General features: G+C 43.2%; 36 protein-coding genes. 10 read left to right on the forward strand and 26 right to left on the reverse strand.

What is annotated here, in order from left to right; all coding sequences use genetic code 11:
* Positions 1–92 precede the first annotated feature (92 nt).
* Complete coding sequence (locus ACESMA_RS04520) at positions 93–1,088, forward strand: alpha/beta fold hydrolase (RefSeq protein ID WP_372947582.1); 996 nt, start codon at positions 93–95, stop codon at positions 1,086–1,088.
* A 216-nt stretch (positions 1,089–1,304) separates the two neighbouring features.
* Here the strand turns inward: ACESMA_RS04520 and cysK are convergent, their stop codons facing one another.
* The 3 genes from cysK to ACESMA_RS04535 form a co-directional block, all read right to left on the reverse strand.
* On the reverse strand, positions 1,305–2,216 hold the full coding sequence (gene cysK, locus ACESMA_RS04525; protein ID WP_372947583.1) for a cysteine synthase A: 912 nt from the start codon (positions 2,214–2,216) through the stop codon (positions 1,305–1,307).
* A gap of 226 nt (positions 2,217–2,442) precedes the next feature.
* On the reverse strand, positions 2,443–3,783 hold the full coding sequence (locus tag ACESMA_RS04530) for an ABC transporter permease (RefSeq protein ID WP_372947584.1): 1,341 nt from the start codon (positions 3,781–3,783) through the stop codon (positions 2,443–2,445).
* A 3-nt stretch (positions 3,784–3,786) separates the two neighbouring features.
* Positions 3,787–4,719, reverse strand: coding sequence for an ABC transporter ATP-binding protein (locus tag ACESMA_RS04535; protein ID WP_372947585.1), 933 nt, complete (start codon positions 4,717–4,719; stop codon positions 3,787–3,789).
* A 143-nt stretch (positions 4,720–4,862) separates the two neighbouring features.
* Between ACESMA_RS04535 and ACESMA_RS04540 the strand changes: the two genes are divergently transcribed.
* The gene (locus tag ACESMA_RS04540) at positions 4,863–7,250 is read left to right on the forward strand and encodes a TonB-dependent receptor (protein ID WP_372947586.1); all 2,388 of its coding nucleotides are present in this window, start codon (positions 4,863–4,865) and stop codon (positions 7,248–7,250) included.
* A 215-nt stretch (positions 7,251–7,465) separates the two neighbouring features.
* Positions 7,466–8,230, forward strand: a complete 765-nt coding sequence (locus tag ACESMA_RS04545) for a TRADD-N-associated membrane domain-containing protein (protein WP_372947587.1) — start codon at positions 7,466–7,468, stop codon at positions 8,228–8,230.
* Between the two features lie 53 nt (positions 8,231–8,283).
* Here the strand turns inward: ACESMA_RS04545 and ACESMA_RS04550 are convergent, their stop codons facing one another.
* The 7 genes from ACESMA_RS04550 to ACESMA_RS04580 form a co-directional block, all read right to left on the reverse strand.
* Entirely contained in the window at positions 8,284–8,850 is a 567-nt protein-coding gene (locus tag ACESMA_RS04550; protein WP_372947588.1) for a c-type cytochrome, read from the reverse strand.
* A complete protein-coding gene (locus tag ACESMA_RS04555) occupies positions 8,837–10,030 on the reverse strand; it encodes a hypothetical protein (protein ID WP_372947589.1) in 1,194 nt (397 codons plus the stop codon). Before ACESMA_RS04555 ends, ACESMA_RS04550 begins: the two co-directional genes overlap by 14 nt.
* On the reverse strand, positions 10,027–10,548 hold the full coding sequence (locus ACESMA_RS04560; protein ID WP_372947590.1) for a DUF3341 domain-containing protein: 522 nt from the start codon (positions 10,546–10,548) through the stop codon (positions 10,027–10,029). Before ACESMA_RS04560 ends, ACESMA_RS04555 begins: the two co-directional genes overlap by 4 nt.
* A 2-nt stretch (positions 10,549–10,550) precedes the next feature.
* Positions 10,551–11,945, reverse strand: coding sequence for an NrfD/PsrC family molybdoenzyme membrane anchor subunit (nrfD, locus tag ACESMA_RS04565; RefSeq protein ID WP_372947591.1), 1,395 nt, complete (start codon positions 11,943–11,945; stop codon positions 10,551–10,553).
* Between the two features lie 12 nt (positions 11,946–11,957).
* The gene (locus ACESMA_RS04570; RefSeq protein WP_372947592.1) at positions 11,958–14,894 is read right to left on the reverse strand and encodes a 4Fe-4S dicluster domain-containing protein; all 2,937 of its coding nucleotides are present in this window, start codon (positions 14,892–14,894) and stop codon (positions 11,958–11,960) included.
* A 42-nt stretch (positions 14,895–14,936) separates the two neighbouring features.
* Positions 14,937–16,097, reverse strand: a complete 1,161-nt coding sequence (locus ACESMA_RS04575; RefSeq protein WP_372947593.1) for a cytochrome c3 family protein — start codon at positions 16,095–16,097, stop codon at positions 14,937–14,939.
* A gap of 105 nt (positions 16,098–16,202) precedes the next feature.
* Complete coding sequence (locus ACESMA_RS04580; protein ID WP_372947594.1) at positions 16,203–17,330, reverse strand: AI-2E family transporter; 1,128 nt, start codon at positions 17,328–17,330, stop codon at positions 16,203–16,205.
* A 66-nt stretch (positions 17,331–17,396) separates the two neighbouring features.
* On the opposite strand from ACESMA_RS04580, the gene ACESMA_RS04585 reads away from it, so the two are divergent.
* Genes ACESMA_RS04585 through ACESMA_RS04600 form a run of 4 tightly spaced genes read left to right on the forward strand, consistent with a single transcriptional unit; the run spans position 17,397 to position 20,716 of the window.
* Positions 17,397–18,701: an oligosaccharide flippase family protein gene (locus tag ACESMA_RS04585; RefSeq protein WP_372947595.1), complete on the forward strand. Its 1,305-nt coding sequence runs from the start codon at positions 17,397–17,399 to the stop codon at positions 18,699–18,701.
* A gap of 42 nt (positions 18,702–18,743) precedes the next feature.
* Positions 18,744–19,442 carry a hypothetical protein gene (locus tag ACESMA_RS04590; RefSeq protein ID WP_372947596.1) on the forward strand — a complete coding sequence of 233 codons (699 nt, stop codon included), beginning with the start codon at positions 18,744–18,746 and terminating at the stop codon, positions 19,440–19,442.
* Between the two features lie 10 nt (positions 19,443–19,452).
* The gene (locus ACESMA_RS04595; RefSeq protein WP_372947597.1) at positions 19,453–20,058 is read left to right on the forward strand and encodes a DUF502 domain-containing protein; all 606 of its coding nucleotides are present in this window, start codon (positions 19,453–19,455) and stop codon (positions 20,056–20,058) included.
* 4 nt (positions 20,059–20,062) lie between these two features.
* A complete protein-coding gene (locus ACESMA_RS04600) occupies positions 20,063–20,716 on the forward strand; it encodes an HAD family hydrolase (protein ID WP_372947598.1) in 654 nt (217 codons plus the stop codon).
* Positions 20,717–21,088: 372 nt separating this feature from the next.
* Here the strand turns inward: ACESMA_RS04600 and ACESMA_RS04605 are convergent, their stop codons facing one another.
* From ACESMA_RS04605 to ACESMA_RS04660, 12 genes are all read right to left on the reverse strand, one after another.
* Complete coding sequence (locus tag ACESMA_RS04605) at positions 21,089–22,234, reverse strand: hypothetical protein (protein WP_372947599.1); 1,146 nt, start codon at positions 22,232–22,234, stop codon at positions 21,089–21,091.
* Positions 22,235–22,245: 11 nt separating this feature from the next.
* On the reverse strand, positions 22,246–23,439 hold the full coding sequence (locus ACESMA_RS04610; protein WP_372947600.1) for an acetylxylan esterase: 1,194 nt from the start codon (positions 23,437–23,439) through the stop codon (positions 22,246–22,248).
* A gap of 4 nt (positions 23,440–23,443) precedes the next feature.
* A complete protein-coding gene (locus tag ACESMA_RS04615) occupies positions 23,444–24,481 on the reverse strand; it encodes a Gfo/Idh/MocA family protein (protein ID WP_372947601.1) in 1,038 nt (345 codons plus the stop codon).
* Between the two features lie 84 nt (positions 24,482–24,565).
* The gene (locus ACESMA_RS04620) at positions 24,566–26,302 is read right to left on the reverse strand and encodes an alpha/beta fold hydrolase (protein WP_372947662.1); all 1,737 of its coding nucleotides are present in this window, start codon (positions 26,300–26,302) and stop codon (positions 24,566–24,568) included.
* Positions 26,303–26,947, reverse strand: coding sequence for a hypothetical protein (locus tag ACESMA_RS04625; RefSeq protein WP_372947602.1), 645 nt, complete (start codon positions 26,945–26,947; stop codon positions 26,303–26,305).
* 6 nt (positions 26,948–26,953) lie between these two features.
* Positions 26,954–27,712: a glucosamine-6-phosphate deaminase gene (locus ACESMA_RS04630; protein WP_372947603.1), complete on the reverse strand. Its 759-nt coding sequence runs from the start codon at positions 27,710–27,712 to the stop codon at positions 26,954–26,956.
* Positions 27,712–28,395, reverse strand: coding sequence for a hypothetical protein (locus ACESMA_RS04635; protein ID WP_372947604.1), 684 nt, complete (start codon positions 28,393–28,395; stop codon positions 27,712–27,714). The genes ACESMA_RS04630 and ACESMA_RS04635 overlap by 1 nt, the downstream gene beginning before the upstream one ends.
* A gap of 49 nt (positions 28,396–28,444) precedes the next feature.
* Entirely contained in the window at positions 28,445–29,680 is a 1,236-nt protein-coding gene (locus ACESMA_RS04640; protein WP_372947605.1) for an Nramp family divalent metal transporter, read from the reverse strand.
* A gap of 199 nt (positions 29,681–29,879) precedes the next feature.
* Positions 29,880–31,109 (reverse strand): N-acetylglucosamine-6-phosphate deacetylase, encoded by a 1,230-nt coding sequence (locus ACESMA_RS04645; protein ID WP_372947606.1) that lies wholly within the window; start codon positions 31,107–31,109, stop codon positions 29,880–29,882.
* Positions 31,110–31,177: 68 nt separating this feature from the next.
* Positions 31,178–32,155, reverse strand: coding sequence for a Gfo/Idh/MocA family protein (locus tag ACESMA_RS04650; protein ID WP_372947607.1), 978 nt, complete (start codon positions 32,153–32,155; stop codon positions 31,178–31,180).
* A gap of 10 nt (positions 32,156–32,165) precedes the next feature.
* Entirely contained in the window at positions 32,166–33,518 is a 1,353-nt protein-coding gene (locus ACESMA_RS04655; RefSeq protein WP_372947608.1) for a Gfo/Idh/MocA family protein, read from the reverse strand.
* Between the two features lie 11 nt (positions 33,519–33,529).
* Complete coding sequence (locus tag ACESMA_RS04660) at positions 33,530–34,630, reverse strand: LacI family DNA-binding transcriptional regulator (protein WP_372947609.1); 1,101 nt, start codon at positions 34,628–34,630, stop codon at positions 33,530–33,532.
* Between the two features lie 258 nt (positions 34,631–34,888).
* Here ACESMA_RS04660 and ACESMA_RS04665 point away from each other — a divergent pair, with 258 nt between their 5' ends.
* Together ACESMA_RS04665 and ACESMA_RS04670 are read left to right on the forward strand one after the other, a co-directional pair.
* Positions 34,889–35,845 carry a calcium/sodium antiporter gene (locus tag ACESMA_RS04665; protein WP_372947610.1) on the forward strand — a complete coding sequence of 319 codons (957 nt, stop codon included), beginning with the start codon at positions 34,889–34,891 and terminating at the stop codon, positions 35,843–35,845.
* Positions 35,846–35,922: 77 nt separating this feature from the next.
* Positions 35,923–36,840 carry an oxidoreductase gene (locus ACESMA_RS04670; RefSeq protein WP_372947611.1) on the forward strand — a complete coding sequence of 306 codons (918 nt, stop codon included), beginning with the start codon at positions 35,923–35,925 and terminating at the stop codon, positions 36,838–36,840.
* Here ACESMA_RS04670 and ACESMA_RS04675 read toward each other — a convergent pair.
* The 4 genes from ACESMA_RS04675 to ACESMA_RS04690 form a co-directional block, all read right to left on the reverse strand.
* The gene (locus ACESMA_RS04675; protein WP_372947612.1) at positions 36,837–38,153 is read right to left on the reverse strand and encodes a M20 family metallopeptidase; all 1,317 of its coding nucleotides are present in this window, start codon (positions 38,151–38,153) and stop codon (positions 36,837–36,839) included. The two genes, ACESMA_RS04670 and ACESMA_RS04675, sit on opposite strands and share 4 nt — an antisense overlap.
* A 7-nt stretch (positions 38,154–38,160) precedes the next feature.
* Positions 38,161–39,162, reverse strand: a complete 1,002-nt coding sequence (locus tag ACESMA_RS04680; protein ID WP_372947613.1) for a DUF1080 domain-containing protein — start codon at positions 39,160–39,162, stop codon at positions 38,161–38,163.
* Positions 39,163–39,331: 169 nt separating this feature from the next.
* The gene (locus ACESMA_RS04685; protein ID WP_372947614.1) at positions 39,332–39,916 is read right to left on the reverse strand and encodes a thioredoxin family protein; all 585 of its coding nucleotides are present in this window, start codon (positions 39,914–39,916) and stop codon (positions 39,332–39,334) included.
* Between the two features lie 57 nt (positions 39,917–39,973).
* The gene (locus ACESMA_RS04690; protein ID WP_372947615.1) at positions 39,974–41,428 is read right to left on the reverse strand and encodes a M20 family peptidase; all 1,455 of its coding nucleotides are present in this window, start codon (positions 41,426–41,428) and stop codon (positions 39,974–39,976) included.
* Between the two features lie 141 nt (positions 41,429–41,569).
* Between ACESMA_RS04690 and ligA the strand changes: the two genes are divergently transcribed.
* Positions 41,570–42,730 (forward strand): NAD-dependent DNA ligase LigA (gene ligA, locus ACESMA_RS04695; protein WP_372947616.1); only part of this gene is annotated, 1,161 nt, incomplete at its 3' end.

Here is a 42,730-nt window from a genome sequence, read left to right on the forward strand (position 1 = left end):
TGCTCTCTTTTCTTTTGTTCTTTATTTTAAAAATTGTTGATTTTAAACAAAATATGGGCTTTAAAGGCTCATTTAATAAAAATTATTTACGTATGAAATCAGTTTTTTTCTTCTTGTTCATTACACTCAGTCTTTCTCTTTCGGCACAGCAAAATAATTTAAAATGGCTGGATCTTATGCTGGCCAATTACGACTATCCGTTTCCTGCCAAACATTTGAGCCTGCATGTTCAGCAGCAGGATTTAAAAATGGCCTACATGGATGTGACGCCCCAAAATCATAACGGGAAAAACGTTTTGCTGCTGCATGGAAAGAATTTCAATGGCGCCTACTGGGAAAGCACAGCCAAAGCATTAACTGAAAGGGGTTATCGTGTTATTATGCCTGATCAGATTGGTTTTGGTAAATCGTCGAAGCCGGCCTATTTTCATTACACTTTTCAGCTACTGGCCGAAAATACCATACAGTTGCTTGATTCGCTGGGAATTTCTAAAACGGCTGTTTTAGGTCATTCTATGGGTGGAATGCTTGCCACGCGTTTTGCCCTGATGTTCCCGGAAATCACGGAGAAACTGATTCTTGTAAGTCCAATTGGTTTGGAAGACTGGAAATTAAAAGTGCCCTATAAATCCGTTGACTGGTGGTACCAGCGCGAATTATCCAAAACGTATGATGACATAAAATCCTATCAAAAATCGAGTTATTACGACGGGAAATGGAAGCCTGAATACGACCGGTGGGTCAACCTGCTGGCCGGCTGGACGCTGAACTCAGGGTATGAAAGAATTGCGTGGAATGCTGCTCTCACGTACGATATGATTTTTACCCAGCCAGTGGTTTATGAATTTCAGGATATTGAGGCTCCAACGCTGTTAATCATCGGCACTCGTGACCGTACTGCACTGGGTAAACAACTGGTCAGCGAGGAGGTTCGTTTAACGATGGGACTTTATGATGAACTGGGGAAAGCAACTCATCAGAAAATACCGGATTCAAAATTAGTTGAACTGGACGGAATCGGACACCTGCCCCACATCGAGAGTTTTGAACGGTATATTCAGCCTTTATTGAATTTTTTAGACGAATAGATTGCACATGGTTTTAGGTCCCGGCCGACGGAACCAATTCAACGTCGGGCTGTTCACCTGCTGACTTTGGGTCAGATGGTGAATAGATTTGGTAACTACTGATTAACTGAAAAGGTGACGGAGTGTCACCAGCTCAACTCCAGAGATGGAATAAGGTGAATCAAAAAAGAGGAACCAAACGCAGTCCCTCTTTTTATTTCCACAGAAGGTGCACAATTAGTACAATCCTTCCACTGAAAGGTATCTTTCCCCGTGGTCGTATGAAAATGTCAGGATGCGCGAACCGGAGGGGAGTTCCTTAATTTTTTTGGCTACCGCTGCAAACGAGGCACCTGATGAAATTCCCACAAACAAACCTTCCAGTTTGGCTGCTTTCTGGGCATATTCAAAAGCCTCTTCCTGGGTAACCGGAACCGTTCCGTCCAGAAGATTTGTTTTCAGGTTATCAGGAATAAAACCGGCGCCAATACCCTGGATTTTGTGCGGACCGGGTTGGCCCCCAGCTATAACCGGACTGTCAGCCGGTTCAACGGCAAATACCTTCAATTTGGGGAATTCTTTTTTCAAAACCTCTGCAACACCGCTAATGTGTCCGCCTGTACCCACACCAGTAATCAGGTAATCCAAACCCTGCGGAAAATCTTCAAGAATTTCCATTGCCGTTTTGTCACGGTGTACTTCGATGTTGGCCGGGTTGGAAAATTGAAAAGGAATCCATGAATTATCAATTTCAGAGGAGAGTTCTTCTGCTTTGGATATGGAGCCCTTCATTCCCTTTTCTTTTGGCGTAAGCACCAGTTCGGCTCCCAATGCAATCAATACTTTCCGTCTTTCCAGACTCATAGATTCCGGCATGGTAAGAATCAACCTGTAGCCTTTTACTGCCGCAACCAATGCCAACCCAATTCCTGTATTTCCCGAAGTTGGCTCAATGATAACTGAACCCGGCTTCAGAATTCCCCGCTTTTCCGCGTCTTCAACCATTGAGAGGGCAATCCGGTCTTTAATACTCCCGCCCGGGTTGGCTTTTTCCATTTTTACCCATACTTCGTAATCAGAAGGATAAAGCCGGTTCACCCTGATGTGAGGCGTTTTGCCAATGGTTTCCAAAATGTTTTGTACTTTCATAATCTGTTAATTTTAAAATCGGTTAAATAAAAAAGCTTTCCTGGTTACCCGGGAAAGCTTTAATTATGGTTTTACAATTCTTTTCTTTACGAATAAAACATGCCTTCTCCGGGTTGAATAACCCAACAATAAACAGTTATATGGCATGGCATGTTTTTCATTTCGGGTGCAATGTAAAGAAATTTTGTTAAAACAGACAAAAATACCCGTTTAAATTATTGTGAAATTAACTCTTGTAAGTAAGCCATTTAATCAGTTCTTTCAGGCTCACTTTTTTGCCGTACATCAAAAGTCCGGTTTTGTAAATTTTTGCCGCTGCCCAAATGGCACCTATTGTAGCCAGAATTAATAATCCCATGGAAAGAAGAAGTTCCCAGGTGGGAACACCGTAAGGTACCCGGGCCAGCATAGCAACCGGCGACGTAAACGGAATAATTGAACCCCAAAATGCAACCGGGCCTTCAGGATTCCGCGAAATGGGGAACAACAGCATAATGGAAAGAATGAGCGGGAAGGTGATGGGAAAAACCATTTGCTGGGAATCTTCGTCGTTATCAACTGCAGCACCCACCGCCCCAAGCAGCGAACTGTACATGAGGTAACCGGCCAAAAAGTAAAAAACAAAAGCAAACAGGATGAGCGGAATGTTCAGGTTCCCGATAAGTTCCAATGCTTCGGTTATCTCGTTTTGACCGGCCATTTGCTGCATATTGCTGCCCATTCCCTGACGGCTTTCCATAAGGCTTTGACCCATTTGCTGTGCCGATTCGGGCGTGAAGAAACTTTGGACAACCACTAAACCAACAAGGCCTAACAACACCCAAATGGCCACTTGTGTAAGCCCGACCAGCGCAGTGCCAATTATTTTTCCCGACATCAGTTGGAAAGGTTTTACCGATGAAATAATAACTTCAACAATCCGGTTTTTCTTTTCTTCCATAACACTGCGCATAACCATGGCCCCATACATAAAAACAAAAAAGTAGATAATGAAACCCATGGCATAACTTGCAATAAAAGCTACTCCTGAGGAACTTTTTTTAGCCTCGCCGGTCTCCGTAATTTTTAGTGTATTCAATTTAATTGAAGTACGTGTAGCTGCAAGACGCTCTTCTAAATCTTCAATACCAATATCTTCAATAACTTTTTGTCGTTTTGAATTTTCGATAAACCGACTGAGTTTTCTTGAAATCTGCTCAGACAACTCAATCGGAACCTGCTTTTCAGAGATAAGCTGAGCCGAATTATTTGAATAAATGTTTTCGGGAATATAAAGCAGTGCATAAAACTCCGAATTTTTTATGTCTGATTTCAGCCGGTCATATTCCGTTTTTGGAATAAAATGATACCTGGTGTAACCTTCCTGTTCCAGTTCTCCCAGAAACAAAGTAGATTCATCATAAACGGCAATGGTACGTTCCTGTTTGTCGTCGTGAACCGAAAGCGCAATAATCAGCGCAAACATCCCTGCAAATAATATGGGGACCAAAAGGGTCAGAATAATAAAAGATTTTTTCTTTACCCGTTTTAAATATTCCTGCTGAAGTATAAGTATTGTTTTATTCATTTTTTACTTGTTTAATTGATTGGATTCGTTCACTGCTTTTATAAACACGTCGTTCATACTCGGAATAATCTCTTCGAATGAAAGAATTTCTGCCGCCGGCATAATGGCCTGAAGCAGGTCGTTGTTTGAATCTCCGTTCAGGTATTGCACCTGCAAGTGGTTTTCTTTTTCCGATTCAGCATGTTCCAGAATTTTAAAACGCCGCCCTAATGCTTTGTCAACCTGTTCAAAATTGCCTTTATATTTTATTTCGAAAATGTTCGATTTGTATTTTTCCCGAATTTCGTTGGTTGGGCCGTCAACAATTTTAACCGATTTGTTAATGAGCGCAATATGGTCGCATAATTCTTCTACCGAACCCATGTTGTGTGTGGAGAAAATAATGGTTGCCCCATCGTTTCTAAGCTGAAGAATTTCGCGTTTAAGCAGGTTGGCATTTATGGGATCGAACCCACTGAATGGTTCATCAAAAATCAGCAGTTTCGGTTTATGCACCACAGTGGTAACAAACTGAACTTTCTGCTGCATTCCTTTCGAAAGTTCTTCCACTTTTTTATTCCACCAGTCCACCATTTCAAACCGCACGAACCAGTGCTTCAGGTTTTTTATGGCGTCTTTTTTGCTCATCCCTTTAAGTTGCGCCAGGTAAATGGCCTGTTCGCCCACTTTCATTTTTTTATACAAACCGCGTTCTTCCGGCAGATAACCAATTAATGCCACATCCGACTGCCGCATTTTTCTGCCATCCAAAAACAGTTCACCGTCATCGGGAGCTGTAATTTGATTTATTATCCGGATTAATGTGGTTTTTCCCGCACCATTGGGTCCAAGCAATCCAAATATGCTCTGCTCTTTTACAGAAATACTTACATCAGACAATGCCCGGGTGGTTGAAAAAACCTTGTTTACACGTTTTGCAGTGAAAAATTCCATCATAAAATTTTTTTCATGGGTATAAATTAGCTTGCGCAAATTACAGGTTTATTCTTTATTTTACAGTAAAAACAAGTCGGTTTATCGAAATTATTTTGACTGAACCTTCATCATTTTTAATATTGCAAACCCAAAAACCAATTGTTATGAATAGAAAATATATACAAGCGCTTCTCATTTTTGTTTTGCTTCAAACCAATTCTTTTTCACAGGAATCTGGTGCCCTGCTGCAAACAATCAGGGGTAAAGTGGTGGACCAGCAAACACAAATGCCGCTTCCCGGCGCAAATGTTATCCTGTTGAATTCTGATCCGTTGAAAGCCACAGCAACCAATGTGGATGGAGAATTCCGGTTGCAAAATGTGCCGGTGGGAAGACATGGAATAATGGTGAGTTTTATCGGATACCACAACGGGTTGGTTAACAACCTGGTGCTAAATTCAGCCCGCGAAACCGTACTTTATATTGAATTGGAAGAAAAAGTTGAAACCACAGAAGAGGTTTTAGTAGTTGGGAACTACCGAAAAGATATGGCCTTAAACCAGATGGCAAGTGTAAGTGCACGGGCGTTTACCGTAGAAGAAGCTTCGCGTTACGCCGGAACCCGTGAAGATGTGGCACGCATGGCCATGAATTTTGCAGGCGTTTCGGGCGCCAACGATTCCCGGAATGACATAATTGTGCGCGGAAATACACCCAGTGGAGTTTTGTGGCAGTTGGAGGATGTTGAAATTCCCAATCCCAATCATTTTGCCGCTTCAGGAACAACCGGTGGGCCAGTGGGGATGCTGAACAACAATACTTTGCGAAATTCCGATTTTTTTACCGGGGCATTCCCTGCCGAGTACGGCAATGTTTTTTCGGGTGTTTTCGATCTGAACATGCGCGAGGGGAATAACGAAAAATACGAATTCCTCGGTCAGGTGGGGTTTAACGGTTTTGAACTGGGTGCCGAAGGGCCTTTCAAAAAAGGAAGCAAAAGTTCGTTTCTGGCCAATTACCGCTATTCTACGCTCCAGGTATTCGATTTGCTGGGAATTAGTTTCGGAACATCCGGCATTCCGAAATACCAGGATTTGAGTTTTAAAATGAATTTTCCGTTTAAAAATGGAAAAATAAGCTGGTTTGGCCTGGCAGGCGTTAGTTCCATTTCCATGCTCGACAGCGAGGATAATACAGCCGATTTATATACCAGTGAAGGAATGGATCTGGAAAACGGATCGGAAGCTTTAGCCTCGGGGATTAATCTGGCTTTGTTTCATAATGAAAATACATACAGCAAGTTCATTCTTTCTTATGTGAACCAGAACGGATTCACAAACATGGATCAGTTTGACCCGGGTGAATCCCCTGAACCTTTTTACCGGGAAGATAATAGTGAAGAGCGTTTGACTTTTAAATATATTTTCAATACAAAATTCAACCGGAAACTTTCCAGCCGTTCAGGATTTACAGTTGACCGTTATGCCTACCAGCTTTATTCCAGAATTTGGGATGAAGATGAAACGATGTGGGAATATTTGCTCAACAATAAAAAAAGCATTGCAGAAGGTCCCAATCTTTTCCGCACATATTCCCAGTTTGTGTATAAATTTTCCGACAAGTTTGAAATAAAGCCTGGTATTCATTTTATTTACTTTGGACTGAATGAAAGATTTTCTGCCGAACCACGCTTGGGCGCAAGCTGGAAATCCGGTGCAAACACCAGCCTGAATTTTGGTTATGGAAAACATTCCAAATTACAATCCATGGCCACCTATTTTATCGAATCGGTAAATAGTTCAGGCGAAACTGAAATTACCAACAAAAACCTCGATTTTACCAAAGCGCACCATTGGGTACTTGGTTTTGATGCGCTTCTTTCTGACCACCTCAGGTTAAAAACAGAAACCTATTACCAATACCTTTATGATGTTCCGGTGGAGAAAAAATCATCCACTTTCAGTTTGGTCAATTCAGGGGCAGGGTGGGGTTTAAATACCCGGAATAACATGAAAAATGAGGGGGAAGCCTGGAATTACGGTGTTGAATTTACCCTGGAAAAATTTTACCATAAGAATTACTATTTCCTGACAACCCTTTCTTTGTTCGATTCGAAATACACCGGCAGCGACGGCATAAAACGGAATACTGCATTTAACGGGAATTTTGTTGTTAACACGTTGGCCGGCAGAGAGTTTGTGCTAAGTTCAAAATCGACCCTGGTTTTTGATGGCCGCGTTACCTGGGCAGGCGGAAACCGTTATACACCAATAGATATAGAAGCATCGCGGAATACCAGTGAAGCATTTGGCACGGAGTATTTTTATGATTTGGCTTATTCGGAACAATTTGCCAACTATTTTAAAGCCGATATTAAAATAGGTTTCCGGCTTGATGGAAAAAAGGTATCTCAGCTTTGGGAGTTTTATGTGGAAAACGTTACCAACCACAATAACCCGCTAAATCAAACCTATAGCAAAAGTAAAGATGCTATTGAAACGGTTTATCAGTTGGGCTTTTTCCCGTTGTTTAATTACCGGATTTATTTTTAGCGTTTAAAATAACCATTGATAATGCTGAATAGTTTTATTGAGCATGATGTGATGCAATTTTGAAAAATATAAGAACAAAAAGTCAAAGGAAAAAATGAACTTTTATGCCCCGAAGTGAAATGCATGTTGTTTTTAATAAAAGAATGCCATAAATTGCATAGATGATAATCTTTAGCAGTTAATTATTAAATTCCAGTTTTTGAATAATATTTTTTATGAAAGAATATTTAGGAGGACAAACAGCACTTCAGGGTTATAAAGTTCAAAGTTTAAGGAGTGAAAATGAGAGAATTGAGGCTAAGAGGGAAGATCTTAGAAACCAGGTAATTGGTTGTGTTATATTTTCAATAATTCCCCTCACATTTGTTTCACTGCACCATTTGAATGTTTTACGAATGCCTGTTTGGCTGCTTGCAATTTTATGGATTATTGTACTATTCTTAATCTTTTTTGGCTTATATGTTCATTTTGAGTCGATATCAAATAAAAAGAAAATTCAGCAAAACGATAGTAAAATTGACCTTCTGCTGGGTTTCTCCGAATCTGAAGAACCGGTTGATTACATCAACAAGTTGATTGAATTAAATGTAACACGCCTTGAGGAATATTATGACGAGGTAAAACGCCATTCATTCCTGAGTTTTAGTTTTTCATTAATTGTAGGTATTGTTGGGTTTTTATTGATATTAACAGGAATTCTGCTGGGTTATTTTGGGCACGGCGATAAAATGAATATTGCATACCTGAGCGGTATTTCAGGTATCATTACAGAATTCATATCAGGTGTGTTTTTCTATTTGTACAACCGCACTGTAAAACAATTAAAAACTTACCACAACGACCTGATTGATCTGCAAAATACACTTCTGTCATTCAAACTGGTGGAACAGGTAAAAGAAGGTCCTGAGAAAGTACAATTAATGAGCAATTTAATAGATTATCTCATTGGCAAAAAAGTACCGGAAGATAAGATTTCATAGGTTGTTGCAAAAGAGAAGCATTAATCGTTTAATTTGACCATGATCCCTAAATTCTACTCTGTATTTTGAGATTGCAGGTGACGAATGTAATTCACCAACTGCCAGGTATCGTCCACCGAAAGCTGTGGCCCGTGGGCGCCCATCACGCCAAAACCTACGCGAATGTTGTGAAAAAGTTGGCCATCGGTTTTTTGCATGGCGCGTTCGGCCGTGTAACTGGCAGGCGGGATAGGATATTTTCCGGTTGTAAAAAGATGCCCTTGTCCGTCGCCTTTTTCACCATGGCAAACAATACAGTATTGTTCGTACCTGAGTTTGGCATGATTTAAATTAAACTCGCCGGCCAGCGGGTTTTCGAGTGAAGCAGCTTTCAATTCATCTTCTGGAGTTTTTACAAAACCAAAAGCGTGTTCGTGAATGGCCACTGTTCCTTCCACCGGGCCTGTCATGGTTTTCCCTTCCGGGAGATTGGGATTTTCGCTCCAGGTTTCATAAGCTTGCGAATGTTCCATGTCGTTAAAATAACTCCAGCCGGGTTCGTTCCGGTTATGGTCGCAGGATGCAAGCAGCACAACTGCCGAAAAAAAGCCAATCCAATGTTTTAATTTAAATATTTTCATAGTCTGAACTTTCAATAAAATAAGGATGATTTTCGGGTACAGGTTTCGCTTTTTCAAAAAAGATAAAAAACAAGGCCAAAAAAGCTGCGAGGTAGAAAAAAGGCAATCCTATTTCCAGCAAACCGATAGATGCATTTTCGTGGCCAACAGCTCCGGGCATAATGGCAAGATATAAATCGAGGTAATGCCCCATTAATATGATAACAGAAATAATTGCCAGGTACAAGGGCTGACGTTTGGCACCGCGAGTCATTAATGCCAGAAAAGGTATCAGAAAATTTACAATAATATTAAGATAGAACAACGATTTAAAGTGATTGAGACGTTCCACAAAATACACGGTTTCTTCAGGTATGTTGCTGTACCATATTAACAGGTACTGGCTAATCCATAAATAAGCCCAAAAAATGCTGAACCCAAAAAGGTATTTTCCCAGGTCGTGCAAATGTTCACTGTTCACATTGGGCAGAATTCCAAAATGCCGGAAAGCAATGGTAATGAGTATAATTACGGCAATAGCTGAAACAAACATTCCGGAGAAAATGTACCAGCCGTAAAGCGTGCTAAACCAGTGTGCGTCGATAGACATGAGCCAGTCCCAGGCAGACATGGAACTGGTTATAGCAAATAGAACCATAAACCAACCTGAAGTAGCACGCAGCCGGGCAAGATATTTTTCATGCGGTTCATAATCATTTTTAACCGACATTTTGCGCAGGTAAATGGCAAAAAAGCTCCACAATCCAAAATAAACAGCAAACCGAATCAGCCAGAAAGGCAGATTCAGATATGCCACTTTTTTCTGTAAAATTTTGTCAAGGTGTTCATTGTGTGTCCATTCAAACAGGTCTTTTAGCCCCGGAAAAGCAAAAATAAAAAGAATTACGGCAAACGGAATGGTTAAACCCATCGATTCCATTACGCGTTGAATATTGATTTGCCAGGTGGACTCGCCTAACGTATTTACCGTCCAAAAGAAAAGTGCTCCCAACCCAAGAAATAAAAACATGAGCGCATTCATCCACAAGTTGGCCCAAATACGTTCTGATGGCAATTGTTGTACAAAAACGGCTATAAGCAGGGCGAGCAAACCAACTCCCGCGGCAACTCCAAGATACGTTTTTAGTTTTTTCCCAAATTTAAATGGAACCGGTTCCGGTATATGTTGTTTTTCCATCATTTTTTTTCATTTACTTGTTTTACATCGAGTGCACCTGTTGCTGCCAGTGCTTCTGCAAGTTCAACTTCTGCAAGATTATTGTTTTTTGCTGATAGAATAATCTGAAAATGGTCGTTGGTAACCTCTTCATCCAAAATATCCGGTATTTTCCCGGGCCCTAAATTCGATCGCAAAAGAAAAGCAATTCCCATGGCAAAAGCGGCAAAAAGAACGGTTAGTTCAAAGGTCACAGGAACAAAGGAGGGTAAAGATAAATGCGGCTTTCCACCAAAATTGAGTGGCCAGCCTTTGGTGAAAACCCAAACCTGGAAAAGTAATCCCAGTGAACCTCCTATTACCCCGGCTATAAAAGCAACTTTTGGTAAATGTGACCGGGGAAATTTTAAAACGGCATCCAAACCGTGAACCGGGAAAGGTGTCCGCACATCAGCAATTTGTATGCCTTTGCTTTGGAGCTCTTTAACTGCTTCGAGCAAGTCGAGCTCATCGGTAAAGTGTCCGTAAACAATTGCTCCCATAATCAATGTTTTTCTGAAGGTTGATTTTTTACTGATTTTCCAATAAACTTCCGTGCCGACGAACGGGCAACCGATTTAACCTCGGCAATGGCAATAACCGGAAATACCCTGATAAAAAGAAAGAAAAGGGTAAAAAAGAGTCCGAAGGAACCAAGGTAAATGGCTACCTCAACCCAGGTGGGTTTATACATGGACCAGCTTGACGGCAGGTAGTCGCGATGCAGCGAAGTAACAACAATTACAAAGCGTTCAAACCACATTCCTATGTTTATAAATATCGACAAAACAAAGGTGAATGCCAGGTTTCGGCGCAGTTTTTTAATCCAGAGCAATTGTGGTGAAATTACGTTACAGGTCATCATAATCCAGTAAGCCCAGGCATACGGACCAAGCGCCCTGTTCATAAATGCGTAACGTTCGTATTCCACTCCGCTGTACCAGGCCATAAATAACTCTGTAATATAGGCTATTCCAACTATTGAACCGGTGGCAATAATTACTTTGTTCATCGATTCCACGTGGCCAACTGTTATGTATTCCTGCAGGTTAAGTGCTTTTCGGGTAACAATCATCAGGGTAAGTACCATCGCAAAACCCGAAAATACCGCACCCGACACAAAGTAAGGCGGAAAAATGGTGGTGTGCCAACCCGGTATTACCGATGTAGCAAAGTCGAAACTAACAATGGTGTGTACCGAAAGAACAAGTGGTGCAGCCAACCCGGCAAGAATCAAACTCATGGACTCGTGCCGATGCCAGTGGCGCGCCGAACCTTTCCAGCCAAAACTTAAGAAGTTATATACTTTTTTCTTCCACAATGTTTTCATACGGTCGCGGATGGTTCCCAGATCGGGGATGAGTCCAAAATACCAGAAAAGCAGTGAAACCAACAGGTACGTTGAGATGGCGAAAACATCCCACAAAAGCGGAGAATTAAAATTTACCCACAACTCACGTGAGTTGGGATACGGTAAAATAAAGAATGCCAAAGGCAATCGTCCCATATGGATAAGCGGGAAAATTCCGGCACATGCTACTGCAAAAATAGTCATTGCCTCGGCAGCACGGTTGATACTGGTCCGCCATTTCTGCCTGAAAAGAAGCAGAATGGCAGAAATAAATGTACCTGCATGGCCGATACCAATCCACCACACCAGGTTGGTAATTGACCATCCCCATCCAATGGTGCGGTTTACACCCCAGGTACCAATTCCGAACCAAACGGTATAAAACATCATTGCAAAACCAATAAGCATAGCTATAAATGAAACCCCAAAGCCCAGATACCAATATTTTCCTGGCTTGGCTTTGATAGGCGCCATTACATCACTGGTGATATCTTTATAGCTTTTTTCTCCGTTAATTAGCGGCTCTCTTGCCGGTGAAACATGCATCATATTTGGTCAGTTTTAGCTTTTATTTCTGATTTTTGTCAAATATCCAACACTTGGAAGCGTATGCAATTCTTCAAGCAAATGATAATTTCTCGGGTCTTTCATCATTTTTGAAACCTTACTGTTGGGATCGTTCAGGTCGCCAAAAACAATGGCATCGGCCGGGCATGCCTGCTGGCAGGCTGGTTGCAGCTCGCCATCCTGTAGTTGCCGTCCTTCATTTTTAGCGGTAAGTTTTTTCTCCTGAATACGTTGAACACAGAAAGAGCATTTTTCAATAACCCCTTTTGCACGAACTGTAACATCCGGGTTATGACGCATCCGGGTAAGGTCAAGGGTTAAATTGGCGGGATCGTACCGGTTGTTCGGAATGGAATCAGCACCGGTGTAGTCCAGCCAGTTAAAACGGCGCACTTTATACGGGCAGTTATTATTGCAATAGCGAGTTCCGATACAGCGGTTGTAAGCCATTTGGTTCAGCCCTTCGCTGGAATGGTTTGTGGCAGCCACCGGGCAAACATTTTCGCAGGGTGCGTTGTCGCAATGCTGGCACATTACAGGCTGTCTAACCACTTCCGGGTTTTCTTCATCGCCGTTGTAGTAGCGATCGATGCGAATCCAATGCATCTCATGATGACGCGCAACTTCTTTTTTACCCACTACCGGAATGTTATTTTCAGTATTACATGCCAGCACACAAGCGCTGCAACCAATGCATTTACTCAGGTCAATGGCCATACCCCATTTGTGCCCTTTGTATTCATACTTATTGTATAAAGTAGTATGATGGTGTTTAATTTCTTCATGCAATTCATTTCCGGCAGCCGGGTTTTCTTTCCACTTGCCCAAAGTGGATTCCCGCACAATCGGGCGGCCTTCCATTGATTGATGTCCCTGAACCAAAGCCATCTCTTCGTGGCCACCGGTTTTGGTCAAATTAAACCCGGAGGCGGAAAATTGTCTGAAACCATTTTCAACTTTTGCCAGTGGGTAGGCGTTTACGCCAGTAATTAATTCTTCGGGAATGCCTTTAATACGGCCGTAACCTATTGCAATGCTTATGGTTTTGTCTGCCTGGCCCGGCTGAACAAATGCCGGAATGGTGAGGTTCCCCAACTGAACAATATCGCCGTTTTGGATTCCCATTTGCCGTGCAACCGAGGGCGCAACCGAAGCATAATTATCCCAGGCAATTCGGGTAACCGGGTCGGGAACTTCCTGCAACCAGGGATTTAGCGGGCCATGTCCAGTGCCAATGTTGATGTTTTCAAACAATTCCACAGTAAAACCTTCTACCGGCTTTTCTCTGTCTATGCTTTGAATCGATTTTTCAATTTCATTTTGATTGAAGACAACTGTAACCGGTGATGATTCCATCACGAGTTCCCCTTTTTTGAGGGTTTCCACCCAAAAACGATCAGGATCGTTTTGTTCGCTTTGCTGTGGAAAATAGTCGGTGGTCCAGTTGTTTTTGATGGTGTCGCGCCAACTGGTTTCATCACCAAGCCATGCCAATAAAGATTCCTGCGCCTGGCGTGCATCGAAAAGTTTATAAAGTGTGGGTTGTAAAACCGAAACAATTCCGTTTTTGTATTCAGCATCGTCCCAACATTCCAGATATCCGGGTGAAGGCAAAACGAATTGACACAACTCAGTTGTTTCATCGGGCAAAGCGCTTATAGCAACCGACAATGAAGCTTTTTCAATAGCTGCTTTAATTTTTTCTGATTCAGGATGATTGTAAACCGGGTTCACGTCCCAGACAATCACTGCTCCCGGATTTGAATTCAACAGCGTTTCCAGGCTTTTTTCCGAACCCTGAAAATGATTGTATGTTCGTTCAAACAAAATGGTGCTGCCAATGTTTCCAAGCAACTGGTTTATGTTGTTTGCAATAATCTGGTAGTCTGGGTTATTATCTCCGCAAACTACAAGCGATTTGCCTTCACTTGCGGCAAGATCTGCCAGAACTTTATCAAGCTTTTGGATAACATCTTGAGGAGGTGTTGACGCCTCAATGGTTCTCGCTCCTTTTTTGGCTGCCAGATGGTTGTAAATGTAGGCCAGAATGCGGCCATAATCTGCTCGTTCAGCCCGGATGCGCATGTCAGCATTGGAGCCGGTAAGCGACATACCTGCTTCAATATGGTAATGCTTGTTCAGGTTACCATCTCCGTTAAATAAATCGCGTCGTTTGGAATATTGGCCCGAAAATTCAACCGGAGAAAGCCAGGTTCCCAGAAAATCGCAGCCAACCGAAACAATACAATCGGCTTTTTCAAAATGATATTCAGGAATTGCATTGGTGCCAAAAACGCGGTTGTTGGCTTCGCGGTAACCGTCCATAGGAATGGCGTCGTATTGGTGCCACTCAGCATTAAATGTTTGAGTAAATTCACCAATTAGTTTTTTGGTTGAAGGGCTTATAATGGTTGGCGTAAGCAATAAAACAGGTTTTCCTGAATCGGCCAGTTGCCGCAGTTGGGAAACAATTTCACCGTCGGCAGTTTCCCAATCAGTGGCTTCGCCGTTTTTTTGCGGGTGTTGATACCGGTTTACGTTGTAAACATCGAGCACCGAGGCTTGAACACGGCCGCTTGTTCCGTTGGGGGTAATCACCGATTTGGGGTTGGGTTCCAGTTTAATGGGCCGGTTGTCGCGTACTTTTACCAGAACATTGCAAAACTCATTCTGATTGAAATACGAAGACGCATAGTATGCAGCTTTTCCCGGTGTAATTTCTTCGGGTTTAATAAAATAAGGAATTGCTTTTTCAGCAGGTCGTTTACACGATGCAATCAATGCGGCTGAGGCTGTTCCCAGGCCGAGTACTTTCAGGAAATTTCTTCGCGATGTTGGACTAACCACCTCCTCGCGGCCTTTTGGGTTTCGTACATCTTTTATTGGCTCAAATTCTTCCAGAATATGCCAGTATTTGTTCTCTTCACTCATCAGTTTATATTTTGAACCGTGACAGAATTAACTCATTAATAATTAGTAGTGACATTTTGCACAGTCGTTGGCACCAATATCGGCGGCAGTGATGGAATCTTTTTTACCGCTTGCCAGTTCTTTATGCAATGCTTCAAATGTTTTATAATAGTCGTTGTCAACAAAATCTACCTGCGTTTCCCGGTGACACTCCAGACACCAACTCATGGAAAGGTCGTTTACCTGATGAACCACATGCATTTCTTCCACGGCACCGTGGCATTGCGCACAATCGAGTTTTCCGGCACCCACGTGTTGGGCATGGGAAAAGAAAACGTGGTCAGGAAGTTGGTGAATGCGTACCCATTCCACAGAACGCCCCTCTTCGTGTGCCTGTACTAATTTATCTATTTCGAACCGTCCAGAATGTGTTCCTTCGCGCACCACAATGTGACAGTTCATGCATAATTCAGTGGAAGGAATATTGGCAGTTTTCGATTCAGTTGCTGTGTGGTGACAATACATGCAGTCAATTTGGTTGTCGGTGGCATGTACCTTGTGCGAAAATTTTATAGGCTGGTCGGGTTGGTACCCCTGACTTCTGCCAAGTTTAACAGCTTCTTCATAAATCATAGAAAGCTGATAACCAAATGCGCCAATAAAAATGAGGGCAGGAATAAATTTGTATTTAACTTTTTTAAAGAAAATTAAATCGAGCAGCGCCCACGTAATTAATATTCCCAATAAAAGGAACAATAACAAACGGTTAACGCTTGGTTTTTGCATGCCTGGCCCTGTAACTGCCAAATGGTCGAGGTAAACTTTTATGGTTTGCAAATCTTCATTGCTAATGTCGAAATTAACATGTGCAGCCGACATTACATTTCCGGATGGTTCCATGACCACCTGGCGGAAAGATGCGGTGTCTCTTCCTGCATATTTTAAAGCAATATCCATTGCCGATGGATTCCAGTTTAACGTATCCGGAGCATTGAGGTAATGGCACGAAACACATGATTCATGGTTTCGTTCAAATGGCAAAAGCCCCATAAAAAAACGTTTCCCCCGGTTAATGTCTTCTTTGGAATAACCCGAAGTAACAACCGTTTCTGTTGATTCTGCAAATGTTAACAAGGGATGTAAAAAAAAGAAAGAAAAAACAAAAATGAAAATAGTAAACCGGACTAAAAATTTGCATCCGTCAACCTCGAAATATTTCTTCATTCTGATCAGTTTAGTATGATAACAAATAAGCTTGTTTTTTTCAATATAAGACCTAACAAAATTCAACTTTAAAGGTTCCTAATATACAGAAAAAATTTTTGCTTTTTAATTTTTTTCCTGTTGTTCCAGATTTTCTGTAAGCTTTCGTACCAGCTTCATATTTACAAAAAACTCTTTGGCAATTACACGAACTATTGTATAAGTAGGAATAGCCAGAAACATACCTAATATGCCAGCTAAACTTCCGGCTGCAATTATAACTAAAAAAATTTCAAGCGGGTGCGCTTTTACACTGCTCGAATAAATAAGCGGCTGAAACAACACATTATCAATAATTTGAACCGAAATAAAAACAATTGTCATTAATCCGAGAAGTGGAAGGGTATGGCTCATAAAATCGGCATTAATGTTTAAGGCAGCTCCAATAAGCAGGCCTAAAACGGCTCCCATCCATGGGCCCAGGTAGGGAATTACATTAAATAATCCGCAAAAAAAACCGATGATAACAGCATGGTTAAAATTGAGTCCGACCAGCGTTAGCCCAACAGTATCGAGCAGCATCACCATAAAAACTTCAAGAATAATTCCAACAAAATAGCGTCTCAGCAGGTAAGAAATAGAGTCGAGGATGTGTGAAACTTTTGCTTCCATTTCGGTAGGGACTATTAATAAAATGCCTTCGCGAACCATACTTTTTTCTTTTAAAAAGAAGAAAGTAATGAAGGAAACCGAAAAAAAACCGATGAAAAGTTCACCGATAGTTCCTGCCACAAAAGCAAATATATTTGGAAGTTGCGAAAAATTTATTTTGGCTGTAAGTTGTTCAACCAAAATATCGTAGAAGGTTTTGTCTTCCACCAAAAGTGGTTTATTCCCTGACAATTTCATCAATCGCGTCAAGGGTTCCTCAATAGAATTTAAAAATGCTTCGAGGTCAATTTCCGACAAGGTTTCCAACTCTTTAACCAGAAGCGGAATGATAAAACGAAAAAATGAAATGAATACAACCCAGATGGCAATAAGAGCAATAAAGGCTGCAATTCCGTTTGAGATTCTGAATTTCTTGTATTTAATGATGGAAAGCCACCTCACCAGAGGCCTGCCAATAAACGACAGAACCATAGAAATGATAATATAGGTAACAATTGCACTAAAGTACCAAAGCAGAAAAATCAGAAAAATTCCACCGGCAACAAGGAGCAAATTTCGGGCCCAGCCTTTTAGTTGTACCATTTCATCGGTTTTGAGCAAATATAAATTAAAACCCGGAATTTTTATACTTTTAAGCCCTTGCAAAAAATGATAAAAAATCGGCTAAATACGGTTTCTTCTTTTCAACTCTTCCAAATGGTGAGGTACGGCACATTAATCCTCACAGGAATTGTTTTGGCCAAATCAACACTTTCGCAATCGGCAATTGGCGAATATGAAACCTTTTTGTTTTTGGCCGGAGCTGTAAGCTTTTTTTGGCTGAACGGGCTTTTAAAAGCACTATTGCCGTTGTCTGCAGGAGAGAAGGAATCAAATGCGGCTTTGTTTAGTTCCTTTGTGTTGATTTCTGTTTTTAGCCTGTTGGTGGGAATATTAATTTACCTTTTGCATCCTTTTTTTTCCGGCTTTTTATTGAATGGCAAACAAATACCGGAGTTGAATTTGCTGGTATTTTACCTTGTAATTGGTGTTCCGGCAAACCTTGTGGAATATGTTTACCTGGTTAAAAAAAGGAATAAACTTCTGTTGATTTACGCGATAATCTCCTTTACCGTTCAGTTTCTTTTAGTGGTTTTGCCTGTTGTTTTTGGGCGTCCGGTGAGTTGGGCCATGCGCGGATTGGTGGCTTCGTCTGTTTTAAGGTACATCTGGCTTTGGGGAACATTTGTTTACTATTCTGAAATCCGGTTTTCCCTGCCGTTTGTAAAGAAGCACCTCAAACTTGGAATGCCTTTGGTAGCAGCCACTTTGTTGAGTGGTTCAGCCCAATTTATTGACGGATTTATTGTAACCTCACATTTCGACGAAAGCACTTTTGCCGTTTTTCGCTATGGAGCCCGCGAACTGCCGCTGGCCACACTTTTAGCCAATGCACTAAGCAGTGCGATGTTACCGGAATTCGGGCACAAAGAAAAACTGAAAGAGAACCTTGAAAAACTCAAACAGAGTGTTTCGCAACTTATGCACTTTATTTTTCCGTTAACTGCAGTTTTATTGCTGGTTTCCAAACCATTATTCCCGATAATATTCAATCCGGATTTTGCTGAAAGTGCCACCGTATTTAATATTTATCTGTTGCTTGTAATCAGCAGGTTGCTCATGCCGCAAACCATATTAAACGGTCTGAGGCAAGCCCGGCATATTATGGTCGCTTCTTTTTTTGAACTGGTTATTAACGTTGCTTTAAGTCTTGTGTTTGTGCAGTACTGGGGAATTGCCGGAATTGCTTTTGCTACGTTTATCGCCTATTTGTTTGAGAAAATTTACCTGACATTTGTGGTCAGGCGCAATCTGAATATCCGTTTGTCGGAATACCATCCCGTAAAGTATTATCTTTATTATTCGCTGGGATTAGTTGCAATCTTTATTTTTGCAGAAGGTGTTTTTCCATAAAAGGTTGCAAACTTTTCGCATATAAATATCAAATTTTATTGAATGAATTTTATACTTGATAATAAGGAAACGGAAAAAACTTTTCAGCAATTGCTGCGCCAGATTAAGTTGCGGAAGAATGGCGATGTTTCCAATTCATTGAAAAGGCAGGGAATAGCATATAAATTGAACTGGGGAGTTTCGGTGGTAGAATTGCGTGATCTTGCAAAAGAAATAAAGCCGGATCATCTGCTTTCACTCAAACTCTGGAACAAGCAGTGGCGCGAAACCATGATTCTGGCCACCTTGCTCGATGAACCGGAAAAAGTAACAGAAGAGCAGATGGATTTCTGGACTAAAAGTTTTGAAAATCGCGAAATAGCTGAGCAGGCATCGGCCAATCTTTGGGTGAAAACCAAATTTGCATTTGCCAAAGCCATTGAATGGAGCCGAGGCAAAAAACACCTGGTGCGTTTTACCGGAATTCACCTGATGGGACGTTTGGCACTAACCCAAAAAAATGCCATTGACGAAATGTTTGAACCGTTTTTTGAAGAACTGGCGGTTTTGGGGAAAGATCCACGATTGAATGCTGTAATTTACAGGACTCTGATTGTTCTGGGAAACCGGTCGAAATGGCTCAATGGCCAGGCGGTTGAACTGGCAAAAACCTTTCAAATGTGTGAACAGGAAGATACGGTGAAACTGGGCGAAACGCTTTTGGAAGAGTTGACTTCAAATTATATTCCATTTAAAAAATAACAGAAAATCCATGTTTAAAAAAATCATACAATACTTTTTGCAGGGAGTTTTACTGGTAGCGCCGGTGGTTATTGTCATGTACATTCTTTATTCCTTGTTTGTTTCGGTTGACGGCTGGCTGAATGACAAAATTTCACCGCTTATCGGATTTAATATTCCCGGCCTCGGAATTATAATTCTGTTTATTTCGCTTACATTTTTAGGGTTCCTTGGCCAAACTGCTTTAATAAAGCCATTGAAAAGAATTGCCGGAAAATTAATCAAACGGATTCCGTTGCTGAACCTACTCTATTCTTCCATTAACGACCTTTTTTCGGCTTTTGTGGGTAAGGAGAAAAAGTTTAACGTTCCGGTTAAGGTGCTTTTTAATGCAGAAAACAATCTTTGGAAACTGGGTTTTGTTACAAAAGAAACTATGAAAGTAATTGACAACGAGGAACTGGCAGCCGTTTATTTTCCGCATTCTTACAACTTTTCAGGCGAATTGTATTTGGTTCCCAAAAACCGGCTTCACTACCTGAAACTTTCACCGTCAGAAGTAATGAAGTTTATTGTTTCAGGAGGAGTCACCCGGTTTGAAAATATGGAACGTGTTGAGTTGGACAAAGAATTATAAATTTATGCTGAATAAAAAACTCACATCATTTGGTGCTGTTATTTTCGATATGGACGGGGTTTTGGTGAATTCCGAGCCTTTTTATGTGGAAGTGGAACAAACCAACTTCCGGCAGTTGGGACTGGATATTTCAGAAGAAGAACACCAAACCTACCAGGGAACTGCAACTGACCGGATGTGGCAATTGATTAAGGAACGGCACGGAATTGACCAGCCGGTGGATGAGCTGGTGGAAATGACCAACAACCTGGTTACACCGTATTTCAATTCGCTCGAAAAAATGGAGCCAATGCCCGGTGTTAAAAATCTAATCGAAAAACTGAAGGGAAAAGGAATTCCGCTTGCCCTGGCTTCTTCTTCCTATTTTGATGTCATTGAAATCATTTTGCAGAAAACCGAACTGAAAAAATATTTCGATGTGGTGGTTAGCAGCCAAATGGCCGGCGCAAGCAAACCCGAACCGGATATTTTTTTGTTGACAGCCAAAAAACTTGGTATTCCACCCGAAAAATGCATCGTTATTGAAGATTCTACCAATGGAATAAAAGCAGCCAAAGCTGCGGGTATGTTTTGTATTGCCTTTGCCGGTCCGGGCTCGGAGTTGCAGGATCAAGCCCAGGCGGATGTGATTATTAAGGATTTTGGGGAACTGGGTTGATTTTTAAATATTTAGGTCGAAAAATTATAGATTTTTCCAACTTGTGCCTTAAAGATTTATTAATCAATGTATTAATTCGCTGGCGCTAATGGAAAAATGTTTTTGACCTCAGCGAGGTCTGATATTTATAGAAAAGGTCAGTTTGCAGGGAATACGACTCCAGCCAGGAGTCGAACGAACATCGTGCAACAAATTTTCTATAGACATGTAATCCCTCCGGGATTTTAGAAACTTGGAGCAAAACTTTTTTGATGCTTGAGGTAACCTGAATGAAATATTTTATTGGTAATTTTCTGAAAACCAGTACTTTTAAATATACTCTCGGATTTTACTCAATGCACTGAGTAAAATTACTCAATACACTGAGCAAACTCAATCTCCCAAGAAATACTCAAAAAACCGGTAAATCTGTTCATTCGATTCCTCGTTGGGGGAGTGTTCCGGGCGGTTGGTCATGGCCACGCGATTGTTGTAACCCAATAATTTGTTTACGGCAATGGTGTGATTTAGCGCTTTCCAGCGATCAGGCGGGTCGGATGAACCTCCCGAAACCAGGAACGGACGTGGTGCCATCAGGGCGTGAAGTTCATGGAGGTCGTAACCTTCTTTTACCAACTTTGGATAAAGGCCTTTTGCATTTTCTGTCATGCCTGTTTTGCGCCAGGTATCGTTCCACGGTGGCGGATAATAGCCCAAATACCAAGGTTCCCAGTAATTTACTGCTGATCCTTTTGTTTCGTCAAAAACAATTCCCGGGTCGGACCATACGGCACATGCAAACTTTTCAAACAAACAGGAGGCAAACATAGCCCACTTCCCGCCAAACGAGTGGCCGACAATTCCAATGAGGGTGGAGTCCACTTCTTCAACTTTTGTCAGCACATACCAGGCATTGGCGGCTGCATACGCCAGCATCGACAAAGGTTGTACTTCCGCGTTTTCGATGGACGGATAATAAAGCGAATAGGTTTTATTCGCAGTTGTCTCGGTTGTGCCTATTGAAAGGGTGACAAATCCGCGTTTGGCAAGCTGGTAGGCAAAATCCCGGTCTGGTTTGTCCAGTCCAATGGCCGTTTCAGGTTCGTAAAAAACAGTGATTACTGCCGGCTTTTTCCCCTCCCCGTCCGGAATTAACAAATACCCTTCGGTTGTTTCGTTTGGAAGCCACCGAAACTGGACTTTGTGTTGGGTGAAGTTTTCTCTTTTTGTGGTTTCCAGAATTTCAAATGACTGATCGGTAATCAGTTCCGGCCATTCACCCATCATTTCGTGCCAGCGATTGAGAATTTCTTTCCTTCTGGCTGGCCATTCTTTTACCGAGGTTACAGATTTACCATTGTAAAATTTTAAAGGAGAACGAAATTCTCCAAATTCATTCCGAAATTCTTCAGGAGGAGAAAAGTAAGGGGCGATTTGTTCCCATAGCTTTTCTTTGTTTGGCTTTTGAATGTTTTGCCCTGTTGCCGGAATAGTTTGAAAAATTGAAAACAGAATTGTGAATATCAACAGAAATCGCATACCTGAATTTTTTATTTCCTGTCAAAATAAACATCGGCAAACCGGATAAATTGCTGCCAGTCGTAAGGCGTCATGTTGTGTTTGCCTTCGCGGTTGTGAAAACCCATGTGGGGTCGAATGATTTGTTCGTTTACATCCGGCATTTCGGGTGGCAGATTGGTTTCCAATCCGTAAAGGTTGAAAACAGGTTGCGCCTTTTTTAAACCCAGATACTGGCCTTTGGGATCGGCCCATAAATCTTCGGCAGCGCTGGCCACATAAACAGCCCGCGGGACAATCAGCGCAATCAGCATGTGTTGGTCAACCGGCAGTTTGTCTTCATTTCCGGCATACTGTCGGTAATTGGGGCAAAACCAGTAGGGAAAGTTGGTTGTAATCCGATCCACGGTTTCTCCGAAATTTCTTCGCGAAAGCGCAGCGCCCGAGTTCCCCGATTCGTTGGAAACGGTAATGGCTACGCGTTTATCCTGCGCTCCAAACCACAACGAAGATTTGCCTCCGCGCGAGTGACCCACCGAAATAATTTTTGTGGCATCAACCGATTTGTCTTTTTCAAAATAATCAATAGCCCGGGCGGCACCCCAACCCCAGGCGCCCAATCCACGCATTCCGTTGTCCATTTTAATTTGTTCGGGATAAAGTTGGTCCAGAATTCCTTCGGTAAACTTCACTTTATCGTCGGGCGAAACATCAATCACATCGAAGCCGGAAATTCCGTAACCGGCTTCAATTACCTCTTCTGCCGGCCAGAAACCGTCTTTGTTTTGACGGGTTACATCCATGGTTTTAATTCCCCTGTGGTTGATGACCAAAAACATCGGAACTGGTTTTTTTACCTTGTTGGGTGTAAACATTAAAAGGTTCATGGTCACCGATTTCCGGTTTCGGGTGACGGTTATGGCAACTTCTTTCAGGGTGGCTTTCCCATCCATCGCCTTTTTATCTTGTTTTATTACCTTAAATTTGATGTCGTCAAAATCTTTGGGAATCTGCCCGTAAACGTGGTCTTCAAATAGTTTGAGGATTTCAGGGCGACGAATTTTTTCCCATTGCTCCGGAGTTGAAACGGTTTGTCCGTTTTCTGTAATTAACAATTCAGGAAGTAGATATTCGCCCACTTTTGATTCGTCGTAGTTCTGGGCGTAACCCATTTTGAGTGAGGAGAATAAAATCAGGAAAATAAAGAATTTTTTTAGATTTTTCATGTTCTTAATCTTTTGAAATCATGGAATGCGTTTTGGCCGACTGATAAATATCGAGAATTAAGGCTACCGATTTACGGGCTTCTTCACCATCTATTTCAAACGGGCGTTTTTCTTCGATGGCCTGAATAAAGGCCGTCAGGTTTTTAGCGTGGTTTTCATACGTCATCGCTGCCGGGTCGGCCACTCCGCCACCACCTTCAATCACACCATACTTCTGAATAATTTTGTCATCTTCTTCGCGCATTTCGGCAAACTGCCACACCTGTAAACTGTTTTCCACCAAAACGATGGTGCCTTTTGTTCCGGTTATTTCCAGGCGGCGAAATTGTCCGGGAAAAGAAGCTGTCGTTCCGTAAATTACGCCAAGGGCTTTGTTTTCAAACTGAAGAACACCTACAGCCGTATCTTCCGCTTCAATTTGCGGATGTCCCACGTTCGACGTAAACGCGCCCAGCCGTTCAACCGGTCCCATCATATACAACAACAGGTCAACCATGTGGATGGCCTGGTTCATTAACGCACCGCCGCCGTCGAGTTCCCAGGTGCCGTGCCAGCCTTCATAGTAGGCATCGTTGCGCCACCACGGAACATACACCGCAGCGTAGGTAATTGTACCCAGCCGGTTTTTTTCGATGGCCTGTTTTATGATTTGAGTGGTTTCGTTGTATCTGAAGTTGAAAATTCCACCCAGCCACGTTCCTGCTTTTTTATGTGCTTCAATCATCCGGTCAATGCGGTCGAGTTGAATTTCCAATGGTTTTTCACACAGCACGTGCTTCCCCTGCTTGGCCGCTTCAATGGCAGGATCTTCGTGAGCGCCGCTGGGTGTGGCAATCATTACCAAATCCACATCGTCCGACTGTAACATACTTTGATAAGTTTCCCAGTGCTTCACGTTAAACTTTTCCGCCATTTTTTTTGCTTTTTCAGGCCTGATATTGCAAAAGCCCGCCAACTGCGCATTGGACAGCGACTGAACAGCCTGTGCATGAAAATCAGCTATCATGCCAGTTCCGATAATTCCTATTTTCCAGGTTTTCATATATTTTGAGTTTTAAATCATTTTTACAAACCGGATTACATCAACCCCTAAATTAAAAAAATCAACCGAACCTCAAGGCTTATTTCAAAACTTCCGGCTCAGCCATTCATACATTGTTTCTCTCATTTCCGGCGAAAACCGGTTAATATCCCAAGGGATTTGAAGTTGAATGTTTTCCGGTTTTTCAAACAGTGTGTAAACCTGCTCTGCTTCGTTTACCGCTGTTTTTATGTCCTGCAAATGGGCATCTTTGTCGAATTCGGGTGCAATAATCAGAATCGGCCGTGGTGCGATGCTGGCTGTGATTTCATGAAAATCAACCGGAATACGCGATTCTTTTTCCACGAAAAATCCGAGCCGTGGTTGCAAACCGTGCAGGTGCGAGTAAGTTTTAATTCCCTCTGTTCCGCGGTCCAACGTATTGGTTCGCATGGGCGTGAAGCCGGCTACTGAAACCACTCCGGCAATGCGTTCATCGGTGGCAGCGGCGTATAATCCCACAGTGGCTCCCAGCGAGTAACCGGCAACAATTATGCAGTTACGGTCGATAAAATCGAGGTTTACCAGTGCATCCACAGCACCTTTGGTATCGGTAACCATTTTTCCCAATTTCGACCAGTGTGGGTACCGTTCGTAAAAACGAGTGGCTTCCTCAATCCGGTTTCCGAAACCCAGCATGTCGTAAGTGAAAACAGCAAATCCCTGTTCCGTTAACTCCTGCAGCAGCGATTCCATTTGGTGATAGGAATTGAACCCTTTGGAATAATCGTATTCGTACAAATAAATAACCACCGGAAGGTTGGTGCTTTTTATTTTCCCTTTATCGTTTAGCGGATAATAGAGGTAGCCGAAAAGCTGGTCGCCAAAACCGTTGTAGGGACTGACGGGCATCACGCCCATTTTTTCAGTTCCGCGTGGGCGTGTCAGGAACGTGCCAAAACTGTCTTCACCTCTTCCTGCTTTTTGCAAACTTCCCGGTCCCGGATTGGTAACTCCCGGAGGTTCGTCGCCTAAAACCCAGGCAATCTGTTTCAGAATTTCGCTTTTTTGATTCTTCCATTCAGCTATTGAGCCTGCTTTCAGTAAGTTTTCAGTTTTTTCAGGGTAGGAGAGCGGGTTCACTTTTTCTCCGCTTAATGCAACCCATTCTTCAAAAGAATAGGGGCAATGCAAACGGTTTTCGGGTTGATGGTTGCTTCGTTCAAACACAAAATCGAAAAAGTCAATGTATTCTTCCATATCCCGGGCACTCACCCCATGTTCGCCGTAACGCGTTCGGATCGCGATGTTTTTTCCTGCATCCAGAAAATCATACACTTTTTGGCTTGCATGGTAAGCTTGTTCAATGGCCCAGATATTACTTGCTCCTTCGGTCAGAGCCGTACTTAACATCAGGCCTCGGGGGGCAATCAATGCCATAAACGAATTCTGGTCAATTGGAAGTTTGTGTTCGTTGCCGATAAAAAACCGCAGTCGAGGGTGTAGCCACGATGGCCGGGCACTGGCAAGCAGCGCAATGTCTTCGATGTCGTAATTGAAAGAAGTGTAACGCCACGGAACTTCAGCGCCTGTGCCGCCGCTGCTGGGAATGCAGGCGGAAATTCGTTCGTCAAAAGCTGCTGCCATGAGCGACGTTTTTCCGTTTCGCGAGTGCCCGGTCAGCGCTATTTTTCCCTTATCGACTTCTGGCAGGGTGAATAAATAGTCGATTGCCCGTGAAGCGCCCCAGGCTCTGCGCATAAGACGGGTCCAGTCGTATTCTCCGGCCCAGATTTCCGCATATTTTTCGGTGTCGTCTTTGGAGTCGGCGCCGGCATAAATTCAGCCAATATACCCACGCCTGACAGCCACTTGTGCCCATTCGCGGTGGTTCCACTGCGTAAGGAAAACCGGCAAAGGACCTTCGCCCGGAGGAATCATCACTTCCAGTGTCAGCTTTGCCTGGTGTTCCGGCCCAAATGAAAGTTCAACCGTTTGCAACCGGACTTTCCCATCCATTTTTTCGCTTAGAACTTCTGCCTTCAAATTGTCGGGCGCTGGCGGAAACGTGCCGGTAATGTAATGCTGAAGCTGCTCTTGCATCCATCCCCGTTTTTCCTGCCATTGTTCAGCAGTTTTCACCGGGATGTTTTTCCCATCTTCATCAATAATTAAAGGATTAGGTAGAAACGGCAGCGAAGGCATCTGGTCAAAATCGGGTGGCAGTTCGCCGGTGCGTTCCAGCCAATCGGTAAAAGTTCGGTCTAAAAAGGAAAGCCTGCCCCGGTCGTCAAACGCACTGTTTTCGTTGAGCTGGTCGGGAGGCAACACCTTCAGAATTAATTCCAAGCTGGCCTTTTGTTTTTCCTCGATTGATGATTCCTGCTGTTTGCTGTTCCTTTGGGCAAAACCTAAAGAAGTCAGCATTAAAAAAGCGATAACAAGAGGTGTTGTTTTTCCGGGAAAGATGAAATGATTCCGCTTCATGGTGAATTATTTTAGTTTTGAAGCCGAACCTTCGTCCAAATACAAAACACAATCCGGGTGGGTTCGTAAAATGGTAGCTGGACAGGCTGTTGAAATTTCGGCATTCAGCGTGTTGAAAACGGCTTCGGCTTTGCGCTCGTCGGGCACCACACAACTGATAGCTTTACAACCCATAATGGCCGGAATGGTAAGTGACAGCGCATGGGTTGGCACATCGTCGAATGTGGAAAACCACCCTTCACCCAACTGTTGTTTGCGGCAGGCTTCGTCGAGTTCCACCACTTTTACCAGTTTCGGATCGTTGAAATCGGCTACCGGCGGGTCGTTAAAAGCAATGTGTCCGTTTTCGCCAATGCCGATGCAGGCAATGTCGATGGGATGCGATTTCAGCAGGTTTTCGTACCGCAAAACTTCGGCTTCGGCATCAACCGCATCGCCGTTGAGGTAATGCACCTGCTTGGGCTGAACCTTATTTAATATTCTTTCCTTCAAATATTTGCGAAAACTGGCCGGATGCGTAACCGGCATATCTTTATACTCATCGAGATGAAAAACCGTGATTTTTTCCCATTCGATTGCCTGATTTTGAAGGTGTTCCAAAAATTGAAACTGTGATGCACCGGTAGCCAGAATCAGGTTGACAAACCCTTTTTCAGATACAGCAGCATTTAATTTTTTAGCTACGGAAATGGCCGCAGCATTTCCCATTTCGTCTTTGTTTGCAAAGATTTTTACATTGAGTTTTTCTTTACTTATTTCTTTCATTATTTGTTTGATTTATTTCGTTTAAATATGTAAGCGACAGATAAAAACGGGCCCAATTCAATATTGGAAAATTTATAGTCATTTGCCATTGAATCCGGCTTTTTGCTGTCCTTTTCAATCGTATTTTGAAATTTGGCAGAAAGTGAAACTTTGAAGTTTTCTTTTATAAATGCAGAGATGCCCGTTGCCCCTGAAAAATAGTGCAAATCAGAAATTCTAGTGCTCGTATATTTTCCACCACTTGGAGCAGTTTCATTGGTTTTTTCATTTGCTCTTCCAAGTCCTCCTGAAAGTTCGATAAATGGCAAAATCCGGTTAATTTCAAATTCTTTTCTGATGAAAATTCCTGCTGATGAATTTCGGTATCTGGAGTAATCTTTCATCGAATAACCAAATGCCTGAAAATCCAGACCAACAGCAACTGATTCAAATAGTTGATATCCAACGCGAGGTGCAACAGACCAGGAAAAAGTACTATGTTTATATTCGCTGGTACTGTTTGGATGGTAATAAACGCTGTTGGTTTTATTAAAAGAGATGCCTGTTTTACCCATAAAATTGATGTAATCTCCCCCTCCGAAAAGTTTTACACCGGTTTCTGCAAAAAAACTCCCTTTTTCATTTTGTGCAGCTAAACAGGTTGTTGTAAATACTAGTACAAAAAGAATTTTTACGAATTTCATGATTTAGCTGTTATAATTTTTAGGTTATCATGACAAATATTCAAGTTTATTAGAACAACTCAGTAATAGCAAAATATGTGGTCACAAAGGAAAATATAACTACTGCCCAGATGCCGATATTTTCCCGCAGTGAAGCCTTGTTTATACCCATAAGTTTGGCCCGGTTTATAAGCAACAGAATGGGAATAGCCACTGCGGGCAGAATGACAGCCTGAAATGCCTGGGAAAATACCATCAGTGCGGGCGGACGTTGTTCCAGAAATACAGTGCCAAAAGCAAACAGCATGGCAATAAATATCAACACCCTGGATTGGGTAGAATGTGTATTTCGGGGTTTACCGGTGTAGTCGGCAATCAGCCAGGGGGCAATCAGTACAATTGGGAAGATGGTGGACAGTCCGGCGCCTACAATTCCCAAAATCAGGATAAAGGCTGCAGCGTCTCCGCCAATGGGTTCAAACAAGTGAATCATTTCCACGGTATTTTCCAGTTTAAAACCCATCACATGAAGCGTTCCGGCTGCCACGGCCATAATCACTCCGCTCAGGAAAAGCATCATTGCAGCAGATACGAAAGCATCCTTTTTTTCTTCTTTCAGGTTTTTAATACCCCAGCCTTTTTCAGCCACCACCGTGCTTCGCATAATAAACACTGCCGCCGAACAGGTTGTTCCGGCAATTGCGGCCACCAAACCCATGGCACCGGGTGTGTCGGGAATACCTGGTACCAAACCTTTGGCAATAACAGACCAATCGGGACTGACCATAAAAAATACCACGACAAAGGAGAGTCCCATAAAAATGACGAATACGGTGAGAACTTTTTCAAATGTTTTGTACTGTCCGAACCAAAGCAGCAGGTACAAACCGGTGGCCAGAACCAGGATAATCCAGCCGCGGCCGACAATCCGTTCATTAAAAAGCAGCCGGATGGCTTCCTGTACCAGGTCTGCCACAATGCCCATTACGCCCATCAGTGCCAGTAATTCGCCAATAATTAGTGCAATTAAAATGTAAAGGGCCAGCACCCAGCCGTATTTGAATTCGTGTTTGATGTTGGTCAGGGCCGTTTTCCCCGAAACCAGGGTCACCTTTCCGTAGGCTACCATGAGTACAAAAGTAAAGACACACGACAGCACCAGGGCCCAGAACAGCTCCATGCCATGTTCGGCCCCTGTTTTGGCCATGGTGGTTACACTTCCGGTTCCAATGTTGTAACCAATGAGGAACAGCCCCGGGCCAACTGCGGCGAGGGCGACAAGGATTTTTTTGTAGGTTTTATTCATCTAAGTTATTTTATTTTGAAATGGTTTTTTAGAAAATAACCAATACCAAATGCTCAATATCCAATATTCAAATTAAGAGACAAAGAAATCCGGTTATTTGGTTATTGAATATTGATTATTCTACATTTTTCATTTTTTCGATGTGTTAAGCAATTCAAAACCGCTAAGCGTAATTTGCTTACTGCTAATTGTCAACTGCCTATTGCTCATAAACCTTTTTCCCCTTCACCCACGTTTCCTGAATATTCACCTGAAAATCTTCCAGTGTAAAAAGCACAATGTCGGCACGTTTGCCGGGTTCCAGCAGACCGCGGTCGTTGAGGCTGTAAAGGCGGGCCGGATTGGTACTGGCCATTTGCACGGCATCGGCCAGGGTGCAGCCTGTAACCTGCATCACGTAACCCACTCCTTTGGTAATGGGCGATGCCGAACCGTATAAAACATTCTGGGCCGGATAGCGCAGCATTCCGCCTTCGGTCAGTTCGATGGTTTCGCCTGTTGAGGTTTTGTATTCACCCGGTTCCAGTGCGGCGTAATGCGTTACATCGGAAGTGATGATGGTTTTTTCAACGCCTTTCACCTTGTAAAAAACCCTGATTTGTTCGGGCAGCAGGTGGAAACTGTCGCAGATGATGCTGATGTTTAACCGGTCGTCGGCTAGTTGCGGCCAGAACGGATTCCGGTGCCGGTTGATGGTGTTGGCCGCTCCGTTTCCGAGGTGCGTGGCAATTTTGGCGCCCCGGTCGATGGCGGCAGTTATCGTTTCCATATCCGCATTGTGATGACCCAGTGCTACTGTAATTCCGTACTGACTGCATTTTGAAATAAAATCCAGCGCGCCGTCCATTTCCGGAGACAGTGTTACTTGTAGGATGTTTTTACCCGATGCTTCGTAAAGTTTCAAAAATTCATTCCAGTCGGGAAGTTTTACAAACTGTTTGGGATGCGCCCCCCGGAACCCGTCTTCCGGATTGATGTAAGGTCCTTCGAGATGAAAACCCGGAATGGAACCAAACAGTTTTTGGTCGTCCACTGCCTTGGAAAGGATTTTAAAATTCGTTGTTAGAACATCAATGCTGTTGGTGGTGAGCGTAGGAAGATAAGTTGTAACGCCTTTTTTCCACAGCTCGCTGGTTGCTTTTTCAATACCTTCGGGCGTGAGGTCGCTGTCGCCAAACGCAAACGAAACGCCGGCAAACCCGTTCACCTGGTTGTCGAAAAAGCCGGGTGAAATGTACACCGGGTTTTCACCCACCAGTTTGTCGATGGTGGTGATCTCTTCAATCAACCCATTGTTAATGGTCACCCGAACCGGCTGCCCGGTGTGGTAATGAATTCCTTCAATAACCTGTGCATTCATTTCAAATACTCCAAAAAGAAAGAAAATTGCAAATGTTGCGTAAATTTTTGTTCCGATTGATTTGTTCATCTTTTATTATTTTTGAATTCATTTTCATTTCTATAAACATGCGACCTCGCTGAGGTCAGTAACAACTTTCATACAGGCATATATTCAACCTCTGTCCACTTTTCGGTTTCAGCCGATTTTTCAAGTGCTTCCAAAACTGAAACGCAATTGAGGATACTTTGGTGCGAACGTGGTTCTTTTCCTGTGCGGAACATTTCAACCATGTCAACATAATTTCGGGCGGGATTTTTTTCTTCCACCCGTGGTTTAAGTTCCACCAGTTCCTTTGGTGTTTCCACAAAAGTTTCCCACCGGCGGGCTTTTTCCTTGATAATGAGCGTTGCAAAAAGCCCGGAGGAAAATTTCAGGCTGGCGTTGCCGTAGCTGCCGTTGCGACTGACTTTTACCCGTTCAATGTCTTCGCCAAAAACATACATGAGTGGTTGAATAATATGAACGCCGTAGAAGAAAATACCTCCGTACTGCGAATCAAAATCGCCGGGTCCGGTACGAATAATCTGGCTGATTCCTTCCATGTTTTTCACCTGTTCTTTCAAATCGAATGTTTCATCGCTGTGGGCGATTGAACTGAACGAAGTTACCGGAGTTCCGTGTTTTTGAGCCAGTTTCAGAAAATCTTGTCCCTCAGCTGCCCGGTAACAAAATGGTTTGTCGATAAATGTGGGAATTTTTGCTTTGATGAACGGAATGGCCGGCTCCAGATGGTATTTCGGATGACGGTGGTCCACAATCAACGCATCAATTTTCCCCAGCATTTCGTTCGGGTCTTTCACCTGGTTGGGAATGTTCCCCTTTTCCATTGCATTTTTTGCAAACTCATCGGTTTCGCCCCACACATATAGCACTTCCATGCCCGGAAATTTTTTGTCGGTGTTGAACATTTTCCCAAACCCGATGGTGTGCGAGTTTTCAGCGCCAATGATTCCAATGCGTATGTTTTTTTGAGGCTGGTCTGCAAATGCAGTTTGCGTGATGATTCCCGGAGCCACAGCGGCCAAAGCCACTCCCTTTCCGGTTGTTTTGATGAAATTTCGTCTTGAGTTCATTTTGAAAATTTTAGAGTTTCATTTCCCATCCTTTTTCATAATCGCGCGACCAGAGTTTTTGCGCTTTTTTGTCACCTAAAATGTGCCCGTTTTCGGGATTGATTTCCAGCGAATGGCCAACGCGCTGTGCGATATTTCCGAGCTGTACCAGCACCGTACTTTTGTGACCTGAATCGATGTCGGCCACCAGGCTTTCTCCCGAAAGAATGTTGTTGAAAAAGTTGCGGATGTGCAGTGAATCGAGATGGCTCGATGGGTTGGCGGCATCGCGCGGGTCAACCTCTTTCGTGTCTTTCACCTGTTTTACTACGTTGTTTTTCAGGTCGTAAACGGTGTATTCATTTCCGCCCGGAATGAACAAGCTACCTTTTTCGCCGTAGAAAACAACTCCAACTGAACTTCCCTCAATGGGTTTTCCGTTGCAACTCCGGCCTTCCCAGCTCATGGAAACACCTTCTTTGAAATCAAGGTTAATCACCTGCGTGTCGGGCGTTTCCCAGTCGTCGGAATAGTGGTATCGGCCGCCATTTGAGCTCACTTTTACCGGGTAATTCACGCCGAAACCCCAGCGCAGCAGGTCAATCATGTGAGTGCCGTTGTTCAGCGCTTCGCCGGTTCCCCAGTGCCAAAACCAGTGCCAGTTGTAGTGCACAATATTGTCTTTGTAATCCATTCGCGGCGCCGGACCTTGCCACAGTTCCCAGTTGAGCCAATCGGGAACGGCCACTTTTTTACCCACTCCAATAGGTCCGCGGTTGTTGGTGTACCAACCTTTGCCGAAGTAAGGCCTGCCTATGATTCCGTTTTTCAGTTCCTCTATTCCTTCCACCACATTCGGGTAAGAGCGGCGCTGGTTGCCCATTTGGATTGATTTTTTGTATCGTTTGGCAGCTTCCACCAAAATTTCGCCCTCGCGCGGACTGTGACTTGCCGGTTTTTCAAGGTACACATTTTTACCTGCCTGCATGGCCAGCAGCGCCGCCGGTGCATGCCAGTGGTCGGGTGCGGCTATTACCAGCAAGTCCACATCCTTACTTTCCAGCGATTTCCGGAAATCCACAAATCCCTGCGGCTTTTTGTTTTGCACTTTTTCAACTGTTCCAATACATTTTTCAGTGGCGCGCGAATCCACATCACATACATGAATTACTTCACAGTTTTTCTGAAATGCAAAGTTTTGTGCCAGTGCATTTCCCCTCGAATTGACGCCCATCACCGATGCCCGGAGCATTTCGTTGGCGCCCATAATGCGCCGATAGCTTTCTGCACTGAAACCCGGCAGAATTCCGCCAACCATCAGTCCGGCAGAAATGCCTGCCGATTTTCTAATAAAATCACGTCTCGAATTGAAATTTTTATCCATAATATTCTCGTTTATTGATTGTTTTTAATTCCGTTTTGAAGATACCGGTTAAAGTTGATGTAAAAACCGAGGTTTTCTCGTATAATAATGTCCAGTGGAACATACTGAATTTTTTCCGGTTCTTTTTTCCAAACAAAATAGTTGAACAGTGTTTGTAATGCCCTTTTCCCTTGTTGTGCTGGGCTTTGGGAGATAACAAAGTCGATTGTCCCGTTTTTTAGGTGCTCGATGTTTTCCGGAACGAGGTCATAACCCACCAACCGGATGTTCAGGTCGTGAAGCCGGTGAAACTCTGCAATAAGAAAAGCTTTGGAATTGGTTACAAAAACACCTTTCACAGCCGGATTTTTTATGTAGAATTTGGTGAGTTCGCGAAAAACTTCATCTTTCTGTGTAGAGTGAATGGTTAAAGAATGAATGGTTTTGTTTTGTTCCAATCCGCTTTCCCTGAAAAAACCTCTGAATCCTTTCTCCATACGTCGAAGTGCCGAAGCATTTTCAAATCCCTTAACCATGTTTATTATCAGAATCTCCGATTTTTCGGGAATCAGGGAATGTAATAGCCGTCCGGCAATGAAGGCGCTTTGTTTCACGTCGGGACCAATGTAGGAAAGGCTTTGACTACCGGGAATATCGGCATCGATAAAAACATACGGAATTCCTTTGCTTTTCAGTTTTTCAGTAAAAAGTTTACTTTCCTGCAGAAAAAGCGGGGCAAGTACAACACCGTTTGGCTCAAGCGCTTCAATTTGGTTTGTCTGTCTCACGAAGCTTTGCTCATCGAACAAATCGTAAAAAAAATATTCAGTAATGATTCCGTAATCTTTATACTGTGCTGCTGCCAGCTCAAGTCCCTGCAATGGCATGGTCCAGTAATGGCCAGCATAGGGAGCCGCAGGCACAAGAGCACAAACAGTGAATTGATTTCCAAGGGCAAGGGTGCGCGCCAGCATGTTTGGATTGAAATTCAGCTTTTTAATCGCCGCTTCAATTTTTTCCCTTTTTTCATGCGAAACTTTACCACGGTTGTGAATTACCCGGTCAATGGTGCCCACGGAAACGTTGGCATATCGGGCTACATCCTGAATGGTTACTTTTTTGGTTCGCTTCACCTTAATTCTGTTAGTAGAAACAAATCTATGTAAATGATTGTCAATATCAAAATAAAAGTGTGTGCGTACACACAACGAAAAAGGTCCAAGGAAGTAAAAAAATCTATATTTTTTTGAAAATGAATGGTTTGGTTTTATTGTGAAAAATATAAAATATTTTAAAACAGAAAAAATGTGTCTGAACACGCTTTTTGAAATTCAGAGGATTATTCGTTTTTTTGCAGATTGAATTGATAATTTTTTACGTAAAACAAATACATGCTGATTAACAGTTTATTGCTGGTTTTGGGTCTTACCGTTTTAATAAAAGGCGCCGACTGGATGGTGAGTGGTGCATCGGCGCTGGCAAAAAAATATCATGTTTCTGATTTGGTGATTGGATTAACCATTGTTGCTTTTGGAACATCGGCGCCGGAACTGGTGGTAAATGTAATCGCCTCTTCGCAGGGTTTTAACGACATTGTTTTGGGAAACGTACTGGGGAGCAACATCGCCAATCTTTTTCTGATTTTGGGAATCACCGGAATTATATACCCGCTGGTTGTGCAGTCAAGTACCACCTGGAAAGAAATTCCGCTTTCGCTGCTGGCTGTGATTATTTTATTTCTGTTGGCCAACAACTTTTTTATTTATGAAAATCCTGTAATTTCAAGGCTTGACGGATTGTTTTTATTGCTGATGTTCGGTTTGTTTTTGTTTTATGTTTACCGCCTTTCAAAATCCGATACCGTACCCAGGGAGGTAGTGGTGAGTGAAATGTCGCTGTTCAAGATGATTACATTCATTGTTATTGGCCTTGCCGGATTGATTATTGGCGGGCGGCTGGTGGTGAATAATGCTGTTGAAATAGCCACAATTCTTGGACTAAGCGAAAAAATTATCGGGTTTACAATTGTGGCCATTGGTACTTCCCTACCTGAGCTGGCAACTTCGGTGGTCGCCGCCCTGAAAAAGAATACCAATATCGCTGTGGGGAATATTATTGGCTCCAATATTTTTAACATTTTCCTGGTTATTGCTACCAGTGCGATGGTTTCTCCTGTTATTTTCAATCCGGTTTTTAACACCGACATGTACCTGCTGGGGGGAGGTACACTTTTCCTTTTTATTGCCATGTTTACCGGAGGCAAAAAGAAACTTGACCGCTGGGAAGCAGTCATTTTGTTGCTTGTTTACCTCGGTTACACTGCCATGCTGGTGGCTAAGGAAATCTGAGACAGAACTTTTCTTCTGAACTTATTAAGAAAAATTTTGTTTTAATTTGTGAATTAAAAATTAAACAAATAATAAAAATGAAAAGCAACTGGACAACAAGCAATATTCCTGATTTAAAAGGTAAAGTTATCATAGTTACCGGCGGAAACAGCGGCCTGGGTTATTGGTCGGTGAAAGCGTTTGCCGAAAAGGGTGCAGAGGTGATTTTGGCCAGCCGCTCCAAAGAAAATGGGGAAAAAGCCAAAGTAGAAATTCTCAGCGAAGTACTGAAGGGAAAAATAAAAGTGGCTGAACTTGATTTGGCCGATTTAAAATCGATTCGCCGGTTTGCAGAAAGCTTTCAGAAAAATCATTCGCGACTTGATGTACTGCTTAACAACGCAGGAATAATGACCACTCCTTATTTTAAAACAAAAGATGGTTTCGAGGGCCAGGTGGGAACCAATCATCTGGGACATTTTGCGCTTACCGGGTTGCTGCTTCCTGTGCTGGAAAAAACACCCAAATCGCGCGTGGTAAATGTAAGCAGTATGGCACACAAACAGGGAAAGATGGATTTCAATAACCTGCTTTTTGAAAACGGAAAAGGGTATTCACCCATGAAATCCTATGGCCGCTCGAAACTGGCCAATCTGTTGTTTACTTACGAGTTGCAACGCTTTTTCGATTCGAATAAAATTAACAGCATTTCTGTGGCCGCCCACCCAGGTGTATCGCAAACCAACCTGGCCCGCCATCTGGAAGATAAACTCTTTTTCAAAATACTTTACCCGGTATTTAAGTTTATGACCCAGGATGCAGCCGCCGGAGCTTTGCCGCAAATCAGGGCTTCGGTTGATCCCCATGTTAAAGGAGGCGAATATTACGGTCCGTCAGGTTTCAACGAAATGAAAGGCCAACCGGTAAAAGTGCAATCCAACGACTGCTCTCACAATCTGGAAGATGCCCGAAAATTATGGGAGGTTTCGGAAAAACTTACAGGGGTGAAGTTTTAATCCATCAACCCCACAACATTTCCTGTCATAACTTTAATCCCGGTTTCGATGGTTTTTTCGTAGTCGGGATTCAGGTGAGGCGAATGCAACGGGTAAGGTTCTCTGCCTTCGGCTTTTAGCTGTTGCATCAGTTCGGAACTGGTGCTGCCCAGCCAGATAAGGCAGATTGGAATGTTTTCCGGAGTGCGGCCGTAAACGCCAAAATCTTCGCCTACCATGGCCGGGGCGTTTTTTACTATGTTTTCAGCGCCAATGATTTCAGAAGCAAAACCGTGTATTTTTTCGCTCAGTTCCGGATTGTTCAGAACCGGCGGAGTGTATTCATCCAGAACAACAACTTCAGGTAGCCGGTCGTCGGGCATGCCGGCCATTTGTGCGGCTGAGTTGCAAATTCGTCGAATCGCAGAAATCACCTGTTCAATCACTTCATCGGAATAGTAGCGCAACGTAAGTTCCATTTTTACCTCGTCGGGGATGATGTTCGGACGGGTGCCGCCATGAATAGACCCCACAGTAACTACTGCGGGTTCCAGCGGACTGATTTCACGACTGACGATGGTCTGCAAATCGAGCACAATGCGCGAGGCAATTACAATGGGGTCGATACATTTTTCGGGGTAAGCGCCGTGCCCACCCTGGCCAAAAACGGTAATTTCCACGGTTTCAACCCCGGCAAAAATGGGCCCGCCCACCAGTCCGATTTGTCCAGATTCCAGTTCAGGATTGATGTGATAAGCCATGGCATAATCTGGTTTTGGAAAGCGGGTGAACAATCCGGATTCGATGGCTAAACTTGCGCCACCACTGACTTCCTCGGCCTGCTGGGCAATCACCACCAGTGTTCCCTGCCAGTGTTCCTTCAGTGCTGCCAGCGTATGGATGGTTCCCGTCCAAACCGACATGTGGATGTCGTGGCCGCAGGCGTGCATCACCGGTACTTCTTCATCGTTCTGATTTTTCGCTGTTTTAGTGCTGGCAAATTCCAGTCCGGTTTTTTCCTGAACCGGCAGGGCATCCATATCTGTGCGCAGCATCACCACCGGGCCGTCGCCGTTTTTCAAAACACCCACCACATTATTTCCGCCCACCTTTTCGGTGACCTCAAAACCTGCTTTTTTTAATTCGGTAGCCATTCGTCTGGCCGATTCAAACTCCTGAAAAGACAATTCCGGATTTTGATGCAGATGTTTGCACAACTCAAGCGCATATTCAGTTTGATTCCGGGCTTCTTTTTTTATCACTCCAGCAATTTGTGCAAAAGCATTGTTTTGAATAATCATGGCAAAAAGGATAAGAAATATTTTTGAATTCATCTAAATATTACTTTACAATCGGCATCAACACCATATTCCGGTAAGAAACTTTTCCGTGGTCACCCTGCAGGTAAATGGGACCCGCTGCAAACACATCGGCCTGAATGGCGCCACCGGTTGGGCCGTAAACCGGCTGGTTGTCGATGATAGTCGTTCCATTCAATTTTACAGTAACGTGGCGGTTGCACAATGTAATATCCATGGTTTGCCATTCGCCGGCAGGTTTTTCAGCAGCAACTGATGGTGTGATGCGGCTGTATAAAGCGCCCATGTTGTGCGAGTCCAAATCCCTTCCATAAGAATCCATCACCTGGATTTCGTACATGCCCCGCAGGTAAACACCACTGTTGCTGCCCTGCGGAATATTTACCTCCAGAGTCAGGTTAAAATCTTCAAACTCCTGTTCGGTGCGAATGTTCCCGTAAGAAATACGTTCTCCTTCTTTTTGAACCGGGTCGTTAACCAGCACGCCGTCAATCACTTTAAATCCGTTTACCTGATTGGGATTGGTGAGCTTCCATCCCGAGAGGTCTTTGCCGTTAAAAAGTTTCACCGGCTGGCCGTATTTTACTTTTGACAAATCGGGTGCAGGTGGTACATCCGGAAGTTTCCAACCATAAAATTTGGCCTGGTTTGTTTTCATTCCGTCGCGCGCCGGTTGCATGGAAACCCCTGAAATCCTATCGCCGCTGCGGGTAACTTTAAACAGGTGGGGTGCAACCATTTTTCGTTCTTTCCCATCTTTGCCTTCGCGGGTAACTTCCCCGGCACGCATCACCATCAGGTTATCATCGTCAAGCAGAAAAACACTTTGCACGGGCGTAACACTTCCACCACGCCAAAGCAGTTCGGCATCAAGAAAGCCGTTGTTTTCAAACACCTGAAGCCAGCCCACCGAGCCGCCTTCAATTTCAATGGTCCACATGCCGTAAAAGCCGCTTGGTTTTTGGGCGCTGGCAAATAAAATGGTTGTAAAAACCGTGATAAACAGTAAAGCTATTTTTTTCATTTTAATAAGGTTTATTTGAATTCAAATCATTTCAAACAAACTTACAAAAAAGATTACGATGGTTTGCGCAAGACGAGCGGGAAATTAATTTGATTCTGCAATTATAATGAACCCTACCAACCCTTCAAGGTTTCAAAAAACCTTGAAGGGTTAAAATGAATGAATAGAATTACAACACCAAATCACATGCTTCCGCCGGCATCCAGTGTTTGTCTTTGCCTTCCCATTTTACGTTGCAGCCAATGGGGTTGGTCAGCGGAACGGAAACCGGTTTGCCTGAGGTGAGTTCATTCAAAGCACGGTCAAGGTCGTTTACCGTCATTTTCGATGTGTCTCGCGGATGGTCAACACCACGGCCGGTGTAAACCAACTTCCGGTTTTCGTCGAACACATAAAAATGTGGTGTGCGCAATGCCCCGTAAGCCAGCGCAACCTCCTGAGATTCGTCGCGCAGATATTTCCACGGGAATCTAAATTCTTCCATTCGCTTTTTCATGTGATCGAAATCGTCCTCGGGATACGTGTTGGCGCTGTTCGGGTTGATTCCAACAAACACAATGCCTTTATCTTTGTACTTTTCTACAGTTTGCCGGGTCACTTCGTCGCTGCCAATTACATACGGACAATGGTTGCAGGTGAAAAACACCACCAGGTATTTTGAATCCTTAAAACTTTCCAGTGAATAATTTTTCCCGTCGGTGGCCGGCAGGTTAAAATCTTTTGCTTTTTCTCCCGGTTGTAATGTAAAACTCATAATTTTTCTCTTTTTGTTTCTTAAAAAAGAAAAAATGAAGGTGCTGATTTGTTCATTTTAATTAAAGTCTTCCTGAAAGTTTTTTACCAACCGATAATAAAAATTAATCATGGCTTTGTAGTTTTCAATGGTAATCCTTTCATTATCATTATGAAAAAGATCAATATTCTTTGGTGTAATCTGATATGGAGCAAAGCGGTAAACATGGGGTGAAACTTCGGAATAATGATAACTGTCTGAACTCGCTGTCATTAACGATGGGGCAACATATGTATTTTCAAAACTTTCCCTGATGGTTTTGTTCAGTACATTAAATGCTTCGCAGTCGATAGGTGAAACTTTGGCTGGTTCTTTTGAATTTCCAATAATTGTTAGGGAAACGCGATTGTCGTTTATCGTTTTTTCAAGGTGGGCAATAACTTTTTCGGATGAATCGCCGGGCAACAATCTAAAGTTAATTGTGGCCGTTGCTTCTGTGGGCAATACATTATCTCTAATTCCGGCTTGTAACATGGTTGGGGCTGTAGTTGTCCGAACCAAAGAATTTCCCGGTCCGGAGCTGGTGTAAATGCTTTTTAAAACGCCGCCCAGTAACAATTGATTAGCAAAAACAATACGTGCCGGCCATGGAATTTCCGGACCTATGTAACGCAGAAAACCTTTTACAGGAAGCGTAAATTCAGGGGACGGCTGATTTTCGGTAATCGCAACAAGTGCTTTCGATAAAATGGAAATGGCGGTTTCCGATTGTGGCATGGCAGCATGTCCTCCTTCAAACCTGCTGGTTATTTCCAGGGAAAGATACCCTTTTTCAGATGTTCCAATCAAAGCCACCGGCTTCGAAATCATAGGAACAACACCCGAAGTAATTACCATTCCTTCGTCAATAACCATCTCGGCTTCCACACCCCTGTTTTTTAGTATCGATGCCAACTCCCTGGCGCCTTTTCCTCCAATTTCCTCATCGTCACCAAAAGCCAGATAAACTGTTCGTTCCGGAATAATGCCTTCTTCAAGTAATCTTTCAACAGCTTCTAAAATTGAAATCAGACTTCCTTTGTCGTCGAGTGTTCCGCGTCCCCAGATAAATTCATCATCAGTTTCACCAGAAAACGGACCTTTTTCCCAGTTTTCCTCCATTACCGGAACCACATCCTGATGGGCAAGCAAAATCAGCGGTTTAAGATTTTTGTTTTTTCCCTGCCATTTATAAAGCAGTGCATAATTCCCATACACTTCCTTTTCTAAATGTTTAAAAATCAAAGGATAAGTTGAATCGAGAAAAGCATGAAACTGCAAAAATTGCGAAGTGTCTGTTAATGAATAATCTTCATGAGAAATGGTTTTAAACGAAATCGCTTTTGACAGATTTTGCAGACTTTGTTTCCCAATTTCAATCGTTTTAGCCGGTTCAACATTCAATTGTTTTGAGGGGTAAAAAGCAGTTTTTACCACCAAAATAACGATGAGAATCAAAACGGTTAGGCCTAAAAGTTTTATAGCTTTTTTCATTTTAGGTGATTTTTTGCTATTCAATTTAAGTTTAAATTTTCTATTTCATTGCGAATTATTGAAAAATTATCGTTGAAAACTAAAATCAGTCCCCGGTTAATCGAAAACTGCTTTTTGTATATTTGTTTCAAAGTACAAAACATGGATAAAAAGGAAGCCCGATATAAAATAGACCAACTCCGAAAAGAGCTGAATGACCACAATTACAAGTACTACGTGCTGGCCCAACCCGAAATCAGCGACTTTGATTTCGATATGAAACTTCGTGAACTGGAAAAGTTGGAAGCTGAGTTTCCGGAGTTTGCCGACCCGTATTCACCCACGCAGCGGGTGGGAAGCGACATCAGCAAGGCATTTGAGCAGGTGGAGCACCGGTATCCGATGTTGTCGCTCAGTAATGCCTATTCCGAAGGGGAAATTGCCGATTTCGACAACCGCATTAAAAAACTCATCGGGGAAGATTGTGAATACGTTTGCGAGCTGAAATTCGACGGCTCTTCCATCAGTTTGCTCTACGAAAACGGGAAGCTGGTGCGGGCTGTTACCCGCGGCGACGGCGTAAAAGGCGACGATGTTACTTCCAACGTGCGGACCATTCGTTCTGTTCCGCTTTCGCTGCGTGGAGATGATTACCCGGGGAGTTTCGAAATCAGGGGAGAAATTGTGATGCCGTTTCATGTTTTTGAAGAACTGAACAAACAACGCGAAGAGGCGGGCGAACCGCTGTTTGCCAATCCGCGCAACTCTGCCGCCGGCACGCTGAAAATGCAGGATCCTTCTATTGTAGCTTCGCGCAAACTGGATGCGTATTTTTATTCGCTGATGGGCGACAACCTGCCTGCCGATGGACATTACGAAAACCTGAAAAAAGCCAGCGAGTGGGGTTTCAAAATTTCAGACGCCACCCGGATTTGCCGAAACCTGGATGAAGTTTTTAAATACCTGAACCAATGGGATTTGGAGCGTCACAAAGTGCCCGTGGCTACTGACGGGGTGGTTATAAAAGTGAATTCGCGCAGGCTGCAGGAGGAGTTGGGTTTTACGGCCAAGTCGCCCCGCTGGGCCATCGCCTACAAATTTAAGGCTGAAAGCGCGGCAACCATTCTGAAATCAGTTTCCTATCAGGTTGGACGCACAGGCGCCGTTACGCCAGTGGCCATTCTCCAACCGGTACAGATTGCCGGAACCGTTGTAAAACGCGCGTCGCTGCACAATGCTGATATCATTAAAAACCTCGATTTGCACCTGAACGATACCGTTTTTGTGGAAAAAGGTGGGGAAATCATTCCAAAAATTACTGGG

Origin of the sequence: Mariniphaga sp., assembly GCF_041687215.1 — a bacterium.
Classification (GTDB): Bacteria; Bacteroidota; Bacteroidia; order Bacteroidales; family Prolixibacteraceae; genus Mariniphaga.

Excerpts from the sequence above, each read along its gene's own strand:
- ACESMA_RS04540 (WP_372947586.1), top strand. The coding sequence starts at position 4,863 with ATGAATAGAAAATATATACAAGCGCTTCTCATTTTTGTTTTGCTTCAA.
- ACESMA_RS04585 (WP_372947595.1), top strand. The coding sequence starts at position 17,397 with ATGATAAAAAATCGGCTAAATACGGTTTCTTCTTTTCAACTCTTCCAA.
- nrfD (WP_372947591.1), bottom strand. The coding sequence starts at position 11,945 with ATGATGCATGTTTCACCGGCAAGAGAGCCGCTAATTAACGGAGAAAAA.
- ACESMA_RS04650 (WP_372947607.1), bottom strand. The coding sequence starts at position 32,155 with ATGAACTCAAGACGAAATTTCATCAAAACAACCGGAAAGGGAGTGGCT.
- ACESMA_RS04580 (WP_372947594.1), bottom strand. The coding sequence starts at position 17,330 with ATGGTACAACTAAAAGGCTGGGCCCGAAATTTGCTCCTTGTTGCCGGT.
- ACESMA_RS04665 (WP_372947610.1), top strand. The coding sequence starts at position 34,889 with ATGCTGATTAACAGTTTATTGCTGGTTTTGGGTCTTACCGTTTTAATA.
- ACESMA_RS04625 (WP_372947602.1), bottom strand. The coding sequence starts at position 26,947 with ATGAAGCGGAATCATTTCATCTTTCCCGGAAAAACAACACCTCTTGTT.
- ACESMA_RS04595 (WP_372947597.1), top strand. The coding sequence starts at position 19,453 with ATGTTTAAAAAAATCATACAATACTTTTTGCAGGGAGTTTTACTGGTA.
- ACESMA_RS04600 (WP_372947598.1), top strand. The coding sequence starts at position 20,063 with ATGCTGAATAAAAAACTCACATCATTTGGTGCTGTTATTTTCGATATG.
- ACESMA_RS04560 (WP_372947590.1), bottom strand. The coding sequence starts at position 10,548 with ATGGGAGCAATTGTTTACGGACACTTTACCGATGAGCTCGACTTGCTC.
- ACESMA_RS04630 (WP_372947603.1), bottom strand. The coding sequence starts at position 27,712 with ATGAAAGAAATAAGTAAAGAAAAACTCAATGTAAAAATCTTTGCAAAC.
- ACESMA_RS04535 (WP_372947585.1), bottom strand. The coding sequence starts at position 4,719 with ATGATGGAATTTTTCACTGCAAAACGTGTAAACAAGGTTTTTTCAACC.
- ACESMA_RS04570 (WP_372947592.1), bottom strand. The coding sequence starts at position 14,894 with ATGAGTGAAGAGAACAAATACTGGCATATTCTGGAAGAATTTGAGCCA.
- ACESMA_RS04640 (WP_372947605.1), bottom strand. The coding sequence starts at position 29,680 with ATGAATAAAACCTACAAAAAAATCCTTGTCGCCCTCGCCGCAGTTGGC.
- ACESMA_RS04675 (WP_372947612.1), bottom strand. The coding sequence starts at position 38,153 with ATGAATTCAAAAATATTTCTTATCCTTTTTGCCATGATTATTCAAAAC.
- cysK (WP_372947583.1), bottom strand. The coding sequence starts at position 2,216 with ATGAAAGTACAAAACATTTTGGAAACCATTGGCAAAACGCCTCACATC.
- ACESMA_RS04685 (WP_372947614.1), bottom strand. The coding sequence starts at position 39,916 with ATGAGTTTTACATTACAACCGGGAGAAAAAGCAAAAGATTTTAACCTG.
- ACESMA_RS04550 (WP_372947588.1), bottom strand. The coding sequence starts at position 8,850 with ATGAAAATATTTAAATTAAAACATTGGATTGGCTTTTTTTCGGCAGTT.
- ACESMA_RS04575 (WP_372947593.1), bottom strand. The coding sequence starts at position 16,097 with ATGAAGAAATATTTCGAGGTTGACGGATGCAAATTTTTAGTCCGGTTT.
- ACESMA_RS04635 (WP_372947604.1), bottom strand. The coding sequence starts at position 28,395 with ATGAAATTCGTAAAAATTCTTTTTGTACTAGTATTTACAACAACCTGT.
- ACESMA_RS04615 (WP_372947601.1), bottom strand. The coding sequence starts at position 24,481 with ATGAAAACCTGGAAAATAGGAATTATCGGAACTGGCATGATAGCTGAT.
- ACESMA_RS04530 (WP_372947584.1), bottom strand. The coding sequence starts at position 3,783 with ATGAATAAAACAATACTTATACTTCAGCAGGAATATTTAAAACGGGTA.
- ACESMA_RS04555 (WP_372947589.1), bottom strand. The coding sequence starts at position 10,030 with ATGATGGAAAAACAACATATACCGGAACCGGTTCCATTTAAATTTGGG.
- ACESMA_RS04670 (WP_372947611.1), top strand. The coding sequence starts at position 35,923 with ATGAAAAGCAACTGGACAACAAGCAATATTCCTGATTTAAAAGGTAAA.
- ACESMA_RS04605 (WP_372947599.1), bottom strand. The coding sequence starts at position 22,234 with ATGCGATTTCTGTTGATATTCACAATTCTGTTTTCAATTTTTCAAACT.
- ACESMA_RS04590 (WP_372947596.1), top strand. The coding sequence starts at position 18,744 with ATGAATTTTATACTTGATAATAAGGAAACGGAAAAAACTTTTCAGCAA.
- ACESMA_RS04680 (WP_372947613.1), bottom strand. The coding sequence starts at position 39,162 with ATGAAAAAAATAGCTTTACTGTTTATCACGGTTTTTACAACCATTTTA.
- ACESMA_RS04690 (WP_372947615.1), bottom strand. The coding sequence starts at position 41,428 with ATGAAAAAAGCTATAAAACTTTTAGGCCTAACCGTTTTGATTCTCATC.
- ACESMA_RS04655 (WP_372947608.1), bottom strand. The coding sequence starts at position 33,518 with ATGGATAAAAATTTCAATTCGAGACGTGATTTTATTAGAAAATCGGCA.
- ACESMA_RS04520 (WP_372947582.1), top strand. The coding sequence starts at position 93 with ATGAAATCAGTTTTTTTCTTCTTGTTCATTACACTCAGTCTTTCTCTT.
- ACESMA_RS04645 (WP_372947606.1), bottom strand. The coding sequence starts at position 31,109 with ATGAACAAATCAATCGGAACAAAAATTTACGCAACATTTGCAATTTTC.
- ACESMA_RS04610 (WP_372947600.1), bottom strand. The coding sequence starts at position 23,439 with ATGAAAAATCTAAAAAAATTCTTTATTTTCCTGATTTTATTCTCCTCA.
- ACESMA_RS04545 (WP_372947587.1), top strand. The coding sequence starts at position 7,466 with ATGAAAGAATATTTAGGAGGACAAACAGCACTTCAGGGTTATAAAGTT.